The organism is Azospirillum tabaci, from assembly GCF_014596085.1.
Lineage (GTDB): Bacteria > Pseudomonadota > Alphaproteobacteria > Azospirillales > Azospirillaceae > Azospirillum > Azospirillum tabaci.
In genome coordinates, this window is sequence record NZ_JACCJY010000019.1 from 55,883 (window position 1) to 111,934 (window position 56,052).

Sequence of the window (56,052 nt, forward strand, 5' to 3'; positions counted from 1 at the left end):
GGGACAAGCTGGGCCGCTCCGAATCCTCCATGCTGGTCGCCGACCCGGTGTTGGCTGACCTCGGCCTGCCGCGCTTCCTGGCGCCGGGAGACCGGGCGGTGGTCCCGGTGACGCTCGACAACGTCGCGGGACCGGCGGGCGCCTACACCATCTCCCTGATCGCCAGCGGCGCCGTGTCGCTCAGCGAGGGGACCATTGCCGTGCCCGAGCTGGGCAAGGGCAAGCGGGCCACCGCCGGGCGGGTCCTGACCGCCAACGGCGTCGGCACGGGGCACATCGCGCTGGACGTGACCGGACCGGACGGCCTGCGCATCACGCGCCAATGGGAAATCCCGGTGCGCCCGGCCTCGCCGCTGGTCACCCGTCGCACCGCCTCCATGCTGGCCCCGGAGCGCAGCGTCGAGCTTCCCGCCGACCTGCTGAACGGCCTGCGGCCGGAAACCGCGACGGCTGCCCTGTCGCTCGGAAATCTGCCGGACCTCGACGTGCCCGGCCTGCTGACCGCGCTGGAGCGTGGCGGTCCCGGCGGTCTTGAGATGACGGCCAGCCGCGCGCTGCCGCTGCTGTCGCTGGGCGACGTGGCGGTCGCGCTGGGCGTCGCCTCGGACGAGCGGCTGAAGGCGCGGGTGCAGCGGTCGGTGGACCGCGTGCTGACCTTCCAGCGGATGGACGGCGCCTTCGCCGCCTGGTCGCCGAAGGGGGAGGCCGATTCCTGGCTGACCGCCTACGCGCTGGACTTCCTGGGCCGCGCCAAGGCCGCCGGCTACCGCGTGCCGGAGGGGCCGTATCGCAAGGGGCTGGACGGGCTGCGCGGCGCGCTCGACAACGCCTGGGTGGAGGCCGACGAGCAGCCGGCCCGCGCCTACGCGCTCTATGTGCTGGCGCGCGCCAAGATGATCGACGCCGGTGCGGTCCGCTACTTCCAGGAGACCTTCTGGGACAAGCTGCAGACCGACTTCGCCCGCGCCCAGGTCGCCACGGCCATCGCCGCGCTGGGCGACAAGGACCGTGCGGCGGAGGCCTTCGGGCGGCTGTCCGGCGCTCGCGTCGTGTCGGCCAGCCTGCGCGACTACGGCTCATCCCTGCGCGACGAGGCCGGCGTGGTGGCTCTGATGGGCGAGAGCGGCGTGGTCGAGCGGGAGCGGCTGACCCAGGCGACCGAGCGCCTGTCCAAGACCTACGCCGCCGTCCGCACCACCGGCGTGCAGGAGCAGGCGTGGCTGCTCCAGGCGGCCAGGGCGCTGATCGACCGGGCGCCGTCGATGAAGATCGCCCAGAAGGACGCGCAGGGGGCCGATCAGGTCACCGAGGGGGCCAAGCCGCTGTTCCAGCGCATCGACCCGGCGGCTCCGCCGGCCATCCGCAACGCCGGGGGTGAGCCGCTGCGCCAGGTCCTGTCGGTGTCCGGAATCGCCGATGCGGCGCCGGGCGCCGAGGAACAGGGCATGACCGTCACCCGCAGCCTGTTCGACATGACCGGCCGCCCCGCCGATCCGGGCGCCGTCCGTCCGAACGACCGGCTGGTGGTGATTCTGGAGGGCAGCGCGTCCGATCCGGTGGACCGGCAGGTTCTGGTGTCCGATCCGCTGCCCGCCGGCTTCGAGATCGAGGCCGCCCGCTTCGCCGGGGGCGGGGCGCCGCTGGGCGACCTGTCCTGGCTGGGCGAGCTGACCGCGCCGCGCGCCGTCGATTACCGCGACGACCGCTTCGTCGCCGCGTTGGACATGACGAAGCAGGTGCCGCGTTTCCGGCTGGTCTATCTGGTTCGCGCGGTGACGCCCGGCGACTACGCCCAGCCCGGCGCCGTGGTGGAGGATCTCTACCGCCCACACCAGTCGGCCCGCACCGCCGCGTCGCGCCTGCGCGTCCTGCCGGAGTAAGCGGCCCGAACGGAAAGGCCCCATCGCCCGCCGCGCGCGGGCGGTGGGGGCTTCTCTTTTAAAAGTGGCCATTCCGGCCCCGGCCGGTGTCAGACGATCGTCTTGTGCTCGTCGTCGCGCTGACGGGTGACGAGCATCAGGATGGCCACCACGACCGCGAAGAAGGCGGTCAGCGCCACATAGAACAGCAACGCGACCCCGACCGTCAGGGTGCCGATCAGCACCATGGCGAGTATCCAGACGCCCAGCGATACGATGGCGCGCGACGACATCGGCTGTCCCAACCCTGCTTGCCGTGACTCCGGTTTGTCCTGCCCTGTAACCGGTCATTGCGCCCGACCATTCCTGGCCCGGGTTCGCCGGCGGCTTTTTTGTTGAATGACCCGAGCCTGCCATAGCTGGGTAGGCTCGCCGCCCGTGGCATCCTGTCACAGCGCGCCCGCGCCGCACCCCCGGATGGGGACCGGGTTGGGCATCGGATGGGAGCGGGCTGCCCGCTTGACAGCACGTGGCAAGTGCCTTACCTTTACGTAAACGTCAACCAATGACGATCAAGGGAAGGGCGGGAGGATGTCGCAACCGGCACGGTTGATGGGGCTGGGCACGCGTGGCGACGCCGGGCTGGACCCCGGCACGGACGGTGCCGGACGCTCCTTCGCCATTGGGGAACTGGCCGACGAGTTCGGGCTGACCCACCGCACCATCCGCCATTACGAGGACGAAGGATTGCTGGCGCCGGAGCGCGACGGCACCGCCCGTGTCTACGGCCACCGCGACCGCGCGCGCCTCGCGCTGATCTGCCGGGGCAAGCGGCTGGGCTTCAGCCTTGCCGAGATCAAGGAGTTCCTCACCCTCTACGACGCGGACGAGATCCAGAAGGAGCAGATGCGCTTCATGCAGCGCATCGCCCGCCGCCGCATCGCCGACCTGGAACGACAGCTTCAGGACGTCCAGCAGACGCTGTGCGAACTGCGCATCATCGACACCCAGATCTCCGACCATTTCCGCAAGAACGGAATCACGGAGACGCAGACCACGGAGGACACGCAACCATGACTTCGGCGCCTTTGACCACGCCCGCAAATCCGGTCGTCATCGCCGGCTACGCCCGCTCCCCCTTCGCTTTCGCCAACAAGGGCGAGCTGGCGAAGGTCCGCCCCGACGACCTGCTGGCCCATGTCGCCGCGGCGCTGGTCGAGCGCACGGGCGTCAACCCGCAGGACATCGAGGACGTCGTCGTCGGCTGCGCCTTCCCCGAGGGCGAGCAGGGCATGAACATCGCCCGCACCGTGTCCTTCCTGGCGAAGCTGCCGCTGACCGCCGGGGCCACCACGATCAACCGGTATTGCGGCTCCTCCATGCAGGCGATCCATCAGGCGGCGGGCGCCATCCAGATGGGGGCGGGCGAGGTCTTCCTGTGCGGCGGCATCGAGTCGATGAGCCGCGTCCCGATGATGGGTTACAACCCGCTGCCTCATCCGGGCCTGAAGGACCATTACCCGGAAGCCTACTGCTCGATGGGCGTCACGGCGGAGAACGTCGCCCGCCGTTACGAGATTTCCCGCGCCGATCAGGAGGCGATGGCCGCCGAGTCCCACACCAAGGCCGCCGCGGCGCAGCAGGCCGGGCGCCTCGCCGAGGAGATCGTCGCCATCCAGACCGCCGCCGGTCTCGTGGAGCGCGATGGCTGCATCCGCCCCGGCACCAGCGGCGAGACGCTGAGCGGCCTGAAGCCCGCCTTCCTGGCCGACGGCTCGGTCACCGCCGGCACCTCCTCCCCCCTGACGGACGGCGCCTCGGCGGTTCTGGTGACGACGGAGGCCTACGCCAAGGCCAACGGCCTGCCGATCCTCGCCCGCATCCGCTCGGTCGCGGTGGCCGGCTGCGCGCCGGAAGTGATGGGGCTCGGCCCGGTCCCGGCGGCGCGGAAGGCGCTGAAGCGCGCCGGCCTGTCCATCCGGGACATCGACGTGATCGAACTGAACGAGGCCTTCGCCGCCCAAGCCATCGCCTGCATGCGTGACCTCGACATCGACCCGGCCAAGGTGAACCTGGACGGCGGCGCCATCGCGCTCGGCCACCCGCTCGGCGCCACCGGCGCCCGCATCACCGGCAAGGCCGCGGCCCTGCTGAAGCGCGAAGGCAAGCAGTTCGCTCTCGCCACCCAGTGCATCGGCGGCGGCCAGGGCATCGCCACGGTCCTGGAAGCGGTCTGACGGCGGCGGCACAGGGAGGCACCAACCATGCAGATCAAACGCGCCGCCGTGATCGGCTCCGGCGTGATGGGCAGCGGCATCGCCGCCCATTTCGCGAACGCCGGCATCCCCGTCGTCCTGCTCGACATCCCCGCCAAGGAGGGTGACGACCGCAGCGCCATCGCCAAGGGGGCCATCCAGAGGCTTCTGAAGACCGACCCCGCACCCTTCATGCACCCGAAGAACGCCAAGCTGGTGACTCCGGGCAATCTGGAGGACGACCTTGCCCTGCTGGCCGATGTCGACTGGATCGTCGAGGCCATCGTCGAGAACCCGGCGGTCAAGGCGGACCTCTACCGGCGCATCGACCCGGTGCGCAAGCAAGGTTCGGTGGTGTCGTCCAACACCTCGACCATCCCGCTGGGCGTGCTGGTCGAGGGGCAGTCGGACGCCTTCAAGCGCGACTTCCTCATCACCCACTTCTTCAACCCGCCACGCTACATGCGGCTGCTGGAGATCGTGGGGGGCGAGGCCACCCGGTCCGACGCTCTGGCCGCCGTCGCCGACGTCTGCGACCGCGCGCTGGGCAAGGGCGTGGTCCGCTGCAAGGACACGCCGGGCTTCATCGCCAACCGCATCGGCGTCTACTGGATCCAGACGGCGATCAACGCCGCCGTCGATCTCGGCCTGACGGTGGAGGAGGCCGACGCCATCGTGGGCCGCCCCATGGGCATCCCGAAGACCGGCGTGTTCGGTCTGGTCGATCTCGTCGGGCTCGACCTGATGCCGCACATCGCCAAGAGCCTTTTGGCGACCCTGCCGGACAACGACCCCTACCGCGCCGCCTTCCGCGAGCATCCCGTCATCACCCGGATGATCGCGGAGGGCTACACCGGCCGCAAGGGCAAGGGCGGTTTCTACCGCCTGAACCGCGACGGCGGCGCCAAGGTCAAGGAAGCCATCGACCTGTCCACCGGCGTCTACCGCCGCTCCGACAAGCCGAAGCTGGAGAGCGTGTCCGCCGCCGGGCGCGACCTGCGGGCGCTGGCCGACTTCCCCGACAAGACCGGGCAGTACGCCCGCCGGGTGCTGGCCCGCACGCTGTCCTACGCCGCGTCGCTGGTGCCGGAGATCGCCGACAGCATCGTCGCGGTCGATGAGGGCATGCGGCTCGGCTACAACTGGAAGCAGGGCCCGTTCGAGCTGATCGACCGGCTGGGCACCGCCTGGTTCGCCGACCTCTGCCGCAGCGAGGGCATCCCCGTCCCGCCGCTGGTCGAGCAGGCCGCCGGGCGGCCCTTCTATCGGGTGGAGGACGGCAAGCTCCAGCATCTGACCACCGCCGGCCTCTACGACACGGTGGTGCGGCCCGACGGCGTGCTGCTGCTGTCCGACATCAAGCGGGCGTCGAAGCCGGTGTGGAAGAACGGCTCGGCCAGCCTGTGGGACATCGGCGACGGCGTGTTGTGTGTCGAATTCACCAGCAAGATGAACGCGCTGGACGGCGACATCATGGCCGCCTACGGCAAGGCGATGAAGCTGATCGGCGATGGAAAGGGCGACTGGAAGGCGCTGGTCATCCACAACGAGTCCGACAACTTCTCGGTCGGCGCCAACCTGGGCCTCGCCCTGTTCGCCCTGAACGTCGGGCTGTGGCCGCAGATCGAGGAACTGGTGGAGGGCGGCCAGCGTGCCTACCGCGCCCTGAAATACGCCCCCTTCCCGGTGGTGTCGGCGCCCAGCGGCATGGCGCTCGGCGGCGGCTGCGAGATCCTGCTGCATTCCGACCATGTGCAGGCCCACGCCGAGACCTACATGGGTCTGGTCGAGGTCGGCGTTGGGCTGATTCCCGGCTGGGGCGGCTGCACGGAGATGCTGGCCCGCCACGCCGCCAACCCCCGCACGCCGAAGGGGCCGATGCCGCCCATCGCCGGGGCTTTCGAGACCATCAGCCTCGCCAAAGTCGCCAAGTCGGCGGCGGAGGCCAAGGATCTTCTGTACCTGCGTCCCGGCGACGGCATCACCATGAACCGCGACCGCCTGCTGGCCGACGCCAAGGCCAAGGCGCTGGAACTGGCCGCCAACTACACCCCGCCGGAGAAGGTCACCTACACGCTGCCCGGCCCCAATGGGCGGGCCGCGCTGGAGCTGTTCCTGGAAGGCTTCGCGCTTCAGGGCAAGGCGACGCCGCACGACGTGGTCGTCTGCGGCAAGCTGGCCGAGATCCTGACCGGCGGGCCCAAGGCCGACGTCACCCAGCCGGTGACCGAGAACCAGATGCTGGCGCTGGAGCGCCGGGTCTTCATGGAGTTGGTGCGCACCGAGGGCACCATCGACCGGGTGGAGCACATGCTGACCACCGGCAAGCCGCTGCGGAACTGATTGGGGGAGGACTGAGCAATGCCGATCTACAAGGCTCCGCTGGAGGATGTCCGCTTTGTCCTCGACGAGATCGTCGGCGCGGGCAAGCTGGCCGAACTGCCGGGTTACGAGGACGCCACCCCCGACCTGATCGCCCAGGTCCTGGAGGAAGGCGCCAAGCTGTGCGAGGAGGTGCTGTTCCCGCTGAACCAGTCCGGCGACGGGGAGGGCTGCACCTTCGAGAACGGTGTGGTGCGCACGCCCAAGGGCTTCAAGGAGGCGTACGGCACCTACATCGAGGCGGGCTGGCAGGGGCTGTCCTGCGACCCGGCGTACGGCGGGCAGGGGCTGCCCAAGCTGGTCAACACCATGCTGGAGGAGTTCATCTGCTCCGCCAACCTCAGCTTCGGCATGTATCCCGGACTGTCGCTGGGCGCCTACAACGCGCTCTCCACCTATGGCTCCGAGGCGTTGAAGCAGCGCTTCCTCGGGCGGCTCGTGGACGGCACCTGGGCGGGCACCATGTGCCTGACCGAGCCGCATTGCGGCACCGACCTGGGGCTGATCCGCACCAAGGCGGTCCCGCAGGAGGACGGCAGCCACAGGATCACCGGCACGAAGATCTTCATCTCCGCCGGTGAGCATGACCTGACCGAGAACATCCTGCATCTGGTGCTGGCGCGCCTGCCCGACGCGCCGGCCGGGACGCGCGGCATCAGCCTGTTCCTGGTGCCGAAGTTCCTGCCCAACGAGGACGGCACCGTCGGCCCGCGCAACGGCGTCGCCTGCGGCTCCATCGAGCACAAGATGGGCATCAAGGCGTCGGCGACCTGTGTGATGAACTTCGAGGACGCCACCGGCTGGCTGGTCGGCGAGCCGCACAAGGGCATGCGGGCGATGTTCGTGATGATGAACGCGGCGCGCCTCGCCGTCGGCATCCAGGGACTGGGGATGGCCGAGGTCAGCTACCAGAACGCGGTGGCCTACGCCAGGGAGCGTCTCCAAGGCCGTTCCCTCAAAGGCACGGCGCACCCCGACAAGCCCGCCGATCCGATCATCGTGCATCCCGACGTGCGGCGGAACCTGTTGACCGCCCGCGCCTACACCGAGGGCGCCCGGGCGCTCGGCGCCCTGGTCGGCTACAAGCTGGATGTTGCGGAGAAGCACGCGGACGAAAAGACGCGCAAGGAGGCGGACGAATTCGTCCAGCTCATGACGCCGATCGTCAAGGCGCTGTTCACCGACATCGGCTTCGAGTCGGCCAACATCGCCGTGCAGGTGCATGGCGGCCACGGCTTCATCTGGGAAACCGGCGTGGAGCAATATGTCCGCGACGCTCGCATCTGCCAGATCTACGAGGGCACCAACGGCATCCAGGCGCTGGACCTCGTGGGGCGCAAGCTGCCCCAGGACATGGGCCGGCTGCTGCGCCGCTTCTTTCACCCCGTCGGCGTCGAGATCGAGGCCGACATGGAGAAGGAGGAGTTGGGCGAGTTCGTCCTGCCGCTGGCCAAGGCCTTCGCCAAGCTCCAGCAAGCGACCGCCGTCATCGCGCAGAAGGGACTGAAGGACCCGGAGGAGGCGGGGGCCGCCGCCACCGACTATCTGCGGCTGTTCGGTCTGGTGGCGCTCGGCTGGATGTGGCTGAGGATGGTCAAGGCCGCCCAGGCGAAACTGGCGGCAGGAGAAGGCAACACCGCCTTCCTTGAGGCCAAGATCAGGACGGCCCGATTCTACACGGCGAAACTGCTGCCGCAGACGAACGCCCTGTTCATCACCATCATGGCCGGGTCCAAGCCTCTGATGGAGATGGAGGAGGCCGCCTTCTGAGGATCAGCCTTACGGGGTCTATGTCTTTGGTCCGGGATCGGTGTATGCTACACCGGTTCCGGCTTTTTCGTTTCGAGAGATGCGAAAGATAGAAAGTACGAATGCGGCGGGTCTTTCTCATGAACAAGCCTATGGCTTGATACAATCGTGTTCACTTTCGTCATGGAAGGTCGATACGCGAAATGGATATTGCTGTAGCGCAGCAACGCCATTGCTCAGAGCCTGCAATGTGACAAAGGTTAAATTCGGGTTGTCCAACCCCGCCGAAACGTGGTACATCTGATGTGACATTACCCTGCATAAGGACTTTCTACACCTTTTGGAATTGGGTCATATGATGCTTGAAAATGACCTGCATTTTTTCCGAAACTGAGGGTTGGAACACTGGCCTTGTGTCAGGGCTGTACGTTCGGACCATTGAAAGCACTGAGTACGGGGGCACCACCAGATGAAAATCCTGATCGGAGACGACCATGTGCTTTTCCGGGAGGGATTGCGCAGGCTGCTGGAGCAGCTGAAGGAGGGTGCCAGCTTTGAGGAAGCCAGCAACTTTGATGAGCTTCTGGAAAAGGCTGGCAAGGGCGAGACGTACGATCTCGTCCTGACCGATCTGCGCATGCCCGGTTGGCCCGGCTTCTCCGGCATCCAAGACCTGCGGGGAAAGCAGCCCGACTCCAAGGTCGTGGTCGTGTCCGCGTCCGAAGCGCATCACGACGTCCGCGACGCGCTGGAGCATGGCGCCGCAGGCTACATCCCGAAATCGTCCAGCGTGAAGATCATGCTGAGCGCGCTGGATCTCATCTTCTCCGGCGGCGTCTATGTGCCGCCGACCGTGCTGCGCGAATCCGGGGAGTCGGAGGTGCGCGTCGGCGCCATCCCGCCCAGCGACCCGCAGCTCGACCATCTGCTGACCCAGCGTCAGCGCGAGGTTCTGGACCGCCTGCGCGAAGGCAAGTCCAACAAGCAGATCGCCCATGAGCTGGGCCTGTCGGAAGGCACGGTGAAGATCCACATGACGGCGATCTTCAAGTCGCTGGGTGTGCGCAACCGCACCCAGGCCGCCATGGCCTTCCCGCAGTCGCACTCTGCCTGACCGATCGGCTGCTCTATCTTTGAAAACGCCCGCGGGATCGTCCGCGGGCGTTTTCGTTTTTTGGAATGGTGCCTGTGCGGCGGTGGGGCGCCTCAGCCCATCCCGGCGACGTAGCCGCGCAGGGACTCGACCTCCAGTTCCGCGTCGTCCAACCGCGCCTTGACGATGTCGCCGATGCTGACCAGCCCGACGAGTTCACCGTCCTCAAGGATCGGCAGATGGCGGATTCGGCGTTGCGTCATGACGCCCATGATCTGGGACACCGTGTCGGACGGGCTCCCGGTGACGAGGTCGCGGGTCATCAGGTCGCCGACTGGCCGCTCCAGGGCGGTGGCCCCATCCGCGGCCACGGCGCGGACGATGTCGCGTTCCGACAGGATTCCGGCGGGCCGGCCGTCGTCCCTCATGACCAGGACGGCACCGATTTTGTGATGGGCGAGTTTGCGGGCGACCGCGTCGATCCGGTCGTCCGGACTGGCGGTGATGATCTCCGTGCCCTTCCTTTTCAAGACGGCGGCAATGTGCATAGTTGTGCTTCCTCCCGCGCGGATTCACGAAAGGGAATGCTCCCCCACCGTCGCCTCCCTAGGAAGTCGCAAAAAGGAACAGGCCGGATACCCCTTTCGGAGTAACCGGCCTGAAGCCAGGGTTTCGCGAGGCCTCCCGCGGGAGGCCCCGGAGGTGTCGATCAGAAGCGGTAGCCGATGCCCAGGCCGACCAGCCACGGGTCGATCTTGACGTCCGAACGGACGGTGGTGCCCAGGTTGGTCTGCGCCGTGACGTCGGTCTTCAGGAAGATCTTCTTCACGTCGAGGTTCAGCGACCAGTTGCCGGTCAGAGCAACGTCCACACCAGCCTGCAGAGCCCAGCCGAAGCGGTTCTCGTAGTCGGTGTCGGTGATGCGCAGGCCGATGCCGTTCGCCTTGTTGGCGGCGTCTTCGCGGTAGAACAGGGTGTAGTTGATGCCGGCGCCGACATACGGGCTGACGCGCTCCTTCGGGAAGAAGTGATACTGCGCGGTCAGGGTCGGCGGCAGCAGCGACACCTTGCCAACGTCCACGGAGCCGCCGAGGCCCGGCAGGATCGAGCCCTTGACGTTGTGGCGGCTGGTGCCGGCGATCAGCTCGAGAGCGATGTTGTCCGTGACGAAGTAGGAGAAGTCGAGTTCCGGAATGTAGTCGTTGTTGATCCGGGCCTCGCCGATGTTGGTGGTGCCCTGGTGAATCAGGTCGCCCGACTCCTGCGGGATCACGGCCAGGGCGCGCGCGCGCACGAGGATGTCACCGGCGGACTTGCCCTTGAAATCCTGGGCCAGCGACGGGGAGGAAACGGCGGCAAGAGCCGTGGTCGCCAGCAGGGCGGCGGCGGCGCGCTTCAGGAAAGTCATGGGATTCGCTCCAGGGCAGAATTAGCTGATGTCGTTTTTTTGGCTTAAAGCCTGGAGATGTATTACCAGAGTTTTTCTAGGGTTGCTATGCCGCCTCAACCAAAACGTCATAGTGAGGCGGCTTTGCAACAGCGACGAGTTGTCGCATGGACTGCATCTCTTAACGCGCTGGTGCCATAGATGGTTGTGGGGACTGGGAAGGGATTTGCGTCAGGCAGTTCTGTACGATCACGTAGCACTGGCCGAGTCGGCTTCCGCCGCTGGACGAACCGCCATAAACGATGCGTTCCACCGCGCCATTGCGCAGGGTGAAAGTCGCATCGCAGTCGATGCTTCTCACGTCATAGCCGTAGCCGCCCCAGGCGCCATAGGGATAGCCCCAGTAGCCGCCATAGCCGCCCCAGGACGGGTAGGAATACAGCCGGTTGCTGCGGTAGGTGAAGAATTCCAGATCCCCGGCGGTAGCCTGCCGTTCCGGAACCCCGGCGCAGGACAGCAGCGTCTGCTTCGGCATGCCGACCAATGCGTTCTGGGCGACCATCGCCTGATCGGCGGCCGGATTGGCGCAGCCGGCCAGAAAGCCGCCGGCCAGAAGAACCGCAACGAAACCGCTTCCCGTCATCGTCCCGCGCATCGCCGTTTCTCCCGTCAGGGGCGCCGCAGCCGGGCCGGCGCCAGATCCTCCTCACGCACGCCGAGTGCCGCGACCTCCACCGGCAGGCCGCTTCCGGTAACCAGCGCCGCCGCGGTGCGGCCCATGGCCGGCGCCGTCTGGATGCCGTAGCCGCCCTGGCCGGCCAGCCAGAAGAAACCGTCCGCGGACTCGTCGTAGCCCACCACCATCACCTTGTCGGCGACGAAGCTGCGCAAGCCCGCCCATTTGTGCGTGATACGTCGAACGGAAAACCGCACCGCCTGTTCCATACGGTCGATGGCGACGGCGATGTCCAACTCCTCCGGTTGCACGTCGCAGGGCTCCACGGGCGTCTCGTCGGCGGGGGAGAGCAGCAGCCGGCCCGACTCCGGCTTCATGTAGAATTGCTCGTCCACGTCGATGATCATCGGCCAGCCGGCGAGTCCCGCCGTGTCCGCCGCATCGTCGAACACAGGATCGAACGTGACGGCGGTGCGCCGCTTCGGCACCAGCCCGACGGGGCGCACCCCGGCCATCCCCGCCAGACCGTCGGCCCAGGCGCCCGCCGCGTTGACCAGAATCGGCGCGGTGAAAAGGCCCGCCGGGGTGGTGGCGATCCACAGCCCGTCGCGCCGCTCCAGCGCCGTCACCCCGGCGTCGGTCACCAGCCGTCCGCCGCGCGCCTTCAGCCCGCGCAGATAGCCGCTGTGGATGGCGTGGACGTCCATGTCCATGGCCGTCGGTTCCCACACCGCGCCATCCACGTAATCGGCTTTGAGAAAAGGCGCTCGGGCAAGCGCCTGGGCGCGGTCGAGGCGCTCGACGGTCGGGGTCAGCCGGCGTCCCTCGGCGAAGTCGCGGTCCAGCGCGGCGGTCTGGTCCGCGCGCCCGATCAGCAGGACGCCGCGCGGAGTCAGCAGCGGGTGCTCCGAAAAGCCCTCCGGCGGGTTGGTGTAGAAATCCCAGCTCGCCACCGTCAGCGCGCGGACCACCGGATGCCCGTAGGTCTGCGTGTAGAGCGCCGCCGACCGGCCGGTGGAGTGGTAGCCGGGCTGGCTCTCCCGCTCCAGCACGGCGACGCTGCCGTGCGCCGCCAGCTCATAAGCCGCCGAGGCGCCGGCCATGCCGCCGCCGACGATCAGGAAATCCACCCGTTCCACGTCCACTCTCCCTTTCCGGCGCCCGGCCGGTCATTCATCCGCCATATCTTATGCGTCCGGGAGTGCGGAATGAAGCCGTGAAAGCCTGCGAATAGGAATTGCAGCCGGTCACGCCGCGCCGCGCAGTTCCTCGGCCTTCTGCAAATCCACGCTGACGAGCTGCGACACGCCCCGTTCCACCATCGTCACGCCGAAGAGCCGGTCCACGCGGGCCATGGTGAGGCGGTGGTGGGTGATGATGAGGAAGCGGGTGTTGCCCTCCCGCGCAATGTCCTCGACCAGATCGCAGAAGCGGCCGACATTGGCCTCGTCCAGCGGCGCGTCCACCTCGTCCAGAACGCAGATCGGGGCGGGGTTGGAGCGGAAGACGGCGAACAGCAGCGACAGCGCCGTCAGCGCCTGCTCGCCGCCCGACAGCAGCGACAGGACCTGAAGCTTCTTGCCCGGCGGGCTGGCGTAGATCTCCAATCCGGCCTGCAGCGGGTCTTCGGCGTTGACCAACTCCAGATGCGCTTTGCCGCCGCCGAACAGGCGGATGAACAGCTCCTGGAAATTGCGGTTCACCGTGTCGAAGGAAGCGACCAGACGCTCCCGCGCCTCGCGGTTCAGGCTGGCGATGCCCTGGCGCAGGCGGGCGATGGCGCTGACCAGATCCTCGCGCTCGGTTTGCAGGGTGCCGATCTGCGTTTCCAGCTCGGCGGCCTCGATCTCGGCGCGCAGGTTCACCGGCCCCATGTTCTCCCGCTCGCGGGTCAGCTTGTCGAGGCGCGATTCCACGATGGCCACGTCGGGCATCGGCTCGTCGGGGGAAAGGTCGGCGGCGGCGCGGGTCTGCTCGGGGCGGCAGTTCAGCCGCTCGGCGATCCGCTCGGTCAGGGTCTGGCCGTTCTGAAGCGCGGCGGAGACGGCGGCCTCGGCGTGGGCGCGGGCCTCGCGGGCGTCGGCCAGCCCGGATTCGGCCTGCTTCAGCAGCTTCTCGGTTTCGGCCAACCGGTTCTCGGCGTCGGCCAGAGCGTCGGCGGCGCGCTTGCGGGCGCGTTCCGCCTCGCTGATCCGGCCGAGCAGGGCTTGGCGGTCGGCCTCGATCGCCGCCGGGCGGCTTTGCAACTGCGCGAGATCCGTTTCGGCGGCGGCGGCACGCTGCTTCAACTCGGCCACGCGCCCGCCCGCTCCGGCGGAGCGGGTGCCCCAGGAGGCGACGTCCTGCTGGATGGCGGACAAGCGCTGGCGGCGGGACTGCGCCTCGCGGGTCAGGCGGTCCAGCGCGTTCTGCTTCTCGGACAGGACGGCGCGGTGCTCGGCCAAGGTGGCTCGGCGGTCGTTGACGGCGTCGCGGCCCTCGCGCGGGTCGGGCAGGGCGTCCAGCAGCTCCCGCGCCTCTTCCAGAGCGGCCTCGGCCTCCTGCCGGTCGGTCTCCAGCCGCGCGATGCCATCGACCACCGCCGCCAGCTTCGACGCGGCGGCGTCGGCCTCGCGGGCCAGCTTGGCGTGGCGGTCGCGGGCGGCGGTCACCCCGGCGAAGGCCTCGCGCACCGCGTCGCGGGCGCGGCGGTCGGCCTGGGCGGCCTCCTCGACGGCGCGCTTGGCCTCGTCCAGAGCGTCGCGGGCAACCTCCAGCCGCTCGTCGGCGAGGTCCAGCTCGCCGCGCAGCTCGTTCAGGCGGTTGCGCTGCTTCAGGCGGACGGCGGCGGCCGTCGGCGCACCGGCCTGCACGGTCAGCCCGTCCCAGCGCCACGCCCCGCCGTCGCGGCTGACCAGGATCTGGCCGGGCGCGAGACCGGAGGCCAGAGTGGCGCCCGCCGCGTCGTCGCCCACCACGCCGATGTGCGACAGGGCGCGGGCGGCGGCGTCCGGTCCCTGGACGCGGGCGGCCAGCGGCTCGGCCCCTGCGGGCAGGGGGGCGGCGTCGGTGTAGGGCGGCAGGGGACGCCAGTGGACCGGGGCGGCCTCGTCCAGCGGGGCGGTCAGCGCGTCGCCCAGCGCCGCCGCCAGGGCGCCCTCATAGCCGGGTGCGACGGTCACAGCGTCGACCAGTGGCGGGAACAGGTCCCCGGCCCCGGCGGAGAGAAGCTCGGCCAGCGCCTTCTCCTCCGCCTTCAGCTTGGCGCGTGCGGATTCGGCGGCCTGCAGGGCCTCGCGGGCGCGGGCTTGGGCGGGTTCGGCGTCGGACTTGGCGCGTTCGGCCTGCTCGGCGGTCTCGCGGGCGTCCTCCAGCCGCTGTTCGGCCAGCTCGACGGCCAGTTCGGACTCGGCCACGTCGGCGCGGGCGGCGATCTCGCGCTCCAGCGCGTCGCGTTGCGCCTGCTGCTCGGCGAGGCGCTTGGCGAGCCCGGAGGCCCGCGTTTCAAAATCAGCGACCTGCCGCTGGGTGGCGGCGCGGCGTGCCTCGTCGGCGGCGGTCTGCTCGGTCAGGCGGGTCAGCTCGCGGTCGAGCGCGTCCACCGCCTCCCGCGCGTCGGCCAGCGCCTCGCGCGCGGCCTCCTCCAGCATCTCCTCGTCGGCCTGGGCTTCCAGCAGCCGGTCGCGCTCGGCCTCCAGCCGGGCCAGGGCGTCCCCGGCGTCGGCGGCCAGAGCTTCCTCGCGGCCGAGGTCCCCGGCGATCTGCTGCAGGCGGGAGAGCAGGGCGCGCTGCTGCTCGGCGACCCGTTTCTCCTCGGCGTCGAGCTGTTCCTTGGCGATGACCAGCCTTTGCAGGGCGGCGGCGGCCGCCGCTTCGGCCTGGCGCTTTTCCGGCAGCCCGGCGGCATCGTCGGTGCGGCGGGTGGTCAGCTGGGTGACCGCCAGCATCAGCTCCCGCACCGCGCCCTCGGCCTTGGCGAAGGCGCCGCGGGCGCGCGCCAGTTCGCCTTCATGGGCGATCCAGCGCAGATGCCAGAGCACCGCTTCCGCCTTGCGGATCTGTTCGGAGAGGTTGCGGTAGCGGGCGGCCTGCCGCGCCTGCTTCTTCAGGCTCTGAAGCTGGGTGTCCATGGCCCCGATCACGTCGTCGAGGCGCATGAGGTTGCTTTCGGCCGCCTTCAGCCGCAGCTCCGCCTCGTGCCGGCGGGAGTGCAGGCCGGTGATGCCCGCCGCCTCCTCCAGCAGCATGCGGCGGTCCTGCGGCTTGGCGTTGATGATCTGGCCGACCTTGCCCTGGCTGACCAGCGCCGGGGACCCGGCGCCCGAAGCATTGTCGGCGAAGAGGAGCTGGACATCGCGGGCGCGCACCAGCTTGCCGTTGATGCGGTAGTCGGAGCCGTTGCCGCGCTCGATCCGCCGCGTCACCTCCAGCTCGTCATGCTCGTTGAAGCCGGCGGGGGCGGTGCGCGTGCGGTTGTCGATGAGGAGGGCGACCTCGCCCAGATTGCGGGCCGGACGATTGGCCGTGCCGCCGAAGATGACGTCGTCCATGTCGTCGCCGCGCATCCGCTTGGCGGAGGTTTCCCCCATCACCCAGCGGAGCGCCTCCACCAGATTCGACTTGCCGCAGCCGTTGGGTCCGACGATGCCGGTCATGCCCGGCTCGATCACCAGATCGGTGGCGTCGACGAACGACTTGAAGCCGGACAGGCGGAGGCGCGTGAAGTGCACGGGATCGAAGCCTTCTGCGCGGCCTTACTTCACCAGCTTGTCGATGGCGGCGGCGAAGGTCTCGAAGGACTGCGCGCCGCTGATGGTGGCCGCGCCCTCGTTGAGGACGAAGGTCGGGGTGGCCTCCACCTTGTACTTGTCCTGGCCGACCAGACGGCTCTGCAGGATGCCGTCGGCCAGCGCCTGGTTGGCCATGCAGGCGTTGATGACCTGCTCGCTCATGCCGGCGAGCTTGCCGTACTGGGCCAGCGCCTTGGCCGGGTCGGCGGCGCGGCTCCATTGGCCCTGGCTTTTGAACAGGACGTCGAGCAGCGGGTAGTAGCGCTCCGCCGGGGCGCAGCGGGCCAGCATGGAAGCGCGCAGCGCCGCCTGATCGAAGGGGAAGTCGCGGAAGATCAGCTTCGCCTTGCCGGTATCGATGTAGGCTTCCTTGATCTTCGGCAGCGTCTCGGTGTGGAAGGCGGCGCAGTGCGGGCAGGTCATCGACGAATAGTCGAGGATCGTCACCGGCGCGTTGGGGTTGCCGAGCACCCGGTCGGCCAGCAGATCGGCCGTCGAGGGCGCCGGGGCCTGCGCCGTCTGCACGGGCGGCTGCACCGGCAGAGTCTGCCCGTTCGACGGCCGGGAGCCGACGACGGCGAGCCCGATGATCAGCGTCATGCCGACCGCGATCAGGGCGGTGATGCCCAAAAGGTTGCGGTTCACTTTGGCCTCATCCCTACCAGATGTTGATGGTATAATCGAAACTCCCCTTTTGCGGCAAGAGTATGGCCCAGCCCGAGCCGGCTCCTGCCTCCCAAGGGGATCGCACGATGCATCGCTCGATCTTCAGCGGCGGCGCGGCGCCGGACGCGGGCGGGCCAGCAGCGACCGCCCGAAGCGCTCCAGCGTGGCCCGCAATTCCTCATCCTCCACCGTGGCGGTGGTGGTCATCACCGACAGCTCCTCGTCCATGGTCAGGTCGCGCGGGCGCACCGTCGGCTTCTGTATGGTCAGCGGGGCGGCGTGGATCAGCTTGATCTTCGCCACCGCGCGGTAGCCGAAGAAGCTGTTGATCCGCTCCACGATCTGCGGTTCCAGATGCTGAAGCTCCAGCGCGATGGCGCCCATGGCGCGGATGTGCAGGACGGCGTCCTCCCGCTTGCCGCGGGGAAAGCTCAGCTTGTCGGGGGCGGTGCGCAGGCTCAGCTGGTGGCCGACGATGGACGGCCAGTCGTTGATGAGCGAGCCGAAGGCCAGCCCGCGCTTGCCCAGCGCCTTGCCGGCCACCTCGGGGACGGTCTGGCCGATTCGCCGCGGTCCGTTCATGTCAGGGTTTCCTGGTGATGGTCCGCGCACCCTAGCGCAAGCGGGCAGGGCTTCGCCAGCGCCCCCGCGGGTGCCCCTTTATCGGCAGCCCTTTATCGGCGTCCGGGTTCGCCCTATGTCTTGCCGCCATGACGACGTCTCCCCACAACACCCCCAAGAGCGCCCCTACGGACGCTCCCAGGGACGCCGCCCGACGGCTGCTCTCCTGGTACGATCACAACCGCCGCGACCTGCCCTGGCGCGCCAAGCCGGGGGAGGTCGCCGACCCGTACCGGGTCTGGCTGTCGGAGATCATGCTGCAGCAGACCACGGTGCCCGCCGCGGCGCCCTATTTCCGCGCCTTCACCGAGCGCTGGCCGACGGTGCGCGATCTGGCGGCGGCCCCGCTGGACGACGTGCTGGTGGCCTGGGCCGGGCTCGGCTACTACGCGCGGGCGCGCAACCTGTACAAATGCGCGCAGGTGGTGGCGGCGGAGCGGGGAGGGCGCTTTCCCGACAAGGAGGTGGCCCTGCTGGAACTGCCGGGCATCGGCGCCTACACCGCGGCGGCGATCACCGCCATCGCCTTCGGCCACAAGGCGACGGTGGTGGACGGCAACGTGGAGCGGGTGATCTCCCGGGTCTTCGCGGTGGAGGAGCCGCTTCCCGGCGTGAAGCTCAAGCTGCGCGCGCTGGCCGCCATCCTGACGCCGGACGAGCGGCCCGGCGACTACGCCCAGGCGATGATGGATCTCGGTGCAACGGTCTGCACGCCGCGCAAGCCGAAATGCATGCTCTGTCCCTGGTCGGACTGGTGCGCCGCCCGTGCCGCCGGCATCCAGGAGCAGCTTCCCCGCAAGGCCGCCAAGGCGGACAAGCCGACCCGGCGCGGCGTCGCCTTCTGGCTGCTGAACCCGGAGGGCGCCGTGCTGCTGCGTCGCCGGGCGGAGGATGGGCTGCTGGGCGGCATGACCGAGGTGCCCTCCACCCCCTGGGCCGGCCACGCGCCGACCGATGCGGAGATCGCGGCGGCGGCCCCGCTGGATTTGTCCTGGCGCCGCCTGCCGGGCGTGGTCCGCCATACTTTCAGCCATTTTCACCTCGAACTTGAGGTCGTCGCGGCCAAGGCCGGCGATGGATGGCGGACGGCCGAGGGGCTGTGGGTTCCGGTGGATCGGCTGGGTGGGCAGGCCCTTCCCTCCGTCATGATGAAGGTGGTGCGCCACGCGCTGGCCCACGCATAAGGAAAGGTGGACGGAGCATTATGAGGCGGCGGACGATCCTGGCCCTGCCGGCCTTCCTGGCCGGAGCGTGGCTTGCCGGACCCCTGCGGGCGGAGCCACCCCTGCAGGCCGAGTCCAAGGCGAAGAAGGCCCCCGCCGGGCGTCGCGTCGCCCTGGAACTGGTGCTGGCGGTGGACGGGTCGGCCTCCATCACCGATGGGGATCTGGAGTTCCAGTTGCAGGGCCACGCCGCGGCCTTCCGCGATCCGGATGTCAGCGAGGCGGTGATCGCGGGTGGTGCTGCGGCGACCCTGGTGGTCTTCTCCGGCCCGCACAGCCTGCGCGTCCTGGTGCCCTGGACTCCGCTGACCAGCGCGGAGGAGGTGGCCGCCTTCGCGGACCGGATCGACAAGGCGCCGCGCGGATTCCAGGGTGATTCGACGGCGCTGGGCAGCGCCATCGAGGAGTCGGCGAAGCTGTTCGCCGGCAACGGCTTCGACGCCGCGCGCAAGGTCATCGACATCGTGTCGAACGGCTTTTCCAACAGCGGCCCGGACCCCGCGGGCGTCCGCGACCGGGTCGAGCGGCAGGGGATCACCATCAACGCCCTGGCCATCCTCGACGAGTTTCCGTGGCTGGAAGAGTACTACCAGGAAAACGTCGTGGGCGGCATGAATTGCTTCGTGAAGACGGCAATGGACCGCGGCAGTTTCGTCGAAGCGCTTCGGCAAAAGCTCATCCAGGAAATCGCCGCTCTTCCGGCGCCGCGTTCCGCCATCGCGACGACCGCCCATGTCGCGGTGGCGCGGATGGAATCAGCCTAACGGCCCGCCCCGAACGTCAAGCCCGGGCGCGCTCGATCTCGACGCCGACGCTGGCGGCGTCCGGGAACACGTCGAGCTTCTCCACCCGCACCCTGACGCTGGCGATCCGTTCGTCGGACAGGCAGCGCTCGGCGATCCGCTCGGCCAGCGTTTCGATCAGGGTGACGTGCCCCTGGCTGACCAGCCCCTTCACCACCGCCGCCATGTCCTCGCCGGTGACGCCGGGGGCGGCGATGTCCAGGTCGAGGCTCAGGCGGATGCGCTGCGGCTTGATCCGTTCGTGGGCATAGACGCCGATCAACGCATCCATGACCAGATCGCGCACGAAGCAACGGGTGGAAAGCGCCGCCGGGGCCGAACGGGGCGCCGGAGCGGTGACGGTGGCGAAGAGCTTGTTCATGGCGCACACGCCTATCACGCCGTCCCCGTCCTGCCAAGGCATGCGGGCGGCGATCGATGAGGGGCTTCAACACCGAACTTGTGGGAACGGGGCGGCACGGACGGCCGCCCCGCTTCAAGTCGGGCGCCGAAAATCAGGCGGGGGCTTCGGAGCGGATGCGCTCGCGCAGCACGTCGATGGGGCGCAGGTCGCCGCCATCCTCATAGTGCCAGAAGGTCCAGCCGTTGCAGGCCGGCAGCCCGGCCATGGCGGCCCCCACCTGATGGATGGACCCGCGATGCTCGCCACGCGGGCCGGCCCCGATCAGCGTGCCGTCGGCGCGCACCCGGGCGACCACGCGGCGGCGCAGGTCGAACAGCGACGTGCCCGGGCGCAGCAGGCCGCGCTCCACCACCCAGCCGAAGGGAATGCGCGGGGCGGACCGCTTCGGCGGCGTGTCCAGGACGGCGGCGTCGGGCGCTTCCTCCACGGCCTCGATGCGGGCGGTGGCCGCCTTGGCGTAGGTCGGGTCGCGCTCCAGCCCGATCCAGTTGCGGCCCAGCCGCTTCGCCACCGCACCCGTGGTGCCGGTGCCGAAGAAGGGGTCCAGCACCGTGTCGCCGGGGCGGGAGGAGGACAGGATGACGCGGTAGAGAAGCGATTCCGGCTTCTGCGTCGGGTGGGCCTTGCGGCCGTCCTCGTCGCGCAGGCGCTCCGCGCCGTTGCAGATCGGCAGCAGCCAGTCGCTGCGCATCTGCAGGTCGTCGTTCAGCGCCTTCATGGCGTCGTAGTTGAAGCGGTAGCGGGCGTCCTTTTCGCGCGAGGCCCAGATCATGGTCTCATGCGCGTTGGCAAAGCGCGTGCCGCGGAAGTTCGGCATCGGGTTGGTCTTGCGCCACACGATGTCGTTCAGAATCCAGAAGCCCAGATTCTGCAGCGTGGCGCCGACACGGAAGATGTTGTGGTAGCTGCCGATCACCCACAACGATCCCTCGGGTTTCAGGATGCGGCGGGCCGCGGCGAGCCAGTCCCGCGTGAAGCGGTCGTAGGTCTCGAAATCCTCGAACTTGTCCCAGTCCTCTTCCACTCCGTCGACACGGGAATGGTTCGGACGCAAGAGTTCGCCCCCCAGCTGGAGGTTATAAGGCGGATCGGCAAAGACAAGGTCCACCGATTCAGCCGGCATTTCATTCATGAGGGCGATGCAATCGCCCACGAGAATTTTGTTCAGGGGGAGCATTGACGAAACCAAAACAGCGAATCAGTCGTTGGGACAATGATTCGCCGCCGAGTCGCCGTCAACTGATTTCTTGCGCCGGAATCGCGGCGTTCAGCCGGCCCGTTCGATTTGGGCGCGGACTGGTGCAAAAGTGACTCGGTGGTGGGGCGTGACGCCGTGGCGGCGCAGCGCCTCCAGATGCTCCGGCGTCGGGTAACCGGCGTTGCGGTCCCAGCCATACTGCGGGTGAAGCTCCGCCAGCCGCATCATCTCGCGGTCGCGCGCCACCTTGGCGACAATGGAGGCCGCGGCGATCGACTGGCTGCGCCCGTCGCCCTTGACGATGGCTTCCATCAGGCAGGACAGGTCGGGCTTGAACTTCCCGTCGATCAGAGCGACGGCGGGCGGCTCACCGGGCAGCGCCTCGTAGGCGCGCTTCATGGCCAGCAGCGTGGCCTTGTGGATGTTGAACTGATCGATCTCCGCCGCGGACGCCTCGGCCAGTGCGACGGCCAGGGCGTGGGCGCGGATCTCCGGCTCCAGCGCCTCGCGGGCGCGCAGGCTCAGCGCCTTGCTGTCGTTGATGGCGCGGGCCAGCGCGTCGGGCAGGCCGCCCGCCGGCAGCACAACGGCGGCGGTGACCACCGGGCCGGCGAGCGGGCCGCGCCCCACCTCGTCGATACCGCAGACCAGCCGCCCCTGGCCCAGCGCGGTTTCGAAGGACAGGTCGGGTTGCGGACGGGGGACTTTGACGCGGACGGCTTTGGTGGTGGTCTTGGACGTCATGGAGAGTCGGTTCTTGCGGGTTCGGCGTGGTGGGGCAGGAGCCGTCCGCCGGACAGCTGTTCGATGTAGATGCGCGTCAGCGAGCGCAGGATGGGCGGCATCGTCTCGATGGCTTTGGCGAACTGGTCCTTGCGGATGATTTCGCAGACCGTGGCTTCCAGCGCAACGATGGTGGCGGCGCGGGGGCGGTTGGCAAGGAGAGCCAACTCCCCGAAGATGCGCCCCGGGCCGAGCACGCCGAGGTCGGCCCCGTCGCGCTGCACGCCGACCGAGCCGGACTGGATCAGATAGGCCGCCGTTCCGGGGTCTCCCTGGCGGAAGAAGCTGTGGCCGCGGCGGAACATGCGGCGGTCCGCCACGGTGGCGAAGGAATCGGAGGAGCGGATGCCGGCGCCCCCCTCCTGCCGTTCGGGCTGGGACAGGCCATAGCTGCGGCGGATCGCGGCGACGAGGCTTTCCAGCAGGTAGGAGGCCAGCGGCGGGCAGCGGCCGCGCAGCGCGCGGAAGGTCTCGCGCGACAGCTCAACCGCGTCGACGGGCGTCAGGGCGCGCACCGTGGCGCTGCGCAGCCCGTCGTCCAGCAGCGCCATCTCCCCGACGATGGCGTTGGCGCCGACGGTGCCCAGGCGGAGCGGGCCGTCCGGACCGTCCAGCAGAACATCCAACTCGCCCGACTGGATCAGCCAGGCGCAGTCCCCGGCCTCGCCCTGGCGGATCAGCACGGTATCCGCGGCGATGCGCCGCGTGGGAAGGTCGGGTCCGCTTCTTGTCATCGCCGGTTCCATCGCTCCGGGCCGGCCGGCCGCGTTTTGTACAGATTAGCGCGAATGCCGATCCGGTTCAGGCGAATTTGCGGTGGCCACCATGTGGCGGCGGTGACGCTTGGCGGAGGCCGCCGGCTGCGCTATGCATGGCGCCCTCAAATCGAGAGGCCGGAAGTCATGACCACCACCGCCACCACCGAATGCCCCTGCCGTTCCGGCAAACCCCTGGACGCCTGCTGCGGCCCCTATCTGGACGGCACCGCGTCGGCACCGACCGCCGAAGCGCTGATGCGGTCGCGCTACTCGGCCTTCGCCTGCGGGAAGATCGACTATCTGCAGGAGACGCTGCTCCCGGAGACCCGCGAGGACTTCGACCGCAAGGAGATCGAGACCTGGGCCGCCAACAGCCAGTGGACCGGCCTCGAGGTCCGCGCCACCGAGGCCGGCGGGGCGCAGGACGAGGACGGCGTGGTCGAGTTCGTCGCCCACTTCACCATGAACGGCAAGCCGCAGAAGCATCACGAGACCAGCCGTTTCACCAAGCGGGACGGCCGCTGGTACTATGTGGACGGCACCTTGGGCGCCCGCCCGCGCAGCGGTCCCAAGGTCGGCCGGAACGATCCCTGCCCTTGCGGCAGCGGCAAGAAGTACAAGAAGTGCTGCGGGGCGGCCTGACGGCCCGGTCTTGATGGGGCGGTCTTGAGGGACCGGTCTTGACCGGCAATCCGCCGATTCTCGCAGCAATTGCGATATTTTTGGTCGCCCGGACACCGCCGGGCGGCCCTTGGCCGGGTTTTTGCCGAATCTTTCTTTCCGGCGCGCGCGATCTCAATTGAAAAGCGCGGCGGAACGGATCATCTTCGGGGGGCCATGTTCCGCCGGTTGGGGCATGGCCTATCACGACAGATGAGACCACGTATGTTCGACCGTCCGCAGCGCAACAGCTTCCGCGCTCCCGAGATCACCCAGCGCAACATCCGCGCCACCGTCAAGTGGTTCAACGCGACCAAGGGCTTCGGCTTCGTCACGCCCGAAGACGGCTCGCCGGATGCCTTCCTGCATTCCACGGTTCTGCAGTTCTGCGGACACGACAGCCTGCCCGAGGGTGCCACCATCACCTGTGATCTGTCCCGCGGCCCGAAGGGCCCGCAGGTCGCCACCATCCACGACGTCGACACCTCGACCGCCAGCGAGTCCCCGCGCCCGGCGGCGCGCGCTCCGCGCGGCGACAGCTACGGCGGCGGCTACGGCGGTGGCAGCAGCTACGGCGGCGGCGCCGAGGAGACGGTCGACGGCACCGTGAAGTGGTTCAACGTGTCCAAGGGCTTCGGCTTCATCGCCCCGTCGACCGGCGGCAAGGACATCTTCGTCCACATCCGCGCTCTGGAGCGTTCGGGCCTGGACGTGCTCGCCGACGGCGAGCAGGTGCGGGTCACCGTCCGCCAGGGCGTCAAGGGTCCGGAAGCGCAGCGCGTCGAAGTGGTCTGACGTCGAACAACCGGGTGTGAGGGGGCGGGGCGGACCCATCCCCGCACACCCGGTCGCGGAAGCAGCACCATTCCACACCGTCTGGATCCGTCCTTAGGGTCCGGGCGGTCGTGGGGCACAAAGAGAAAGCCCGCCGTTCCATTGGAGCGGCGGGCTTTTTTGTGGCGGGCTCTTTTTGTTAGGCCTCGTTGAGGGAGCGGCTCAAGGCCGCCCGATCAGCGTGCCCATCAGGCGGGTGCGGATGGCGGCGACGGCGCAGTCCAGCGGGCGGTCGGCGTCCGGCTTCGACGGGGCGGCGGCCACGTCCGGGCACAGATCCTCGATCCTCCAGGCGCGCGGCGGCGGCGGCGGCGTGGCGTGCGGGTCGCAGGTCGCCGGATCGGGATGCGTTTCCTCGCTGTTGTCGTTGGCCGGCTTGATCTCCAGGTTCGGCGACACGCCGAAGCAGTCGACCAGCCCGCCGGACGGGCGGAAGTAACGCGCGGTGGTCAGGCGGATGCCGATGTCGCCGGACAGCGACGAGATGGTCTGCACCGACCCCTTGCCATAGCTGCGCGTGCCGAACAGAAGCGCCCGGCTGTGGTCCTGTAGGGCGCCTGCGACGATCTCCGACGCCGAGGCCGATCCGCTGTTGACCAGCAGGACGATGGGCAGCCCGGCCAGCAGGTCGCCCGGCGTGCCGGTGTAGCGGCGGTTCTCGTCCGGATCGCGTCCGCGCACCGACACGATGTCCACCGCCTCCAGGAAGCGGTCGGCGACGTTCACCGCCTGATCGAGCAGGCCGCCGGGGTTGTTGCGCAGGTCCAGCACCGCCCCGGCCAGCCGGCCATGGGCCTGCCGGCGCATCTCCTCCACCGCGTCGTCCAGCGCGTGCGAGGTCTGCTGGTTGAAGGCCGCGATGCGGATGTAGGCGACGTCACCCTCCAGCCGGTAGCGGACAGGCTGGATCTTCACGATGGCGCGGGTCAGCGACACGCGGAACGGCGCGTCGGGGCCGCCGTTTCCGTTGGTCCCGCCGTTGCGGCGCATGGTCAGGGCAACGGAGGTGCCGACCGGACCGCGCATCCGCGCCACCGCATCGCGCAAGTTCATGCCCTTGACCTGGGCCTCGTCGATCCGGGCGATCAGGTCGCCGGTGCGCAGGCCGGCGCGGGCGGCGGGAGAACCGTCGATGGGGGATACGACACGGATCAGGCCGCTGTCCTCGTCCATCGTCACCTCGATGCCCAGCCCGCCGAACTCGCCCTGGGTCTGCTCCCGCATGTAGCGGAAATGCTCGGAGTCGAGGAAAGCCGAGTAAGGGTCGAGGGAGGTCAGCATCGCGTCCAGAGCCGCCTCGGTCAGCACCCGGTCGGTGGCCCCCGGCTCCTCCTTCTTCTTCTTCTGAAGGCCAGCGACGGCCTTCTCGACCAGGACCTGAGGCGTGCCCGGCTTCACATGTTCGGCCAGCACGCGGCGCAGGACGTCGGAGAAGAGAAGGTAATTGCGGTCTGCCGGGGAGGGGAGGGTGGAGGTGCCCTTGGCCTTCGCGAATTCCTGCCGGTAATGGTCCAGCGCTATGCTGGTGTCCGCGCGGGAGGCGGGCGCCACCGCGCAGGCGGGTCCCATCGCCACCATCAGCAGCAACAGCGCCGCCAGCAGTTTCGCCATCCTGCGCCCCTCTCGACAGGCCGGCCCGGCCGGCGGAATCAAAGCCATCAACGCGACTGCAAGCCTTATTGTACCAGGGGTTTCGCCTGCCGGACGCCCAAGGCCGGTCCACATGTGCTTTTGTACGGTGGAACATGGCCTTCCGGCCGGTCCCACCGGTCGTCCAACCGCAACCTAGCACGTTGACCGGGCAATCTCAAATCCTGCCCCCTGGTGCCGCGGGACCCGCCGCCTTGCCCGGGATAGGATATGTGTCTCCGCCGCCCGCGCTGCCACCCTCCGGGCGGGGAAGGGCGGCGGCGCGGGGATTCTACGCCTTAATAGGCACCTTTTCCGCTGAGCATCACGCCGACCGTGCGCAGCAGGATGCGGATGTCGCCCCACAGGCTCCAGCCCAGCAGATAGGCGGTGTCGAGCTGGACGCGCCGCCCATAGTCCACGTCGTTGCGGCCGCTGACCTGCCACAGCCCGGTCAGTCCGGGGCGGCAGCGGGTGTAGAAGGGGAAGCAGACGTGATAGCGCGCCACCTCCTCCTGCACGATGGGGCGCGGGCCGACCAGACTCATATCGCCGGTCAGAACATTGAAGAGCTGCGGCAGCTCGTCCAGGCTGGTGCGGCGCAGGAATCGGCCGATCCAGGTGATGCGGGGATCGTTGCGCAGCTTGCGCGTGGCCTCCCATTCCGCGCGGGCCTCGGCGTCGGACTCGATCAGCTTCTCGAAGACCTCCGGCGCGTTGACCACCATGGAGCGGAACTTCCAGCAGGTGAAGTCCCGCCCCTCCGTCCCGATGCGCCGATGGCCGAACACCGCGGGGCCACCGTCCAGCGTGATGAGAAGCCCGACGATCAGCATCAGCGGCCCGAAGAACAGGATCAACCCGACCGCCCCCACGAGGTCGAAGGCCCGTTTCACCCGGTTGCGGTGCAGCGGTGCCGTGGCCGGCAAGCGCGCGACCAGTTCCGCGGCGGACGCCGTGCCGGCGAGCGTCGCCGGCTCCAGCGGTGCGGCACCCAACTGGATGGACTGCGGAATACCCATCGATCCCCCGTACTCACAATTCGGCTGGCGGAAACACGACCGCCTTCCGAGGGAGGCAACGCGCGGGGCGCGTCCGGGGTCCCCCGGCCGGGCCGATCCGCCGCAGTTCCATCGCGGTACGCCGGGTGGTGGGTGTGGAGCCGGCGGGGTGCCTCTTTCGGCGGAAGCGGGGGCTCAGCAGATACGGGGAAGCTGCTCGCCGGACAGCCAGTCGACGATGCGCTTGCCGCCGAAGCGGGTCTCCATCTGAACGAAACGGTGGGTGTCCTCGACCACCTTGCCGACGACCGCGGACTCGGCACCCAGGGGATGGGCGCGCATGGCCGCCAGCAGGCGCTCGGCGTCCTCCGCCGCGCAGATGGCGATCAGCTTGCCCTCGTTGGCGACGTAGAGCGGGTCGAGCCCCAGGAGTTCGCAGGCCGCCGCGACCTCCGCCTTCAGCGGAATGTCGGCCTCGCGCAGCAGCATGCCGACTCCCGACTGGTGAGCGATCTCGTTCAGCGTCGTCGCCAGACCGCCGCGGGTCGGGTCGCGCAGGACATGGACGTCCGGCACCGCCGCGACCATGCCGGCCACCAGCCCGTGCAGCGCGGCGCTGTCCGACCGGATGTCCGTCTCGAAGCTCAAATTCTCGCGGGTGGACATGATGGCGACGCCGTGGTCGCCCATGGTGCCGCTGACCAGGATCGCGTCGCCGGGCCGCGCCCGGTCGCCGGACGGGGCGACGCCGGGGGGCACCACGCCGATGCCGGTGGTGGTGATGAAGACGCCGTCGCCCTTGCCGCGCTCCACCACCTTGGTGTCGCCGGTCACGATGGACACGCCGGCCTCACGCGCGGCGCCTGCCATGCTGTCCACCAGCCGCTTCAGGTCGGCCAGCGGGAAGCCTTCCTCCAGGATGAAGCCGGCGGTCAGATAGAGCGGCACCGCGCCGGCCATGGCGACGTCGTTGACCGTGCCGTGCACGGCCAGCGAGCCGATGTCGCCGCCGGGAAAGAACAGGGGCGAGACGACGAAGCCATCGGTCGTCACCACCATGCGCCCGGCGGGAGGGTCGAAGGCCGCCTGGTCGTTGTCCTGGTCGAGCAGCGGGTTGGCGAAGGCCGCGGCGAACAGCTCCCGCACCAGCTGGGCCATGGCCTTGCCGCCCGATCCGTGGCTCATGTCCACGGTGCCGCGGGCGAGGTCGAGCTTGCGGGTGAAGAGGCGGCGGTCGGTCATGGCGGGGTCCGGAATTCAGGCGGCGTCGGAGGCGGGGAGGGTGCCGGTTTCGGCGAGCAGGGCCAGCGTGCGCTCCGCCTCCTCCGGGTCGAGCTTGGACAGGGCGTAGCCGACATGGACGATCACATAGTCGCCCACCTCCACCCCCTCGACCAGCGCCAGGGAGCAGGCGACCTTCACCCCGCCCAGGCTGACGGTGGCGCGGTCGTCCGCCAGAAGCTCGATCACGCGGGCGGGGACGGCGAGGCACATCGGAGTGGTCCTTCCTGAAGCAAACTCTGCATGGCGACCCAGGCCTGTCCCAGGCTGAGCCCGCCGTCGTTGACCGGTGCCCGGCGTGGCAGCAGCGCGGTGACGCCGCGCGCCGCGAAGCCGGCGGTCAACCCCTCCGCCAGAACGGCGTTCATCAGGCAGCCGCCGGACAGGGCGATGCGGTCGAGGCCGTGCGCCGCCAATTCCGGCATGGCCCAATCGACCAGCGCCGCGGCCAGGGTGCCATGGAACCGGTCGGCCCCCTCCTGCGCATTGATCTGCAACAAATTCTCCAGCAGGGGGGTGAGGTCCAGAACGCCGCCGTCGATCCGCCAGCCACCCTTCAGCACCGTGGGGCGGCGAACCAGCGATTCCAGGGCCATCGGCGCCTCGCCCTCGAAGCCGGCGACGGCGCGAACCCCCAGCAGACCGCAGGCGGCGTCGAACCAGCGCCCGCAGGAAGTGGTGGGCGGCGTATTGACGCCGGCTTCGATCATCCGCCGCACGCCGTCGGCCGGGCCGCAGGCGGCGAAGCGCCCGGCGATCTCCGCGCCGCGCCCCATGCGGGCCAGCGCCGCCGCTCCCATGCGCCAGGGCTGGCGCGCCGCCACGTCGCCGCCCGGCTGGGCCAGCGGCGCCAGATGGCCGAGGCGGGTGAAGCCGGCGCCCTCCACCAGCAGCATCTCCCCACCCCAGGACCCGCCGTCCGACCCCAGCCCGAACCCGTCCAGCGCCAGTCCGAGCGCCGGGCCGTCCACGCCGTGTTCGGCCAGGGCCGCCGCGATGTGGGCGTGGTGATGCTGCACCGGCCGTGTCGGGAGGCCGAGCGATTCGGCGAAGCGCGTGCCTTGAAAGTCGGGGTGAAGGTCATGGGCGACGGCCACCGGCTCCACCGCCAGGATGCGGCGCAGATGGGCGACGCTCTCCTCCAGAAACTCCAGCGTCGCGGCGTTGTCGAGGTCGCCGATGTGCTGACTGAGGAAGGCTTCGTTCCCACGGGTCAGGCAGACGGTGGCCTTCAGATGCCCGCCCACCGCCAGCACCGGCGGTCCGGGGCGCGGCAGGCGGATGAACACCGGCACATGGCCGCGCCCCCGCCGTAGAAAAGCGGGGGCGCCCGCCACCACCCGCATCACGCTGTCGTCGGCGCGGATCAGGATGTCGCGGTCGTGGTCGACGATCAGGTCGGCGATGCCGTCCAGCCGTCGCCGCGCCTCGTCGTTGCCGATGGCGAGCGGCTCGCCGCCGGGGTTGGCGGAGGTCATGACCAGGGCGAGGTCCTGCGGCCGCTCCAGCCACTCCGTGCCGTCCGGCCGCTCGGCGGCCTCGTGGAACAGCAGATGATGGATCGGCGTGTAGGGCAGCATGACGCCCAGCCAGGCGAGACCGGGGGCGATGGCGTCGGGAAGTGTCCGGGAGGGAGACGCTTGCCCCCTCCCTAACCCTCCCCCGCTTCGCAGGGGAGGGGATTCACGCCGCCGCAACAGCACCACCGGCCGTGCCGTCCCCTCCAGCAACGCCCGCTCCGCCGCCCCCACCTCCACGAACCGTTCCGCGGAGGCGACGTTGGCGACCATCAGGGCGAAAGGCTTGCCGTTGCGTTGCTTGCGCGCGCGCAGCCGCTCCACCGCCGCCGCGTCGAACGCGTCGCAGGCGAGGTGGAAGCCGCCCAGCCCCTTGATCGCGACGATCTTGCCGCCGCGTAGCGCGGCCAGCACCTCTTCGATGGAGTGGGACAGGCGCGGGCCGCAGGCCGGGCAAGCGGTCGGTTGGGCGTGGAAGCGGCGGTCGGCGGGGTCGGCGTATTCGGCGGCGCAGTCCGGGCAGAGGGTAAAGCCCGCCATGGCGGTCTGCGGCCGGTCGTAGGGCAGGGCGCGCGTGATGGTGAAGCGCGGGCCGCAATGGGTGCAGTTCAGGAAGGGATAGCGGTAGCGCCGGTCCTTCGGATCGAACAGTTCGGCCAGACAGGCCGGGCAGACGGCGGAGTCGGGGGCGACCCCGGTGGTCACCGCGCCGCGCCGCGAAGCCAGAATGGTGAAGCCCGCCTCGTCGGGGCGGATGGGGCAGTCTTCCGTTTCGATGGCGTCGATCCGCGACAGCGGCGGAGCTTCTTCCGTCAGCACGGCCAGGAGGCGCTCCAGGCCATCGCCCTGCAACTCCGCCAGCACGCCGTCCCCGTCGTTCAGCACCCAGCCGGTCAGGGCGAAACGGTGCGCCAAGCCGTGCAGAAAAGGCCGGAAGCCGACCCCCTGCACCTGCCCGCGGACGCGGAGGCGAAGCCGGATCACCGCGCGGCGACCGCCACGCCCGCGCCGATCATCAACGTGCCGGCGCCCTGGTTCAGCGCCTTCATGGCCCGTTCGCTGCGGAACAGGTGACGGGCACGCGACGCCGCCATGGCGTAGGTCAGCAGGACGGCGCTCAACACACCCACCACGATGCCAGCCATCAGCACGGCGTCGGTGGCGGAGACGCGGGTCAGGTCCACGAAGGCCGGGAGGAAGGCCATGTAGAACAGGATGGTCTTCGGGTTGGAGAGGGTCAGGGCCAGACCGCTGGCGAAGCCCCGCAACTGGGCGCCCTCGGCCGCCGGCAGGTCTCCGCTGAGGACGACGGGCGCGCGCCAGGTGCGGATGCCCAGCCAGATCAGATAGCCGGCGGCGGCGAAGCGCAGCAGGGTGAACAGGCCCTCGAAGGCGTGGGCGACGGCGGCCAGCCCGCCGAGGGCGAGCGCCAGCAGCACGAGGTCGCCCACCACCATCCCGCCGAGAAAGCCCAGATTGCGCCGCCAGCCCAGGGCCAGGGAGCGGGCGACCACGGCGAAGATGCCGGGGCCGGGCGTGGCCATGAAATACAGGCAGGCCCCGGCCATCAGGAGGAAGTCGGCTGGGCTCATGCGCCGCGTCCCGCCGCCGCCTTCGCAAGCCCTTCCTCGATCCAGCCGTACCACGCCTCCAACCCCTGGCCGGCGGTCGCGGAAACCTCGATCACGCGCAGACCGGGCTTCAACTGGCGGGCGTAGGCGATCATGCGCGCCACGTCGAAGGTCAGGTGCGGCAACAGATCGACCTTGTTGACCAGGAGCAGGTCGGCGCCGGCGAACATCGCCGGGTATTTCAGGGGCTTGTCCTCCCCTTCCGTCACCGAGAGCACGACGACCTTGTGCGCCTCGCCGAGATCGAAGCCGGCCGGGCAGACGAGGTTGCCGACATTCTCGATGAACAGGACGCTGCCCGTCTCCACCGGCAGGCGGCCCACCGCCTGGGTGACCATCTGGGCGTCGAGATGGCAACCCTTGCCGGTGTTGACCTGGATGGCCGGCGTGCCGGTGGCGCGGATGCGGTCGGCATCGAAGGAGGTCTGCTGGTCGCCCTCGATCACCGCCATCGCGAAGCGCCCCTTCAGGTCGGTCAGCGTGCGGGTCAGCAGGGTCGTCTTGCCCGAACCGGGGCTGGACATCAGGTTCAGCACGAACACGCCCTTCGCCGCGAACAACTGGCGGTTCACCGCGGCGAAGCTGTCGTTCTTGGCAAGGATGTCCTGTTCGATGGCGACCAGCCGGGTCTGCGACAGGCCCGGCACCTCCGTCCCCGCCGGGCCGCGCCCGAGGTCGATGATGCCGTGGTCGTGCTCATCATCGTGGGCATGATCGTGATCGTGCGTGTGCCGGTAGACCTTGCCGTCCGGGCCGACATGCTCGTGGCTATGGTCGTGATGATGATGGTCATGACCATGATGGTGATGGTGGCCGTGCGCGTGGCCGGCTTCGATTTTCGTTTCGCCTTCGGCGCAACCGCAGACCGTGCACATCACTCCACCTCCAGTTCCTTGACGCGCATTTCCTCGCCGCCGGTCACCATGAGCTGGTGGCCGCCGCATTCCGGGCAGGGGTCCGACCGCTCGGGCAGCGGGACCGGCTTCTCGCAGGACAGGCAGAAGGCCTGACCCGGCGGGCGCTCGATGTCCAGGACGGCGCCCTCCGCGATGGTGCCGCGGCTGACCGCGTCGAAGCCGAAGGCGATGGCCTCCGGTTCGACATGGGACAGGGTGCCGATGACCAGCCGCACCGTTTTCACCTTCGTGAAGCCCTGGACCGCGGCCTGATCGCGGACCACGTCGATGATGCCTTGGCTGAGCGCCAACTCGTGCATCGGTCAATCCTCGTCCTGAATCGTGACGACGCAGGCAACACAGGGATCGAGCGCCGCCACCAGCAAGGCCGTGCGCTCGGCCAGAGCGCCGTCGGCCTCGACACCGGCCAAGCCCTGGGCCAGCGGACCATCCGCAGCGAAGTTCCACTCGGTCGGCGCCACGATTCGGTAATCCGCGATGCGACCATCCTCAAGCCGCAGCCAGTGGGCGAGGCGCCCGCGGGCCGTTTCGACGACACCGCTTCCCGCGCCGTGCCGCGCGGTGCCGGTGCCTGGAGCCGGCTCGGCGTCGGTGAGGCGGTCCGCCCGGGATGCCAAGCGCTCCGCCAGTCCCGCCAGCTCCACGAGCCGGGCGGCGCCATGAGCGGCGAGGCCCGAGCCGTGCCGGGCCAGCAGAGCGGCGACCAGCGGATGCGCGGCCTGGCGGGCCAGCGGGCCGGTGTGGGCCGGGGCGCCGTCCTGCCGGGGAAGCCCGGAAAATGCCGCGTCGGCGGACAGTTGCTCCCCGAACCATTCTGCCGGATGCGGAGCCAGCGCCGACACGCCGCAGGCGCCGAAGCCCGCCATGTCCGGCGCCAGGAGGCGATGCATCAGCCGGGCCGCGGACGTCCCCCCCGTGCTGGCCCAGCGCTCCAGCCCCGCCACGTCGACGGGGGCAGGGGTGGCGAACACGGCGCGTTCCAGCCCGTCGCGCAGGATCGCGATGGCGGTGGCCAGGGCGGTGCGGTCGGGCCGCAGCGAGCCGCCGCCGGGCCGCAGCCCGTCGCGGGCCGGGTAGAGCGCGGGATGGATCGCCGCCGCCGCGGCGCGCAGGCCCACCAGTGCCTTGGGTTGCGGCGCCTCGCCCAGCCGTGCCGGCCAGTCCATCAGGACTTGCCACGCGTGGTTCGTCGCGGCTTCCGCGTCGGCCAGCAGGGCGCGGGCGGCGTCGTGGGGGCGGGTGTCAAGGCCGAGCGCATCCTCGAGAGCCTCAAGCGCGGCCAACGACTGGGCGGTTCCACACAGGCTGAACAGCAGCGGCACGAGGCGCATCGCCTCCTCGGGCGTGCGTCCGCACAGCGCCCGGGCGGCCGCGGGACGGCGGACCTGCACCGACGCGGCGCGCACCCGCCCCTGTGCGGTTTCCAGTCGCACCGACACGCTGCCTTCCGGCCCGGCGCCCGTCCCGCTCATCGGCGCCCGCCCCCGAACAGGGAACGGCGGGACAGGGCGGGCTTCGCCGCATCCGCGTCGCTCGGGGCCGGCTGACCGGACTGCGACGCCGGTTGCGGCGCCCGCATCAGATGGCCGAGCGCCAGAACGGCGGCGGCGCGGGCATCCTGTTGATCGGCGAACACGTTCATGGCCGAGGCGAGCGGGATCACCGTCAGCGTTCCCAGAACGCCCACCCGCGCCGCGGTGAAGCGGTAGGCGCCGGAGGGCAGGGCGATCTCCACCTTGTCGCCGTCGCGCCGGTCCGCCCACAAGGCGGGATCGCGCGGGATCAGCACGGCGTTCAGGAACCAGGGGGCGATGACGCAGCCGATCCAGCCCGGCCCATAGGGGCTGAACCCCAACGCCTCCACCGACAGGGCGGCGTTGCAGATGGGAATGCCGGCCATGTCGCGTTCCGCGATCAGGCGGTAGCTGGCGGTCAGAGCGGCAACACGCGCATCCATAGGACTGGCGCCCGGCGAAGCCGCGACGGTGAAGCCATGCTGCGGGCCGCCGCAACCCGGACAGCGCCAATAGTCCGGCAGGCCGCCGAAGGGCGTTCCCGGCGGCACCTCCCGCCCCGGATCGCCCGCCACCGGGTCGTAGACCGCGCCGCAGGACCCGCAGGCGGGACGCGCGTCGACGGCGAAGCCCGCCTCGGGGCCGCCGGCGGTCACACGTCCACCTTTCCCATGAGATCGGCGAACAGGTGGTCCACATTCTCCCCCTTCGCGGCCAGCAGGATGGCGTCCAGCGCGCGGTTCAGCGGTTCCACCTCCTCGACCTCCAACGGGCGGACGGCGCGGTCGAGATGGACCAGGACCCAGCCGCCTTCCGGAACCTCCTCGATCAGCATGACGTTGACGCGCCGCTCCTCCCCCCGGCCGGCGCAACGCGCGGTGAAGCCGTCGGTCTCCAGGATCTGCATCGGAATGCCGAGACACATGCGCGCATCCTCGCACGGGGAAGCCAGTCGTCCTGACTCGATCGGTGTAACTGCGGCATCTTGACCGGGGGTTGAATCCGCACATTGATGTGCGTCAAACATGCGGTCCGGCGTAATTTCCTAGCGCTCCGCCATTTCCAATCGGAACGGTTCTGCTAAAGTGGCGACCGCTTCGCGCGCGATGGGGTAGGGGTCGGTCGTGCGCCGCTCAACGATACAGCAGGGGTTTTCACGGATGAAACGTTTCGCTCTCGCGTCGGCCACCGCGGCGGCGGCTCTGGCCGCGCTGCCCAACGCGGCGCTCGCCCACACCTTCGGCGCCCACGACGCCGGGCTCGTCCATGGGTTCCTGCACCCGATCGGTGGTTGGGATCACCTGCTGGCGATGGTCGCCGTTGGCCTGTGGGCCGCGCAGCGCGGCGGCAATGCCCTGTGGGCGCTGCCGACGGCCTTCGTCGGCGCGATGATCGGCGGCGGCCTGCTGGGTCTGGCCGGCATCGACCTGCCGCAGGTCGAACTTGGCATCGTCCTGTCCGTGGTCGCCCTGGGCGCCCTGATCGCCCTGCAGTCCCGCCTGCCGCTGCTCGCCTCCGCCGGTGTGGTCGCCCTGTTCGCCGTGTTCCACGGTCACGCCCACGGCGCCGAGATGCCGGAGGCGGCGGAGCCGCTGCTCTACGGCCTGGGCTTCGCCCTATCCACCGCGCTGCTGCACGGTGCCGGCATCGGCGCCGCCCTGTCGCTGCGCCGTCTGGTGGAGGACCGCAAGGGCGCCCTGGCGCTGCGCGGCACGGGTGCCGTGGTCGGTCTGGCCGGCGTGGCGCTGCTCGCCCTGGGCTGATCGCCTGAAGGACGGAAGGGGCGGGTGGCAAGAAGCCCGATCCAAAGGAAGGCCCGGCGAGACGGTTCGCCGGGCTTTTTTTGTGCGGTTTCTCGAAAGTCCCGCAAAAATCTGTTCGTTTCTGGCGTTTTTCCTGGCCACGAACCGAATATTTAAAGCTGCCCTTCTTAGTCAGTGACCAGTCAGGGGTCGTGTGTCGCCGATGATGCCGCCGACCTTCGCCAGCCTGCGCAAAGCCCTGCCAGCCCGGCGACAGCCTCGTGCCGGGCGTGGAGTCGGCGGCCTACGGCCACACGCCGGGACACAGCGGCTCTCTGTTCCGCTCGAAGGGGCAGAGCATCCGGCTGTGGGGCGACACCGTGCACAGCCACGCCTTTCCGTTCGTCCGGAGGTCGTCATCGAGTTCGACGTCGACAAGGAGGAGACCATCGCCTCGCGCCGGCGGCGGCTGGCCGAGGCGGCGGCGCAGAAGCTGTGGGGCGGCGGTGCGCATCTGCCCTTCCCCGGCATTGGCCATGTCCGCGCCGAAGGGGACGGCTACGCCTGGGTTCCCATTGGGTTCGGCCCGATCCGCAGCGACCGCTGAGCGGCCCGATTCGGCGTCCAGGCTCGGCGGGTCGCCTCGCCGAGCCGCTTCCGCGTTTGTCCCGGCGACGAAAATCCGAAGCGAATCCAGTTGCTTGGCGCATTCCTCCCGGGACGCTTCCCCGGCGCGTCCAGGACGGCCATGCTGGGCGCCGACCGTCCTGAAGGGGAACCACGCCGATGACACCGCCGACCTTCGCCACCCTGCGCAACGCCCTGCTCGCCCTGGCCGTCGCTCTTCCTGCCGGTGCCGTCCTGGCCTCTGCGGCGCCGGCCCTGGCCGAGGTGCCGGGCCAGCAGCGGACCCAGGCGCCGGGCTTCTACCGCATGGCCATCGGAGACTTCGAGGTCACTGCGCTGTATGACGGCTTCATCGACCTCGACCGCAAGATCCTCAGCGGCGCCAGCGCCGACGACATCCAAAGCCTGCTCGCCCGGATGTTCCTGGCCGACACGCCGGGCGTACAGACGGCGGTGAACGCCTATCTGGTGCACACCGGCACGAACCTCGTCCTGGTGGACACCGGGACGGCCAAGGCCTTCGGCCCGGCGCTGGGCTTCATCGCCGACAACCTTCGCGCCGCCGGCTACAACCCGGAACAGGTCGACACGGTTCTGCTGACCCACCTGCACCCAGACCACGCCAACGGCCTGCTGCGTCCGGACGGCGCCATGCTGTTCCCCAACGCCACGGTCCATGTCGCCAAGGCCGACGCCGACTTCTGGCTGAGCGAGGAGGTGGCGGCCAAGGCCCCGGCGGACAGCCAGCCCTTCTTCGCCATGGCCCGCGCCGCGGTGGCCCCTTACGCCGCGGCGGGCAAGCTGAAGCCGTACCAGCCCGGCGACAGCCTCGTTCCCGGCGTGGAGTCGGTGGCGGCCTACGGCCACACGCCGGGGCACAGCGGCTATCTCTTCACGTTCGGGGAGCGCAGCATCCTGATGTGGGGCGACGTCGTGCACAGCCACTCCGTGCAGTTCGCCCGCCCAGAGGTCGTCATCGAGTTCGACGCCGACAAGGAGCAGGCCATCGCCTCCCGCAAGAAGATCTTCGCCGACGCTGCGGCGCAGAAGCTGTGGGTGGCCGGCGCCCATTTGCCCTTCCCCGGCATCGGCCATGTCCGCACCGAAGGCAAGGGCTACGCCTGGGTCCCGGTGGAGTTCGGCCCGATCCGCGCCGACCGCTGAGAAGCGGAGACCGCCACGCTCAGGGTCTGGGCGTGGCGGTGACCCCGAGGCGGGCCAGTTCCTCGACGATCATCGTCACCATCCGCGGGATCACCGCCTCGATCTCCGGCGACATAATCAGGCCGGTGCCCAGCGCCATCGGCACGCAGCCGACCACGGTCACGCTCTCCGGCGCCTCGTCCTGCAGACGCAGCGAGGCCAGCAGGTCGCTGAGGCCGAGCTGGTGGGGCGACAGCTTGCCCTTGAAATAGGCCGGCACCTCGTCGCCGCGCAGCACGGTCAGGCTGGCCGGCGGCGCACCGGTCTTCACCGCGTCCACCGCGATCAGATGCTTGTGGCTGGCGATCAGGTCCAGCATGTCCATGCCGCAGGTGCCGCCGTCCACCACGCTGACATGGTCGGGCACGCTCCAGGCGGCGTCGAACGCCTCCATGGCGCGCACGCCCACCCCTTCGTCCATCAGAAGGATGTTGCCGAGGCCGAGGACGAGGATGGGCATGGGCATGGGACGCGCGCTCCGTTCGTAGATTTTGAAACAGAAGGATGAAGCGGGACCGGCGCCGGGCGCCGTGAACTGGATCAATCGACCTGCATGGCTGATGCGAAAAGCCCCTCCTCCGCGGGGAAGAGGGGCTTTCGGCCGATCAGAAGGCTTGGATCAAACGACCTTCACCTGATAGTGCGACTTGGTTTCCGTGTCGGTCAGGTGCACGGCGCAGGCCAGGCACGGGTCGAAGCTGTGCAGGGTGCGGATGATCTCCAGCGGCTGGTCGGCGACCGCCACCGGGTTGTCGAGCAATGCCGCCTCGTAGGCCGAGATGTTCCCGTCCTCGTCGCGCGGGCCGGCGTTCCAGGTGGTTGGCACGACCGCCTGATAGTTCTTGATCTTGCCGTTTTCGATCACGACCCAGTGCGAGAGCATGCCGCGCGGCGCCTCGTGGAAGCCGAAGCCGCGGATCTCGCCCTTCGGGAACACCGGCTTGTTGAAGGTCTTGGTGTCGCCCTTCGCGATGTTCTCCATCAGCAGCGTCCACTGGTTCTGCAACTCCTCGTGCAGGACCACGCAGCGCACCGCGCGGGCGGCGTGGCGCCCGATGGTGGAGTGCAGCGCGTCGACGCCCACCTTGCTGCCGAGATGGCCCGACACCGCGTCGAGCACCGCGTTGACCCAGAACTGCGTGCGCTGGTGGCCCGAGGCGTACATGCCCAGCACGTTGGCCAGCGGGCCGACCTGGGCGCGCTTGTCGTAGAAGGTCGGCGACTTGATCCAGCTGTACTTGCCGTCGTCCTGCCAGTCCGTGAAGTTCGGGATCGTCTCGCCGTCGTAGGGGTGCAGGGGACCCTTGCCGCCCTGATACCAGGAATGCTTCACGCTCTCCTTCACGCCCTTCTCGAAATAGGGGTCGTGGAAGTCCTTGATCGGGGTGAACTTGGCGAGGTCGCCGCCGTCGATGTAGCCGGCAGGCAGGGCGAAGACGGTGCCCTTGGTGTCCAGCGGCATGTCCGGGATGGACAGATAGTTCACCACGCCGCGGCCATACTGCGTCCAGTCAGCGTAGAAGGCGCCGATGGCCGCCACGTCGGGGATGTAGACCTGGGTGATGAAATCGCCCACCTCGTCGATCAGCTGCTTGATGTACATCAGCTTTTCGAGCGTCAGCGTGGACTGGCTGTCCATGTTGATCGGGTTGGTGACGCCGCCCACCGCCATGTTCTGGATGTGCGGGGTCTTGGAGCCGAGGATCGCCACGACCTTGTTCATGCGCCGCTGGTAGTCGAGCGCCTGGAGATAGTGCGCCGCCGCCATCAGGTTGGCTTCCGGCGTCAGCTTCATCGCCGGATGGCCCCAGTAGCCCGAGCCGAAGATGCCGAGCTGGCCGGAGTTGATGAAGGCCTGCAGCTTCTTCTGGGCGGTGGCGAACTCCTGTGTGCTGTTCCGCGGCCAGCCGGAGATTGACTGGGCCAGCTTGGCGGTCGCCGCCGGGTCGGCCTTCAGCGCCGAGACGATGTCCACGAAGTCGAGCGCGGACAGGTGATAGAAGTGGACGATGTGATCGTGGACGTTGTGGGCGCCCTGGATCATGTTGCGGATGTATTGGGCGTTGAGCGGCACCTCCAGCTTCAGCGCGTTTTCCACCGCGCGGACGGAGGTGATGGCGTGCACGGTGGTGCAGACGCCGCAGATGCGCTGGGCGAAGACCCAGGCGTCGCGCGGGTCCTTGCCCTGAAGGATCAGCTCGATGCCGCGCCACATCTGGCCCGACGCCCAGGCCTTGGTGACCTTGCCGCCGTCCACTTCGCAATCGACCCGCAGGTGACCCTCGATGCGGGTGACCGGATCAACAACAACTCGCTGAGCCATAATGAAACTCTCCTAAACTCAGCCGTGCTCGGGATGGACGGCGTGCATGACGGGCAGCTTCTTCACGAAGAGGAGATACAGCGCGATCTCCAGCGCGAAGACGCCGACGGTGACCATGATTTCCTTGACCGAGGGGAAGTAGTGCCAAGGGCCGACCGCCGGCGTGAAGCCGATGAGATAGACGTTCAGGCGGTAGAGGATGCCCGCCGCCAGCAGAAGCGAGGCCGACAGGAACAGCGCCCGCGACCGGTTGCGGTTGGCCTTGGGGATCAGCAGCGCGAGGCCGGAGATCATCAGGACCATCTCCACCACGAACCAGCCGGACTGCGGACCGCCGAAGATCTGGCCGATCTGGCCGCGCACGATCAGGTCGACGAAGCGCAGCACGACGAACAGCGAGGCGACGACCAGCATCAGCCCCGCCAGCTTCGACAGCACCGGCGTTTCCATCGGGCGGCGGAAGTTCAGCGAGGCCATCACCGACTCCCACACCACGATGGCGAAGCCCATCAGGATGGCGGTCAGCAGGAAGAAGACCGGCAGCATTTGCGACTGCCACAGCGGCGACAGCTTGTGCCCGACGATGACCATCATGGTGCCGAGCGACGACTGGTGCATCGTCGGCAGCAGCACGCCCAGCGCGATGAAGACCCACAGCACCTTGTTCAGCTTGGCGCGCAGCCCCTCGATGCCGAAGCGCTCCAGGAAGGCGGGGGCGAACTCCACCACCAGCACCAGCGTGTAGGTCGCCACGCACAGGCCGACCTCCAGCATTACCGAGTTCGGCTGCGCGTACCACGGTAGCATCATGTGGTAGAAGTTCCAGTAGCGGCCGAGATCAACCAGCACCGCCAGACCGGCGAGGCCGTAGCCGAACAGGCTGGCCAGCACCGCCGGGCGGACCAGCGGGTGGTACTCGCCGCGGTTCAGGATGTAGCAGAGCAGCGCGATGACATAGCCGGCGCAGCCGAAGGCCGAACCGATCACCACGTCGATGGCGACCCAGATGCCCCAGGGATAGCCGTCGTTCAGGTTCGACGCGGCGGCCAGACCCTGCGTGTAGCGCTGGAACAGGATGACGCCGGCGACGGCGACCAGCGCGGCGCAGATCAGGAAGGGAAGGGTGAGGACCCGGCCACCGAGCGGTTGATGCTCATGAGCTTGCGAAGACATGGCGTGGCCCCCTCACTCGTCGGTGTGGTTCTTGGTGTTGCGGTGCGCCAGATAGGCGAGACCGGCGAACACCGTGGCGGGGGCGATCATGCCCGCGTAGAGCGTGTGCTGGATGCCTTCCGACAGGGTCGGATAGCCGTTCTCCGGCACATTGGTGGGCAGGTTCAGCTTGTCGAACGGTACGGCGGACACCGCGAGGCACTGGGTGCCGCCCAGCTCCTTCTCGCCGTAGATGTGCGGCTGATAGGCCGCTTCCACCAGCTTCTCATGGCCGTCGCGCGGGCCGCCGACCTTGCCGGCGATGTCGCCGCGCGGGAAGTGCGCGTGTTCGCCCACCTTCAGCGCGGTGCGGCGCTTGGCCTCCGCCTTGAGGTCCTCCGTACGGCCGAACAGCGTCGCCCCGGTGGGGCAGACGTCCGCGCAGCCCGGAAGCTCGTTCTTGGCGAGCTGCTGCTTGCAGAGCTGGCACTTTTTGATCTCGCCGAAGGCGTCGTTGTAGTCGTACTTCGGCACGCCGAACGGGCAGGACAGCACGCAGTAGCGGCAGCCGATGCAGGCGCTCGGGTCGTGGTTGACGATGCCGGTCCTGGTGTCCTTGGTCATCGCCGACACCGGGCAGACCGACACGCAGGACGGATCGGCGCAGTGCAGGCACTGCCGCTTGATGAAGGCGAAGCCGTTCTCCGCCGCGTCCTTGGTGGCGCCGGTGCCGTGGCTGTAGGCCTTGATGACGTTCAGCGTCCTGGCCGACAGCTCCACCGGGCTGTCGTAGATCGGCTTGTCGCCGCCCCCGGCGTTCCAGCCCTGCTGGGCCGGGCCGACGTCGGGCGGCATGTGGTTGACCTCCTTGCAGGCGGTCACGCAGGCCTTGCAGCCGATGCACAGCGTGCTGTCGTAGAGCAGGCCGACCGCGTCGGGCGGCAGCGGCTTGGGCGGGCGGACCAGCGCGTTGGCCTCCGGTGGGGCGGCGACCATGGTGGTGCAGGCCGCGGCGGCGGCGGCCGCGCTGCCCTTGACCGCGTTCCGCAGGAAGCCGCGCCGTGAGACCGATGTCTCGTTCTTCGACATCATGTTCTTTGACATCATGTTTTTCGACATGGCGTCACCTCACTCGGCGGCGGTGGAGGAGGATTCGGTCTTCGCGTCCTGCTTGCCGAGCCGGCTGGAGATGACGGCGCCGGCGCCGACCGCCGCGCCGGCGATGCCGGCGACCACCGCCGCGGCGCCGGCGGACATGCCCTCGCCCTTGTCCACGGCGACCGCCGGGTAGCTGTTCGGCGGCGCCACCGACTTCAGCGAGGCCAGCTCATGGATGCCCTTGGTGAAGCCGACGCCCTTCTCGGTGCAGCCGAAGCAGGGATGGCCGGTGCCGACCGGCCAGGTGCCCTGGCCGACGTCGTTGAAGCCGACGGACGGACAGTTCGCGTAGGTCTCCGGCCCCTTGCAGCCGAGCTTGTAGAGACAGTAGCCCTGGCGGTGGCCGTAGTCGCCGAACTCCATGGCGAAGCGCCCGGCGTCGAAATGCGGGCGGCGCTCGCAGTTCTCGTGGATCAGCCGGCCGTAGGCGAACTTCGGGCGCATCTTGTCGTCCAACTCCGGCAGCTTGCCGAAGGCGACGAAATGCAGGACCAGCGAGAGGAAATTGTAGGGGTTCGGCGGGCAGCCGGGGACGGAGACGACCGGCTTGTCCTTGATGATCTCGTTCAGGCCGACGGCCCCCGTGGGGTTTACACCGGTCGACGGCCAGCCGCCCCAGGAGGAGCAGGAGCCCATGGAGATGACCGCGGCGGCGCCCTTGGCGCACTCCAGCACGGCATCCTTGTAGGTCTTGCTGGCGACCTTGCAGTAGACGCCCCCGTCCTTCGTCGGGATGGAGCCGTCGGTGACCATCAGGTACTTGCCCCAATTGTCCTTCATCGCCTGCTGTTTCCAGTTCTCGGCCTGGTGGCCGGAACCGGTCATCAGCGTCTCGTTGTAGTCGAGCGAGATGGTGTCGAGGATCAGCGTCTCGAGCGACGGGTGGTGGGTGCGCAGCAGCGATTCGGTGCAGCCGGTGCAGGCCTGGCCCGACAGCCAGATCACCGTCGGACGCGGCGCCGCCACGGCGGCGTTGGCGATCTTCACGCCGAAGGCGGGGGACAGGCCCAGCGTGGCGGCCACGCCCGTGCAGTAGGTCAGGAATTCCCGGCGGGACAGGCCGGCCAGCGCACCCTCATACTCGTCGAGATCGCCGATGTGCTCGGCGTCGAGATCCACATGTCCATCGGGCATGACTTTCCCCCAAAGACCCTTTTGCATTGATCCGCTGGCCGCCCGTTTGCCGGACGCCGGATGCGCAGCACGCCACGGCGCGTCCTGGGGAACCCGAGGCGGGAAACCCACGGCGCGGCGTAATCCCTATCGATTGTAGGGGTATTTGGGCGCGAAACGCTCGCCGGCATTGCACCAGTTTCGAAGCTGGCGCGGCATTGATCTACATCAAAAGGGGTAATCGGCGGGTAAGCTTCGAACGCTTGGGGCGCGTCAGTGGAAAGGATGCGTCGGGAAAAGCCTCCTCCCCGGCACAAAGTCCGGGGAGGAGGGGGAAGGGTCAGACCGCCTTCATCTGGCGGGTGAAGTCGTCCACGTCGGTTTGCAGGGTGCGCGCATGGACCGACAGACCCTTGGCGGCGCTCAGCAGGCCACCGGCGGCCTCGCCGGTGTGGTCGGCGGACTGCGACACGCCGGAGATGGTCGAGGAAACCTCCTGCGTGCCGATCGCCGCCTCCTGCACGTTGCGGGCGATCTCCTGGGTGGCGGAGCCCTGCTGCTCCACCGCGGCGGCGACGTTGGTGCTGATGTCGCTGATCCGCTCGATGGTGCCGACGATGCCACTGATCGCGCCGACCGCCTGCTGGGTCTCGCTCTGGATGGCGACGATCTGGGCGGAAATCTCCTCGGTGGCGCGGGCGGTCTGGTTGGCGAGGCTCTTCACCTCCTGCGCCACCACGGCGAAGCCCTTGCCCGCCTCGCCGGCGCGGGCCGCCTCGATGGTGGCGTTCAGCGCCAGCAGGTTGGTCTGGCTGGCGATCTCGGTGATGAGGTTGACCACCGCGCCGATCTTCTCCGCCGCCTGGGCGAGGCCCTGGATGGTGCTGTTGGTGCGCTGGGCCTCGCGCTCCGCCTCGCTGGCGATGCGGGCGGCCTCGCCGAGGCGCTGGCTGATCGAACCGATGGAGGTGGACAGCTCCTCGGTCGCCGCCGCCACGGTCTGGACGTTGCCGGTGGCCTGCTCCGCCGCCGCGGCGACGGTCGAGCTGCGGCGCGAGGCGTCGGCGGCGGAATGGGTCAGCGACTCGGCGCTGCTGCGGATGTTGTCGGCCTCACCGTTCAGGGTGCGGCACAGCCCCTCGATCTTCTGGGTGAAGCCGTGGGTCAGGGCCTCCAGCCGTTCCTGCCGCTGGCGGCGCACGTCGATCTCGCGGCGCTCCTGCTCGGCCAGATTGTTGGCGCGCCGCAGCCCGTCGCGGAAGACCAGCACGGCTTCCGCCATGTCGCCGACCTCGTCGCCCTGACCGGTGCCGGGCACCTCGGCCGCGGTGTTGCCGGCGGCGATGGTCTTCATCGCGGCGGTCATGCGGGCGATGGGGCGCGCGATCATGTCGCGGGCGACCAGAACGGCCAGCAGGACGCCGAAAAGCACGCCGCCGACGCCGATGGCGAGCATCAGGGTGGTCCAATGCTGACGGGCCGACACCAATTCGTTGTGCAGGCGGTCGATCATGCCGTCCTGATCGGCGCTGAGCGCTTGGATCGCGCCGTTGAGCGCCTGGCGGTTGCTGCGGTTGGCGTCGTTGTCGCCGTAGGTGCGGGCTTCCACGGCGCCCTTCTCGCGGGCGAGGCGCACCAGTTCCGTGCGGAAGCGGATGAACTCCTCGGCCTTCGCCGCCACCGGGGCCAGCGCGGCCTGCCCCTCCGCCGGGGTGAGGCGCTTCAGGGTGCCGAGCCGCTCGCCGAGGGTGTTCAGGCTGTCCAGCAGGGGCTTGCCGAACTTGTCCACCTCGGCCCGGTCGCGGGCCATGTAGACGCCGCGCGAGTCCATGACGACGGCCAGGACGAGGCCGTTGAGCTGCTCGCCCAGCACCTGCCGGTCCGACGCGCGTTCGATGGCCTCGGACTTGCCGGCCAGATCCTGCATGGCGGCCAGACCCATCAGGCCGGTCACCGCGGCCACCGCCGCCTGCAGCCCCACGAGAAGATAGACCTTCGGTCCGATCTTTAGATTCTTAAGCGCTTTCAACATTTTGGACGCCCCCATTGCGGCGGTCTTGGGCCGCCTCTGTGCATGACGATAATGAGGTGCCCATTGGTTTCCGAAGCGTTAAATCGTTCTATGACACGTTGACGCGTCACCATTGGAGCGGAACTAGGCAAAGCGCACATTGCGTTTTGAGCGAACTAATTTTTTGGGAATACTGAAGGTTCCGGCGTGTTTGTCTTCATGGGAGCGCAACGCGTCGGAACAGGCTGGTGGATCATGAAGCCCATGACAGCCATCATTGGAAGTTTCGCTCAATTCTTCGTTGCCGCTCTGTTTCTGATGTTGACGGCTTGCGGAGACGAAGGGGGGACCCGCTGGGCGGATTACGGCGTCGGCTATGGTGGAAGCGGGCCGGTCTACTCGCTGGGCAATGGCCTTCCGGCCTACCGGCTGGAGCCGCGCACCTATTGGAACTACCCGGACTACCGCGGCACCGGACCGGTGATCGAACTGGCAAGTCGCCCGGGTGACTGAGCGCGCAATTGATGTTACGGAAAATACGATTGAAGGGTCCCGTCCGGCCATTTACCTAAAGAAGAGTTGGAATGGGCAGGACGAGGCGGAGCTATGGCGGTCACCCGGGACGAACTGAAGACGCGCATCGGCCAGGCCCTGGGCGAGACGAAGGCCGATCTGGTCATCAAGAACACCCGCTTCCTCAACGTCGTCACCGGCGAGACCGCCGCGGGCGACATCGCCCTTTGCGGCGACCGGATCATCGGCACCTATGAGTCCTACGACGGGGCGGAGGAGATCGACGGGCGCGGGCTGACCGTCGTGCCGGGCTTCATCGACACCCACGTCCATTGCGAGTCCACCTGCGTCACGCCGATGGAGTTCGACCGCTGCGTCCTGCCGCGCGGCACCACCACGGCCATCTGCGACCCGCATGAGATCTGCAACGTGTTGGGCGAGAAGGGCCTGCGCTACTTCCTCGACTGCGCCGAGGGAACGGTGCTGGACCTGCGGGTGCAGCTCTCCTCCTGCGTCCCGGCGACGGAGCTGGAGACGTCGGGCGCGCGGCTGGAGGCGGCGGACCTGCTGCGCCACAAGGACCACCCGAAGGTGCTGGGGCTGGCGGAGTTCATGAACTTCCCCGGCGTCTTCCACAAGGTGGACGGGGTTCTGGACAAGCTGGCCGCCTTCGACGGGCGCCACATCGACGGCCACGCCCCGCTGCTCAGCGGGCGGGAGCTGAACGCCTATCTCTCCTGCGGCATCCGCAACTGCCACGAGACGACCAGCGCCCCGGAGGCGATGGAGAAGCTGCGCAAGGGCATGCAGGTGCTGATCCGCGACGGGTCGGTGTCGAAGGACGTGCACGCGCTGGCCCCGGTGATCCAGCCGGAAACTTCGCCCTTCCTGGGCTTCTGCACCGACGACCGCAACCCCCTCGACATCGCCGAGGAGGGGCACATGGACCATCTGATCCGCAGCGCGATCCGGCTTGGCGCTCCGCTGGCCCACGTCTACCGCGCCGCCACATGGTCGGCGGCGCGCGGCTTCGGCCTGTTCGACCGCGGGCTGATTGCGCCGGGGCAGCGCGCCGACCTCGTCCTGCTGGACGACCTGGAGGAGTGCGCGGTCAACCGGGTGATCCGCAACGGGCGCGTGGTGACGCCGGAGACCTTCGCCGGGCGTCCGGCGATCAGCCCGGTGGGCCTGCGCTCGGTCAAGCTCCACCCGGTGACGGCGGAGGATTTCGCGGTGCCCGCCCGCGGCTCCGTCCAGTCGGTGATCGGCGTTCTGCCCGGCAAGATCATCACCGCCCATCTGCGGTTGGAGGTGCCGGCGAAGGATGGGAAGCTGGTGGCTGATCCCGACCGCGACATCCTGAAGATCTGCGTCTTCGCCCGCCACGGCACCAACCAGAATGTCGGGCGCGGCTTCGCCAGCGGCTTCCAGTTCCGCGAGGGCGCGCTGGCCTCCTCGGTCGGGCACGACAGCCACAACATCTGCGTGGTCGGCGCGTCGGACGAGGACATGGCCATCGCCGTCAACCGCCTGATCGAGCTTCAGGGCGGTTTCGTCGCGGTGCGCAACGGTCAGGTGGTCGGCGAGCTGGCCCTGCCGCTGGCCGGGCTGATGAGCCTGGAACCCTTCGAGACGGTGGAGCGCCATCTGCGCAGCCTGCGCGCCTCGGTGCGCGAGATGGGCTGCCCGCTGGCCGAGCCCTTCCTGCAACTGGCCTTCCTGCCGCTGCCGGTGATCCCGCATCTGAAGATCACCGACCGTGGGCTGGTGGACGTCGACAAATTCGCGCTGGTGGAAGCGTAACCCCGGCAATTCCTGCCGCACGGCGCGCAGATCTTGCCGGTCCTCGTGATGCGGCTGCCGCTCAACCCATTGAAAATCATGGAAAGCCTTTTGGCCCGCCGTCTGCAAGAGGCGGCCCGACGAATGCGAGGACTGTCGGTCGGAGGGGCGTGCCATGGTTGGAATGAGCGACATCAGCGGCTTGGCGCAGAGCCTTCAGACGTCCATCGACGCGGCGATGAAGCGCGTCCAGGAGCAGGCCAAACAGGCGACCGACGCCAAGCCCAGCGGCGAGGTTCAGGAGTATGAGCAGACCGTCCGCAAGTCCGCCCTGAACGCCGCGCCCTTCGCCACCAACGTCGGCACCCTGGTGAAGGACACCAGCCGCCTGAACGTGCTCAGCACGCTGGCCGCCAACGATCCGGCGGACTTCTACAAGTTCACGCTGGCGACGCCGGGCGAGGTCGCCCTCGGCCGGGTCGGCGACACGGGCGTGCGCGTCCAACTGATGGACAAGCAGGGCAAGATCGTCGCCGACAGCAACAGCGAGGCCGGCTCCACCTACGACGCCTACAAGAAGTTCGAGGCGGGCACGCTGTCGCTCGACCGCGGCGACTACACGCTGCGCGTTTCCCGCGACAAGGGCGTGGCGGCCAAGGAGGAGAAGAACTATGGCCTCCAGCTCCGCATGGGCGACTACAGCAAGGACTACGACACCATCGCCAAGCAGCCGGCCAAGGGCGACAACCCGCTCCAGCAGACGCCGCAGCTTCAACGCCTGACCTCCCTGCTGACCGGCGGCACCACGGCCAGTTCCGGGGCGCTGGGCATCCTCACCGGGGGAAGCGGCGGCTACAGCGGGCGCGGGTCTCTGCTGAACGGGCTTTTCTGAGGCGCCGGAACGCCCTCGCCGTCCTCCCGTAGACCGGCTGATCGGTGGCGCCGTCAGGCTGCGAGGCGCAGCGACACGGCACCGAGCGCAATGACGGCTCCCGAGGCCAGCCGCACCGGGCCGACCCGCTCCTTGAGCACCAGCGCGGCCAGCGCCATGGCGAACAGGATCGAGGTCTCGCGCAGCGCCGCCACCACGGCGACCGGCGCCAGGGTCATCGCCCAGAGCGCGAGCCCGTAGGAGGCGATGCTGGCCGCCCCGCCGGCCAGCGCCACCATCCAGCGCCGGCGGGCGTGGCTCAGGAAGCCCCGCGCGTCGCGCAGCAGAGCCCCGCCCACCATGGGCACGCTCAACAGCAGGAAGCACCACAGCGTGTAGCCGGCCGGGGCGCCGGACAGCCGCACGCCGATGCCGTCCACCACCGTGTAGGCGGCGATCACCAGGGCGTTGGCGAGCGCGCAGGCGTTGCCCCGCCATGATCCCGACAGGGCCGGTCCCCGCCCCAGCAGGGTCAGCCCGAGGATTCCGCCGCAAACCAGCAGCGTTCCCATCCAGGCGCCGGCGGACAGCCCCTCGCCCAGCAGCAGGCCGCTGCACAGCGCCACGAGCAGCGGCGGCGTGCCGCGCATCAGCGGATAGGCGTGGCTCATCGCCCCGTCGCGGTAGGCGGCGGCGAGCAGCCGGAAATAGGCGACGTGCAGCACCGCCGTCACGCCGAGATAAGGCGCGCTGGCGAGCGACGGCGCCGGAACGACGGGGAGCAGCAGCAGGGCGATGAAGGCGGAACCGGCGACCACCAGGACCGCGTCGGAGGCGTTACCGCCGCCGGCCTTCAGGGCGGTGTTCCAGCCGGCATGGAGAAGGGCGCCGGCCAGGACGGCGAGAAGGGCTTCGGTGGGCAAGAGGGGAGCCGTGGTCGGGGGAGGGGACGATGCGGGCGGAGGGGCGGCCTGCGGCCCGCCGGACGGCAGGATACACGCACAGGTTCGGTGCCGGACAGTCCAATTGCCTGCCGTCCTTCTTTGCGCTAAGCGTTCGCCATGTCGACCGATAGCCTCCCGACCGAAAACCTTCTGCCCCGGAACCACCCGACCGCCGCGGCGTCCGACCCGGCCGCGGTCCGCCGCGCCACCGCCATCGGCGGTCTGGCCATCCTGATGTGGTCCACGCTGGCGCTGCTGACCGCGCTGTCGGGGACCATTCCGCCGTTCCAGCTCGTGGCGATGTCCTTCGGCGTCGCCTTCGTCGTCGGGACGGCGGCGGGGGCCGCGCGGGGCAAGGACGTGATCGGCGTGCTGCGTCAACCCTGGCGGGTCTGGCTGCTCGGCGTCGCCGGGCTGTTCGGGTACCACTTCTTCTATTTCCTGGCCTTTCGCCTCGCCCCCGGTGCGGCGGTCGAGGTCAACTTGCTGAACTATCTCTGGCCGCTGCTGATCGTCCTGTTCTCCGCCCTGCTGCCGGGAGAGCGGCTGAAGCGCGGCCATTTGCTGGGCGCACTGTGCGGGCTCGCCGGGACGGTGCTGATCGTGACGGGAGGCGGGCGCGGCCTGTCGCTCGACGCCGCGGACACGCCGGGCTACCTGTCGGCCATGGCCGCGGCGGTGCTCTGGGCATCCTATTCGGTGCTGTCGCGCCGCTTCGGCGATGTCCCGACCGAGGCGGTCGGCGGCTTCTGCCTCGCCACGGCGGTGCTGGCCGGGTTGTCGCACCTGCTGTTCGAGACGACGGTGGCACCGTCCGGCGGCGAGTGGCTGGCGGTGCTCGCCATGGGGATCGGGCCGGTCGGCGCGGCCTTCTTCGTGTGGGACCACGGGGTGAAGCGCGGCGACATCCGGGCGCTGGGCGTGCTGTCCTACGCCACGCCGCTGACCTCCACGCTGCTGCTGATCCTGTTCGGGCAGGCGGCGGGGGGCTGGACCGTCTGGGCGGCCTGCGCCCTGATCATGGGCGGTGCCGTGCTGGCCAGCCGCGACGTCCTGCGCGGTGACCGGTAGGGCGGCGGCCGGCCGCACGGTGACAGCGAATTCATAGGCTTTTCATGCGGCGCGGTGCTATTCGGCAGGGACGGTTTCCTCCTTGCCGGACCAGCCCGCCATGCCGACCGAGGCCAATCCAAAACGCGCCGCCGCGCTGTCCCGCAGGAAGCGGGACGTCTGGACATTGTTCCGCTTCCTGCGGGATGTCTGGACGCTGAGCCGTCCCTATTGGTCGTCGGAGGAGCGCTGGACGGCGTGGGGGCTGCTGGCCGCCATCGTCGCGCTGAATCTGGGCGTGGTCTTCATCACCGTCGAACTGACCGAGGTCAACGGAGCCATCTTCAACGCGCTCCAGGAGAAAGACCAGAGCGCCTTCGTCGATCAGCTCCTGCTGTTCGGCGGGCTGGCGCTGGTCTACATCGCGGTCGCCGTGTACCGGCTCTACCTGAATCAGATGCTGCAGATCCGCTGGCGGCGCTGGCTGACCCACCGCTGTCTGGGCGACTGGATGGAGGGGCAGACCTATTACCGGCTTCAACTCGCCGGCACCCCGACCGACAACCCGGACCAGCGCATCGCCGAGGATCTGCGCGGCTTCGTCCAACTGACGCTGAGCCTGTCGCTGGGCTTCCTGACCAACCTCGTCACGCTGGTGTCCTTCCTGGCGATGCTGTGGAGCCTGTCGGGGACGTTGAGCGTGGCGCTGTTCGGTGTGGAACTGGCGATTCCCGGCTATATGGTGTGGGTGGCGCTGGCCTATGCGGTGGTGGGGACGTGGCTGACCCACCGGATCGGGCGTCCGCTTGCCCGGTTGAGCTTCGACCAGCAGAAATACGAGGCCGACTTCCGTTTCGCGCTCGTCCGCCTGCGCGAGAACGCGGAGAGCGTCGCCCTGCAGGGCGGCGAGGCGCAGGAGCAGCGCGGCTTCGCCCAACGCTTCGCCCGCGTGGTGGACAATTGGTGGGCGATCATGCGCACGCAGAAGCGGCTGGTCTGGTTCACCTCCGCCTATGAACAGGTGGCGATCATCTTCCCGCTGCTGGTCGCCGCGCCGCGCTATTTCTCCGGTGCGGTTCCGCTGGGCGCGCTGATGCAGACCGCGCAGGCCTTCGGGCAGGTGCAGAGCGCCCTGTCCTGGTTCATCGACGCCTATGTGAGCCTGACCGACTGGCACGCCACGACCAGCCGCCTTGTCGGTTTCCGCCAGGCGGTGCAGGAGGTCCGGCGGGTGGCGCGGACCGCTCCGCAGATCGAGCGCGCCGCCGGGCCGGACCGCGCCTTGCGGATGGAGGGGGTGGAACTGGCCTTGCCTCGGGGCGGGGCGCCGTTCCTTCGCGCCGACCTGACGGTTCAGCCGGGGGAGCGCGTGCTGGTCACCGGCCCGTCCGGCTCGGGCAAGAGCACGCTGTTCCGCGCGCTGGCCGGCATCTGGCCGTTCGGGCGCGGGCGCATCGGCCTGCCCGCCGGGGCGGACGCCATGCATCTCCCGCAGAAGCCCTACATGCCCATCGGCTGCCTGCGCGCCGCCGTCACCTATCCCTCGGCACCGGAGGCGTTCGATGGCGAAGCGGTGCGCGCCGCCCTGGACGCCGTGGGGATGAGCGCTTTCGCCGAGCGGCTGGACGAGGAGGATCATTGGGCGCTGCGCCTGTCCGGCGGCGAGCAGCAGCGCGTCGCCTTCGCCCGCGCCCTGCTGCACCGGCCCGGCTGGCTGTTCCTGGACGAGGCGACATCCGCCTGCGATCCCGCGACCGAAGCGCGGTTGTATGGCCTGCTGGCCGAACGTCTGCCCGGCACCACGGTGGTCAGCGTCGGGCACCGCGCGAGCTTGTCGGCGCATCACGGCCGAACCGTCACGGTGGGAAAGGGCGGTGACGGGGTGGGGCAACTGGTCGGGTGTTGAGGTCCGCGCCAGCCCTCGCCCTTCGGACGGGGGCGCGGCTGGGTCGAGCCTGATCCCGCTCGCGCCCTGTTGCGAAGCGCCCAGCCTGGGGAGACGCCACATGGCGGGCTTGGCCTTCGGCCCACGCGATCAATATCGGTGTCGTCGATCCATCACCAACCGCCGTGGTCCGATGCCGAAGGTTGTCCGCCGCAGGTCGCTGGCCGCCGCGCTCGCCGTCAGTCTGATCGCCTGCTCCGCTTCGCGGAGTTGGGCAACGACCCCGGACACGGTTGATCCGAAGGGGCTGATCGTCCTCATGAGGCACGCGGAGGCGCCCGGAGTCGGCGATCCGCCGCACTTTCAACTCCGCGACTGCGCGACCCAGCGCAACCTGGACGCAAACGGCCGTGAACAAGCCCGGCGAACCGGCGATCTGCTGCGGAAGGTCGCCGGCCGGCCGGCCGTCGTCTATTCAAGCCAGTGGTGCCGCTGCCTGGAGACCGCGCGACTTCTGGAGATCGGGCCCGTGCAGGAGCTTCCGGTGCTCAACTCCTTCTTCGAGCGGCGAGACGAGCAGGCGGCACAGATCGCGTCGCTGCGCCGCTTCCTGGCCGGGTTGCCTGCCGACGGCGCGCCGGTCGTGCTGGTCACCCACCAAGTGGTGGTGACCGCCTTGACCGGCGTCTTTCCAGCGTCGGGCGAGGCGGTGCTCCTCCGCGCCAACGGAACGGGCGAGCCCGCCATCGAGGGACGCAAGAAGGTTGAAGGCTCCAAGTAGGGCATGGAGCCGTCCACGCGACGGAAGCCAACGGCGACGGCCTCCCCGTCGCCATCGTGCCTACGGATGGCGTGAGCGCCCGGGGTCGGTTTTCAGAATGCGGCGAGGCGCTTGGCGATGAAACGGATTGCCGCTGCGGTGAGCAGGGCAAATGTGATCCACCCGGCCCGGGGAGTATCCGGGCCGCGCGCCCGCGCGGCTCTGTCACTCGGCGGCTATGGCCAACCCGTAGCGAGCCTCTTCCGGCCTCGGCGTGGCTGCCCTGAAGTACTCCAGCACGTAGACCCGGACGGCGCTGGACAGGTTGCTGGCATCCACGGCCTCCACCCGTTCGGCGAGGCGGTTGCACAACTCTCCCAATGTGAGGCTTTCCTTCTGCGCGATTTCTTCCAGACCCTCCCAGAAGGCGTCCTCCAGCCGCATGCTGGTGCGCTTCCCGGCGACATAGACGTTCCTAAGCTTCTTCGATGACATGGCATGCCCGCCGCGCGACACGTTGCACTCTTATGTGTGAACCGTCGCGGAGTCCGAGCTGAAAAACATGTGATGAACTTCACATAAAACGCAGGGAATCACGCCGCCGGACCACAAAGTCACAGCGGCGCCCGCCATCAGCCTGCTCGCGCTCCGGCCGTTCCGGTGTGTCCGTCGCTGTGCAGCGCATCGAGCCGTGACAGCGCCGAAGGGGATGGCCACACCTTTACATGCACCATGCTGCTCCAGCCGGCTTGGCTGGCGGGTCGCCGCCGCTCTGCTTCCCGAAGAATGTCCAAAGAATGCAGACCACCATTACAAAGTGGTGAATGCATCATTCCAGTTCGCCGTCACTCCGTCCTGGCTCATAGACATGGCGTAGTTCCGCGCGTCGCTGTAGGCGAGTCCTTCGAGCTTAAAACGGGCCGTGTTTTCGAAATGAGTGAACACGAACTCGACACCGGCCCCGCCATCGACCGAATTGACGCCCTTGAGGAGCCATTCGTTCTTGAAAACGTAATCGACGCCCATCTGGAAATCTTTGATGATCGCCGACAATTGGTCGGCTACGCCGTCTTCGGCGATCGCGTAGGCATAGGCGTAATCAACCCCGAACAGGTCTTGTCCGCCGCCGCCCCACATTTGGTCGACGCCGTTCCTGGAATCGATGGTCAAGAGATCGTCAGAAGCGCCACCATGCAGGAAGTCGGCCCCGGCGCCACCAAGAAAGCGCGTGCCACCGGAATCGCCGCCGTACAAGGTGTCGATCCCGTCGCCGCCGGCCAACTCGTTGTAACCGTCGCCGGCGTACAGCATGTCGTTGCCGCTGCCTCCGTTCAGGGTGTCGTCACCGTTGTCGCCATACAGCCGGTCATTGCCCGCCTCGCCATGCAGCTCCTCGTTGCCGTCGCCGCCCGATATGGTGTCGTCACCATTGCCGCCGTAGGCGCGGTCGTTCCCCCAGCCGGGGCCCCAATCGGAAAAGATGCGATCGTTGCCGTCACCACCCCAAAGGCTGTCCGCTTCGCTCCCCCCATAAAGAGTGTCGGAGCCACCGTCTCCATAGAGGCGGTCAGCGCCTTGTTCGCCGTAGATTTGATCGTTGCCTTCGCCGCCTGACAACGTGTCGTTGCCGTTGCCACTGTAGACGGTATCGTTGCCCCAGCCGACCCCCCAGTCCGCGTAGATGCGGTCGTTGCCGCTGCCGGCCAGGATGCGGTCGTTGCCGGCCCGACCATAGCCCGTATCGTTCCCGGCATATAATTCGATTGTGTCGGCGCCGTCGGTGCCGTAGCGGGTGTCGTTTCCGGATGTTCCGAGAATAATTGCCATGGCGTTCCTCCTTCCTGATCCGGAGACCCTGGCATTGATAACCATTGCTTGGCGTTCGCGCTGTCGAACATAATCTTTGGTTCTAAGCCCGCGGAACGAATTCCGGATTCGTCAGAGCCCGTTTGGAAATGGTGATGGGCGGCTGTTTCTGTTCCAAGCTCTGCCAGTCGATGCCGTCCCTCCGCGGGCGGACCCCGCCCCCGAACTCGTCCAGCCGGCCGGTCATCACGGTCGGTTTGCGTGCGGCTTCGGCGGCCTCGGCGGCAAGCCGCTGGCGTTCCCCGACCTGGGCAAGGCGACGGCGCAACCCCGCGCAAAGGGCTCGAAATCGGCGCGCTCGAACAGCCCCTCGGCGCGACAGGCCGCACAACCTTCTGTCCACCGCTCCAAGGAAAGCTCCGGACGGAACAATCGGCGGGCCGGCGTCGGTGTACTCACGGCATCGGGATTGCGGTCCGAGTGGCCTACCCGATCGCCCGCGCGAGAATCGCCAAAGCCCGGTCCAGCTCGGTGCGTGAAACGGTCAGAGGTGGGGACAAGGTCAGGACCGTTCCCTGCGATATCTTCAGGCTCAATCCATGGCGGAGAGCCGCATAGAAGGCCGCCTCAGCCCGGTCGGCGGCGTCGCGGCCCTCGTGATCGGCCAATTCCACGCCGATCAGCAGCCCCGCTCCCCGGATGCCGGCCACGCCGGGCGTCTTCGCCGTCAGGTCGTGCAGACGGTCCAGCGCATGGACTCCCAGTTCGGCGGCCCGCTCCACCAGCCCTTCGTCCCGAACGATGTCCAGGGTGGTCAGACCGGCACGGGCGAGCAGCGGGTTCTTTTCGTGGGTGTAATGACCGAGCGCGCGGTCGGCGGCCACGTCCAGCCCGGCGCGGGCGATCACCGCCGCCAGCGGCAGCATGGCGCCGCCCAGCGCCTTGCCCAGAACCAGGATGTCCGGCCGCGCACCGAAGGGTTCGTGGCTGAACAGGCTGCCGGTCTTGCCGAGGCCGGTCGGAATCTCATCGAAAACCAGCAGGGCGCCGGCCGCGTCGCAGGCCCGCCGCACCTCGGCCCAGAAGCCCGGCGGCGGAACGTAGGGAACGGCGCGCACCGGCTCCGCCACGACGGCGGCGACATCTCCCTCCTTCTCAAGCACATAGCGCAGCATGCGCGCGCAGGTCATCCGGCAGGCGTCGAGGTCGGGGCCGCCGCCGGGGGCGGGGGCGAAACCGTAGGGGCAGCGCGCGCAGGCGAAGGGCGCAACATGCTCGGTTCCCGGCAGCAGCGGCCCGATCCCGTGCGAGCGGAACAGCGCCTCGCCGCCAACGCCGGAGGCGCCGAAGCCGGCGCCGTGAAAAGCGTCCCAGAAGGAGACCGTCTTGAAGCGGCCGGTGGCGACGCGGGCGAGCTTCAGCGCGATCTCGATCCCTTCCGATCCGCCGGGGGCGAACAGCACGCGGCTGCCGGGGCCGGTCGGCGCCAACGCCGCCAGACGC

Annotated in this window: 52 protein-coding genes (2 of these 52 only partly in view); 19 read left to right on the forward strand and 33 right to left on the reverse strand. The window is 69.0% G+C overall.

Going from position 1 to position 56,052, the window contains the following annotated elements:
* A protein-coding gene (locus H0B54_RS17600) for an alpha-2-macroglobulin family protein (RefSeq protein WP_188261399.1) crosses the window boundary here: on the forward strand, positions 1-1,880 show its final stretch. Its footprint begins 2,998 nt before the window's first position; only the last 1,880 of its 4,878 coding nucleotides appear in the window; its start codon lies beyond the left edge, outside the window; its stop codon occupies positions 1,878-1,880.
* A gap of 89 nt (positions 1,881-1,969) precedes the next feature.
* On the opposite strand, the gene H0B54_RS17605 is transcribed toward H0B54_RS17600, so the two are convergent.
* Positions 1,970-2,152 carry a hypothetical protein gene (locus tag H0B54_RS17605; RefSeq protein WP_188261400.1) on the reverse strand — a complete coding sequence of 61 codons (183 nt, stop codon included), beginning with the start codon at positions 2,150-2,152 and terminating at the stop codon, positions 1,970-1,972.
* Between the two features lie 298 nt (positions 2,153-2,450).
* On the opposite strand from H0B54_RS17605, the gene H0B54_RS17610 reads away from it, so the two are divergent.
* The 5 genes from H0B54_RS17610 (at position 2,451) to H0B54_RS17630 (ending at position 9,359) form a co-directional block, all read left to right on the forward strand.
* Positions 2,451-2,936: a MerR family transcriptional regulator gene (locus tag H0B54_RS17610; RefSeq protein ID WP_246472581.1), complete on the forward strand. Its 486-nt coding sequence runs from the start codon at positions 2,451-2,453 to the stop codon at positions 2,934-2,936.
* Positions 2,933-4,096: a thiolase family protein gene (locus tag H0B54_RS17615; protein ID WP_188261401.1), complete on the forward strand. Its 1,164-nt coding sequence runs from the start codon at positions 2,933-2,935 to the stop codon at positions 4,094-4,096. Before H0B54_RS17610 ends, H0B54_RS17615 begins: the two co-directional genes overlap by 4 nt.
* A 27-nt stretch (positions 4,097-4,123) precedes the next feature.
* Positions 4,124-6,457, forward strand: a complete 2,334-nt coding sequence (locus tag H0B54_RS17620; RefSeq protein WP_188261402.1) for a 3-hydroxyacyl-CoA dehydrogenase/enoyl-CoA hydratase family protein — start codon at positions 4,124-4,126, stop codon at positions 6,455-6,457.
* Positions 6,458-6,475: 18 nt separating this feature from the next.
* Positions 6,476-8,266: an acyl-CoA dehydrogenase C-terminal domain-containing protein gene (locus H0B54_RS17625; RefSeq protein ID WP_188261403.1), complete on the forward strand. Its 1,791-nt coding sequence runs from the start codon at positions 6,476-6,478 to the stop codon at positions 8,264-8,266.
* Between the two features lie 448 nt (positions 8,267-8,714).
* Entirely contained in the window at positions 8,715-9,359 is a 645-nt protein-coding gene (locus H0B54_RS17630) for a response regulator (RefSeq protein ID WP_094304847.1), read from the forward strand.
* A gap of 92 nt (positions 9,360-9,451) precedes the next feature.
* Here H0B54_RS17630 and H0B54_RS17635 read toward each other — a convergent pair whose 3' ends face one another.
* The 7 genes from H0B54_RS17635 to H0B54_RS17665 all read right to left on the reverse strand — a co-directional run bounded on the left by H0B54_RS17635 (position 9,452) and on the right by H0B54_RS17665 (position 17,418).
* Positions 9,452-9,886 (reverse strand): CBS domain-containing protein, encoded by a 435-nt coding sequence (locus H0B54_RS17635; RefSeq protein ID WP_188261404.1) that lies wholly within the window; start codon positions 9,884-9,886, stop codon positions 9,452-9,454.
* Positions 9,887-10,047: 161 nt separating this feature from the next.
* On the reverse strand, positions 10,048-10,746 hold the full coding sequence (locus tag H0B54_RS17640) for an OmpW/AlkL family protein (RefSeq protein WP_094304845.1): 699 nt from the start codon (positions 10,744-10,746) through the stop codon (positions 10,048-10,050).
* Between the two features lie 160 nt (positions 10,747-10,906).
* The gene (locus H0B54_RS17645; protein WP_246472582.1) at positions 10,907-11,368 is read right to left on the reverse strand and encodes a hypothetical protein; all 462 of its coding nucleotides are present in this window, start codon (positions 11,366-11,368) and stop codon (positions 10,907-10,909) included.
* A 26-nt stretch (positions 11,369-11,394) separates the two neighbouring features.
* Positions 11,395-12,540, reverse strand: a complete 1,146-nt coding sequence (locus H0B54_RS17650) for an FAD-dependent oxidoreductase (protein ID WP_188261406.1) — start codon at positions 12,538-12,540, stop codon at positions 11,395-11,397.
* A 108-nt stretch (positions 12,541-12,648) separates the two neighbouring features.
* Entirely contained in the window at positions 12,649-16,110 is a 3,462-nt protein-coding gene (locus H0B54_RS17655) for an AAA family ATPase (protein ID WP_188261407.1), read from the reverse strand.
* Between the two features lie 24 nt (positions 16,111-16,134).
* Complete coding sequence (locus H0B54_RS17660; protein ID WP_343068966.1) at positions 16,135-16,815, reverse strand: DsbA family protein; 681 nt, start codon at positions 16,813-16,815, stop codon at positions 16,135-16,137.
* A gap of 123 nt (positions 16,816-16,938) precedes the next feature.
* Positions 16,939-17,418 carry a DUF721 domain-containing protein gene (locus H0B54_RS17665; protein ID WP_014198352.1) on the reverse strand — a complete coding sequence of 160 codons (480 nt, stop codon included), beginning with the start codon at positions 17,416-17,418 and terminating at the stop codon, positions 16,939-16,941.
* A gap of 128 nt (positions 17,419-17,546) precedes the next feature.
* Between H0B54_RS17665 and mutY the strand changes: the two genes are divergently transcribed.
* Together mutY and H0B54_RS17675 are read left to right on the forward strand one after the other, a co-directional pair.
* A complete protein-coding gene (gene mutY / locus H0B54_RS17670) occupies positions 17,547-18,641 on the forward strand; it encodes an A/G-specific adenine glycosylase (RefSeq protein ID WP_188261408.1) in 1,095 nt (364 codons plus the stop codon).
* Positions 18,642-18,661: 20 nt separating this feature from the next.
* Positions 18,662-19,444 carry a DUF1194 domain-containing protein gene (locus H0B54_RS17675; protein ID WP_188261409.1) on the forward strand — a complete coding sequence of 261 codons (783 nt, stop codon included), beginning with the start codon at positions 18,662-18,664 and terminating at the stop codon, positions 19,442-19,444.
* A gap of 16 nt (positions 19,445-19,460) precedes the next feature.
* Here the strand turns inward: H0B54_RS17675 and H0B54_RS17680 are convergent, their stop codons facing one another.
* The 4 genes from H0B54_RS17680 to H0B54_RS17695 form a co-directional block, all read right to left on the reverse strand.
* Entirely contained in the window at positions 19,461-19,844 is a 384-nt protein-coding gene (locus tag H0B54_RS17680) for a dihydroneopterin aldolase (protein ID WP_246472583.1), read from the reverse strand.
* Positions 19,845-19,977: 133 nt separating this feature from the next.
* Positions 19,978-21,063, reverse strand: coding sequence for a site-specific DNA-methyltransferase (locus H0B54_RS17685; protein ID WP_094304838.1), 1,086 nt, complete (start codon positions 21,061-21,063; stop codon positions 19,978-19,980).
* A 90-nt stretch (positions 21,064-21,153) separates the two neighbouring features.
* Complete coding sequence (locus H0B54_RS17690) at positions 21,154-21,828, reverse strand: ribonuclease HII (RefSeq protein ID WP_188261410.1); 675 nt, start codon at positions 21,826-21,828, stop codon at positions 21,154-21,156.
* Positions 21,825-22,601 (reverse strand): cyclic nucleotide-binding domain-containing protein, encoded by a 777-nt coding sequence (locus tag H0B54_RS17695; protein WP_246472584.1) that lies wholly within the window; start codon positions 22,599-22,601, stop codon positions 21,825-21,827. Before H0B54_RS17695 ends, H0B54_RS17690 begins: the two co-directional genes overlap by 4 nt.
* Before the next feature lie 168 nt (positions 22,602-22,769).
* Between H0B54_RS17695 and H0B54_RS17700 the strand changes: the two genes are divergently transcribed.
* Together H0B54_RS17700 and H0B54_RS17705 are read left to right on the forward strand one after the other, a co-directional pair.
* A complete protein-coding gene (locus tag H0B54_RS17700) occupies positions 22,770-23,267 on the forward strand; it encodes a YchJ family protein (RefSeq protein ID WP_188261412.1) in 498 nt (165 codons plus the stop codon).
* A gap of 243 nt (positions 23,268-23,510) precedes the next feature.
* Entirely contained in the window at positions 23,511-24,080 is a 570-nt protein-coding gene (locus tag H0B54_RS17705; protein WP_094304834.1) for a cold-shock protein, read from the forward strand.
* Between the two features lie 201 nt (positions 24,081-24,281).
* Here the strand turns inward: H0B54_RS17705 and H0B54_RS17710 are convergent, their stop codons facing one another.
* The 11 genes from H0B54_RS17710 to H0B54_RS17760 form a co-directional block, all read right to left on the reverse strand.
* Positions 24,282-25,730, reverse strand: coding sequence for a S41 family peptidase (locus H0B54_RS17710; protein WP_188261413.1), 1,449 nt, complete (start codon positions 25,728-25,730; stop codon positions 24,282-24,284).
* Positions 25,731-26,047: 317 nt separating this feature from the next.
* Positions 26,048-26,770, reverse strand: coding sequence for a sugar transferase (locus H0B54_RS17715; protein WP_246472585.1), 723 nt, complete (start codon positions 26,768-26,770; stop codon positions 26,048-26,050).
* A 174-nt stretch (positions 26,771-26,944) separates the two neighbouring features.
* Positions 26,945-27,991, reverse strand: coding sequence for a hydrogenase expression/formation protein HypE (gene hypE, locus H0B54_RS17720; RefSeq protein WP_188261414.1), 1,047 nt, complete (start codon positions 27,989-27,991; stop codon positions 26,945-26,947).
* Positions 27,992-28,006: 15 nt separating this feature from the next.
* The gene (locus tag H0B54_RS17725) at positions 28,007-28,243 is read right to left on the reverse strand and encodes a HypC/HybG/HupF family hydrogenase formation chaperone (protein ID WP_188261415.1); all 237 of its coding nucleotides are present in this window, start codon (positions 28,241-28,243) and stop codon (positions 28,007-28,009) included.
* Complete coding sequence (hypF, locus tag H0B54_RS17730; protein WP_188261416.1) at positions 28,216-30,531, reverse strand: carbamoyltransferase HypF; 2,316 nt, start codon at positions 30,529-30,531, stop codon at positions 28,216-28,218. The genes H0B54_RS17725 and hypF overlap by 28 nt, the downstream gene beginning before the upstream one ends.
* The gene (locus tag H0B54_RS17735) at positions 30,528-31,139 is read right to left on the reverse strand and encodes a LysE family translocator (RefSeq protein WP_188261417.1); all 612 of its coding nucleotides are present in this window, start codon (positions 31,137-31,139) and stop codon (positions 30,528-30,530) included. The genes hypF and H0B54_RS17735 overlap by 4 nt, the downstream gene beginning before the upstream one ends.
* Entirely contained in the window at positions 31,136-32,053 is a 918-nt protein-coding gene (gene hypB, locus H0B54_RS17740) for a hydrogenase nickel incorporation protein HypB (protein WP_188261418.1), read from the reverse strand. Before hypB ends, H0B54_RS17735 begins: the two co-directional genes overlap by 4 nt.
* Positions 32,053-32,394 (reverse strand): hydrogenase maturation nickel metallochaperone HypA, encoded by a 342-nt coding sequence (gene hypA, locus H0B54_RS17745; protein WP_188261419.1) that lies wholly within the window; start codon positions 32,392-32,394, stop codon positions 32,053-32,055. The genes hypB and hypA overlap by 1 nt, the downstream gene beginning before the upstream one ends.
* Positions 32,395-32,397: 3 nt before the next feature.
* Positions 32,398-33,567 (reverse strand): nickel-dependent hydrogenase large subunit, encoded by a 1,170-nt coding sequence (locus H0B54_RS17750; RefSeq protein WP_188261420.1) that lies wholly within the window; start codon positions 33,565-33,567, stop codon positions 32,398-32,400.
* The gene (hybE, locus tag H0B54_RS29880) at positions 33,564-34,265 is read right to left on the reverse strand and encodes a [NiFe]-hydrogenase assembly chaperone HybE (protein ID WP_188261421.1); all 702 of its coding nucleotides are present in this window, start codon (positions 34,263-34,265) and stop codon (positions 33,564-33,566) included. Before hybE ends, H0B54_RS17750 begins: the two co-directional genes overlap by 4 nt.
* Positions 34,262-34,534, reverse strand: a complete 273-nt coding sequence (locus H0B54_RS17760) for a HypC/HybG/HupF family hydrogenase formation chaperone (protein ID WP_188261422.1) — start codon at positions 34,532-34,534, stop codon at positions 34,262-34,264. Before H0B54_RS17760 ends, hybE begins: the two co-directional genes overlap by 4 nt.
* A 235-nt stretch (positions 34,535-34,769) precedes the next feature.
* Between H0B54_RS17760 and H0B54_RS17765 the strand changes: the two genes are divergently transcribed.
* The 3 genes from H0B54_RS17765 to H0B54_RS17775 all read left to right on the forward strand — a co-directional run bounded on the left by H0B54_RS17765 (position 34,770) and on the right by H0B54_RS17775 (position 37,142).
* Positions 34,770-35,372 carry a HupE/UreJ family protein gene (locus H0B54_RS17765; protein WP_188261423.1) on the forward strand — a complete coding sequence of 201 codons (603 nt, stop codon included), beginning with the start codon at positions 34,770-34,772 and terminating at the stop codon, positions 35,370-35,372.
* 346 nt (positions 35,373-35,718) lie between these two features.
* Positions 35,719-35,958: a hypothetical protein gene (locus tag H0B54_RS17770; protein WP_246472586.1), complete on the forward strand. Its 240-nt coding sequence runs from the start codon at positions 35,719-35,721 to the stop codon at positions 35,956-35,958.
* A gap of 179 nt (positions 35,959-36,137) precedes the next feature.
* Positions 36,138-37,142: an MBL fold metallo-hydrolase gene (locus H0B54_RS17775; RefSeq protein ID WP_188261424.1), complete on the forward strand. Its 1,005-nt coding sequence runs from the start codon at positions 36,138-36,140 to the stop codon at positions 37,140-37,142.
* A 19-nt stretch (positions 37,143-37,161) separates the two neighbouring features.
* On the opposite strand, the gene H0B54_RS17780 is transcribed toward H0B54_RS17775, so the two are convergent.
* The 6 genes from H0B54_RS17780 to H0B54_RS17805 all read right to left on the reverse strand — a co-directional run bounded on the left by H0B54_RS17780 (position 37,162) and on the right by H0B54_RS17805 (position 44,959).
* Entirely contained in the window at positions 37,162-37,647 is a 486-nt protein-coding gene (locus H0B54_RS17780) for a HyaD/HybD family hydrogenase maturation endopeptidase (RefSeq protein WP_246472587.1), read from the reverse strand.
* A 153-nt stretch (positions 37,648-37,800) separates the two neighbouring features.
* The gene (locus H0B54_RS17785) at positions 37,801-39,504 is read right to left on the reverse strand and encodes a nickel-dependent hydrogenase large subunit (RefSeq protein WP_188261425.1); all 1,704 of its coding nucleotides are present in this window, start codon (positions 39,502-39,504) and stop codon (positions 37,801-37,803) included.
* An 18-nt stretch (positions 39,505-39,522) separates the two neighbouring features.
* The gene (gene hybB, locus H0B54_RS17790) at positions 39,523-40,677 is read right to left on the reverse strand and encodes a Ni/Fe-hydrogenase cytochrome b subunit (protein ID WP_188261426.1); all 1,155 of its coding nucleotides are present in this window, start codon (positions 40,675-40,677) and stop codon (positions 39,523-39,525) included.
* Between the two features lie 12 nt (positions 40,678-40,689).
* Entirely contained in the window at positions 40,690-41,775 is a 1,086-nt protein-coding gene (gene hybA, locus H0B54_RS17795) for a hydrogenase 2 operon protein HybA (protein ID WP_246472588.1), read from the reverse strand.
* 9 nt (positions 41,776-41,784) lie between these two features.
* On the reverse strand, positions 41,785-42,948 hold the full coding sequence (locus H0B54_RS17800) for a hydrogenase small subunit (RefSeq protein ID WP_188261427.1): 1,164 nt from the start codon (positions 42,946-42,948) through the stop codon (positions 41,785-41,787).
* Positions 42,949-43,267: 319 nt separating this feature from the next.
* The gene (locus H0B54_RS17805) at positions 43,268-44,959 is read right to left on the reverse strand and encodes a methyl-accepting chemotaxis protein (protein ID WP_188261428.1); all 1,692 of its coding nucleotides are present in this window, start codon (positions 44,957-44,959) and stop codon (positions 43,268-43,270) included.
* A 243-nt stretch (positions 44,960-45,202) separates the two neighbouring features.
* On the opposite strand from H0B54_RS17805, the gene H0B54_RS17810 reads away from it, so the two are divergent.
* The 3 genes from H0B54_RS17810 to H0B54_RS17820 all read left to right on the forward strand — a co-directional run bounded on the left by H0B54_RS17810 (position 45,203) and on the right by H0B54_RS17820 (position 48,125).
* On the forward strand, positions 45,203-45,451 hold the full coding sequence (locus tag H0B54_RS17810) for a hypothetical protein (RefSeq protein WP_246472589.1): 249 nt from the start codon (positions 45,203-45,205) through the stop codon (positions 45,449-45,451).
* A gap of 93 nt (positions 45,452-45,544) precedes the next feature.
* Positions 45,545-47,254, forward strand: coding sequence for an adenine deaminase (ade, locus tag H0B54_RS17815; RefSeq protein ID WP_188261429.1), 1,710 nt, complete (start codon positions 45,545-45,547; stop codon positions 47,252-47,254).
* Between the two features lie 163 nt (positions 47,255-47,417).
* Entirely contained in the window at positions 47,418-48,125 is a 708-nt protein-coding gene (locus H0B54_RS17820) for a hypothetical protein (protein ID WP_246472590.1), read from the forward strand.
* Positions 48,126-48,178: 53 nt separating this feature from the next.
* Here the strand turns inward: H0B54_RS17820 and H0B54_RS17825 are convergent, their stop codons facing one another.
* Positions 48,179-49,027 carry a DMT family transporter gene (locus tag H0B54_RS17825; protein ID WP_188261431.1) on the reverse strand — a complete coding sequence of 283 codons (849 nt, stop codon included), beginning with the start codon at positions 49,025-49,027 and terminating at the stop codon, positions 48,179-48,181.
* Positions 49,028-49,165: 138 nt separating this feature from the next.
* Here H0B54_RS17825 and yddG point away from each other — a divergent pair, with 138 nt between their 5' ends.
* The 3 genes from yddG to H0B54_RS17840 all read left to right on the forward strand — a co-directional run bounded on the left by yddG (position 49,166) and on the right by H0B54_RS17840 (position 52,764).
* Entirely contained in the window at positions 49,166-50,119 is a 954-nt protein-coding gene (yddG, locus tag H0B54_RS17830) for an aromatic amino acid exporter YddG (RefSeq protein WP_188261432.1), read from the forward strand.
* A gap of 82 nt (positions 50,120-50,201) precedes the next feature.
* Positions 50,202-52,004 carry an ABC transporter ATP-binding protein/permease gene (locus tag H0B54_RS17835; RefSeq protein ID WP_343068967.1) on the forward strand — a complete coding sequence of 601 codons (1,803 nt, stop codon included), beginning with the start codon at positions 50,202-50,204 and terminating at the stop codon, positions 52,002-52,004.
* 100 nt (positions 52,005-52,104) lie between these two features.
* On the forward strand, positions 52,105-52,764 hold the full coding sequence (locus H0B54_RS17840; protein WP_246472591.1) for a histidine phosphatase family protein: 660 nt from the start codon (positions 52,105-52,107) through the stop codon (positions 52,762-52,764).
* A 204-nt stretch (positions 52,765-52,968) separates the two neighbouring features.
* On the opposite strand, the gene H0B54_RS17845 is transcribed toward H0B54_RS17840, so the two are convergent.
* The 3 genes from H0B54_RS17845 to H0B54_RS17855 form a co-directional block, all read right to left on the reverse strand.
* Entirely contained in the window at positions 52,969-53,238 is a 270-nt protein-coding gene (locus tag H0B54_RS17845; protein WP_188261433.1) for a ribbon-helix-helix domain-containing protein, read from the reverse strand.
* Positions 53,239-53,553: 315 nt separating this feature from the next.
* Positions 53,554-54,570 carry a calcium-binding protein gene (locus tag H0B54_RS17850; RefSeq protein WP_188261434.1) on the reverse strand — a complete coding sequence of 339 codons (1,017 nt, stop codon included), beginning with the start codon at positions 54,568-54,570 and terminating at the stop codon, positions 53,554-53,556.
* A gap of 464 nt (positions 54,571-55,034) precedes the next feature.
* On the reverse strand, positions 55,035-56,052 hold the 3' portion of the coding sequence (locus H0B54_RS17855; protein ID WP_188261435.1) for an aspartate aminotransferase family protein. The gene runs 341 nt beyond the window's last position; 1,018 of the gene's 1,359 nt are visible here — the last part of the coding sequence; its start codon lies beyond the right edge, outside the window — the gene reads right to left on this strand; it ends in the stop codon at positions 55,035-55,037.

Excerpts from the sequence above, each read along its gene's own strand:
- H0B54_RS17605 (WP_188261400.1), bottom strand. The coding sequence starts at position 2,152 with ATGTCGTCGCGCGCCATCGTATCGCTGGGCGTCTGGATACTCGCCATG.
- H0B54_RS17760 (WP_188261422.1), bottom strand. The coding sequence starts at position 34,534 with ATGTGTCTCGGCATTCCGATGCAGATCCTGGAGACCGACGGCTTCACC.
- H0B54_RS17690 (WP_188261410.1), bottom strand. The coding sequence starts at position 21,828 with ATGACGTCCAAGACCACCACCAAAGCCGTCCGCGTCAAAGTCCCCCGT.
- H0B54_RS17800 (WP_188261427.1), bottom strand. The coding sequence starts at position 42,948 with ATGCCCGATGGACATGTGGATCTCGACGCCGAGCACATCGGCGATCTC.
- hybA (WP_246472588.1), bottom strand. The coding sequence starts at position 41,775 with ATGTCGAAAAACATGATGTCAAAGAACATGATGTCGAAGAACGAGACA.
- H0B54_RS17765 (WP_188261423.1), top strand. The coding sequence starts at position 34,770 with ATGAAACGTTTCGCTCTCGCGTCGGCCACCGCGGCGGCGGCTCTGGCC.
- H0B54_RS17665 (WP_014198352.1), bottom strand. The coding sequence starts at position 17,418 with ATGAACGGACCGCGGCGAATCGGCCAGACCGTCCCCGAGGTGGCCGGC.
- hypB (WP_188261418.1), bottom strand. The coding sequence starts at position 32,053 with ATGTGCACGGTCTGCGGTTGCGCCGAAGGCGAAACGAAAATCGAAGCC.
- H0B54_RS17710 (WP_188261413.1), bottom strand. The coding sequence starts at position 25,730 with ATGGCGAAACTGCTGGCGGCGCTGTTGCTGCTGATGGTGGCGATGGGA.
- H0B54_RS17820 (WP_246472590.1), top strand. The coding sequence starts at position 47,418 with ATGAGCGACATCAGCGGCTTGGCGCAGAGCCTTCAGACGTCCATCGAC.
- H0B54_RS17675 (WP_188261409.1), top strand. The coding sequence starts at position 18,662 with ATGAGGCGGCGGACGATCCTGGCCCTGCCGGCCTTCCTGGCCGGAGCG.
- hypE (WP_188261414.1), bottom strand. The coding sequence starts at position 27,991 with ATGACCGACCGCCGCCTCTTCACCCGCAAGCTCGACCTCGCCCGCGGC.
- H0B54_RS17785 (WP_188261425.1), bottom strand. The coding sequence starts at position 39,504 with ATGGCTCAGCGAGTTGTTGTTGATCCGGTCACCCGCATCGAGGGTCAC.
- H0B54_RS17845 (WP_188261433.1), bottom strand. The coding sequence starts at position 53,238 with ATGTCATCGAAGAAGCTTAGGAACGTCTATGTCGCCGGGAAGCGCACC.
- H0B54_RS17635 (WP_188261404.1), bottom strand. The coding sequence starts at position 9,886 with ATGCACATTGCCGCCGTCTTGAAAAGGAAGGGCACGGAGATCATCACC.
- H0B54_RS17780 (WP_246472587.1), bottom strand. The coding sequence starts at position 37,647 with ATGCCCATGCCCATCCTCGTCCTCGGCCTCGGCAACATCCTTCTGATG.
- H0B54_RS17810 (WP_246472589.1), top strand. The coding sequence starts at position 45,203 with ATGACAGCCATCATTGGAAGTTTCGCTCAATTCTTCGTTGCCGCTCTG.
- H0B54_RS17840 (WP_246472591.1), top strand. The coding sequence starts at position 52,105 with ATGGCGGGCTTGGCCTTCGGCCCACGCGATCAATATCGGTGTCGTCGA.
- H0B54_RS17700 (WP_188261412.1), top strand. The coding sequence starts at position 22,770 with ATGACCACCACCGCCACCACCGAATGCCCCTGCCGTTCCGGCAAACCC.
- mutY (WP_188261408.1), top strand. The coding sequence starts at position 17,547 with ATGACGACGTCTCCCCACAACACCCCCAAGAGCGCCCCTACGGACGCT.
- H0B54_RS17680 (WP_246472583.1), bottom strand. The coding sequence starts at position 19,844 with ATGAACAAGCTCTTCGCCACCGTCACCGCTCCGGCGCCCCGTTCGGCC.
- H0B54_RS17685 (WP_094304838.1), bottom strand. The coding sequence starts at position 21,063 with ATGCTCCCCCTGAACAAAATTCTCGTGGGCGATTGCATCGCCCTCATG.
- H0B54_RS17725 (WP_188261415.1), bottom strand. The coding sequence starts at position 28,243 with ATGTGCCTCGCCGTCCCCGCCCGCGTGATCGAGCTTCTGGCGGACGAC.
- H0B54_RS17620 (WP_188261402.1), top strand. The coding sequence starts at position 4,124 with ATGCAGATCAAACGCGCCGCCGTGATCGGCTCCGGCGTGATGGGCAGC.
- H0B54_RS17640 (WP_094304845.1), bottom strand. The coding sequence starts at position 10,746 with ATGACTTTCCTGAAGCGCGCCGCCGCCGCCCTGCTGGCGACCACGGCT.
- yddG (WP_188261432.1), top strand. The coding sequence starts at position 49,166 with ATGTCGACCGATAGCCTCCCGACCGAAAACCTTCTGCCCCGGAACCAC.
- H0B54_RS17850 (WP_188261434.1), bottom strand. The coding sequence starts at position 54,570 with ATGGCAATTATTCTCGGAACATCCGGAAACGACACCCGCTACGGCACC.
- hybB (WP_188261426.1), bottom strand. The coding sequence starts at position 40,677 with ATGTCTTCGCAAGCTCATGAGCATCAACCGCTCGGTGGCCGGGTCCTC.
- H0B54_RS17645 (WP_246472582.1), bottom strand. The coding sequence starts at position 11,368 with ATGACGGGAAGCGGTTTCGTTGCGGTTCTTCTGGCCGGCGGCTTTCTG.
- H0B54_RS17735 (WP_188261417.1), bottom strand. The coding sequence starts at position 31,139 with ATGAGCCCAGCCGACTTCCTCCTGATGGCCGGGGCCTGCCTGTATTTC.
- ade (WP_188261429.1), top strand. The coding sequence starts at position 45,545 with ATGGCGGTCACCCGGGACGAACTGAAGACGCGCATCGGCCAGGCCCTG.
- H0B54_RS17750 (WP_188261420.1), bottom strand. The coding sequence starts at position 33,567 with ATGAGCGGGACGGGCGCCGGGCCGGAAGGCAGCGTGTCGGTGCGACTG.
- H0B54_RS17805 (WP_188261428.1), bottom strand. The coding sequence starts at position 44,959 with ATGTTGAAAGCGCTTAAGAATCTAAAGATCGGACCGAAGGTCTATCTT.
- hypA (WP_188261419.1), bottom strand. The coding sequence starts at position 32,394 with ATGCACGAGTTGGCGCTCAGCCAAGGCATCATCGACGTGGTCCGCGAT.
- H0B54_RS17695 (WP_246472584.1), bottom strand. The coding sequence starts at position 22,601 with ATGACAAGAAGCGGACCCGACCTTCCCACGCGGCGCATCGCCGCGGAT.
- H0B54_RS17775 (WP_188261424.1), top strand. The coding sequence starts at position 36,138 with ATGACACCGCCGACCTTCGCCACCCTGCGCAACGCCCTGCTCGCCCTG.
- H0B54_RS17615 (WP_188261401.1), top strand. The coding sequence starts at position 2,933 with ATGACTTCGGCGCCTTTGACCACGCCCGCAAATCCGGTCGTCATCGCC.
- H0B54_RS17625 (WP_188261403.1), top strand. The coding sequence starts at position 6,476 with ATGCCGATCTACAAGGCTCCGCTGGAGGATGTCCGCTTTGTCCTCGAC.
- H0B54_RS17715 (WP_246472585.1), bottom strand. The coding sequence starts at position 26,770 with ATGGGTATTCCGCAGTCCATCCAGTTGGGTGCCGCACCGCTGGAGCCG.
- H0B54_RS17610 (WP_246472581.1), top strand. The coding sequence starts at position 2,451 with ATGTCGCAACCGGCACGGTTGATGGGGCTGGGCACGCGTGGCGACGCC.
- H0B54_RS17705 (WP_094304834.1), top strand. The coding sequence starts at position 23,511 with ATGTTCGACCGTCCGCAGCGCAACAGCTTCCGCGCTCCCGAGATCACC.
- H0B54_RS17630 (WP_094304847.1), top strand. The coding sequence starts at position 8,715 with ATGAAAATCCTGATCGGAGACGACCATGTGCTTTTCCGGGAGGGATTG.